Genomic DNA, 53,402 nt, shown 5'->3' on the forward strand with positions numbered 1-53,402 from the left:
GTCCGGCCGCGTCGAGGACCTGCTGGAGATCGGCGAGGACCGCCTCGCGCACGTCCTCGGCGGCGAACAGCTCTTCCCAGTACGGAGCCTGTGACTCCAGGGCCGTCAGCATCCGTGCGTGGGACTCTTCGGTGCCGTCGCCCAGGCGTACGACCCATTCGGCGGCGTACTGCCGGTGGTAGGTCAGCTCCTTCACGCCCTTGGCCGCGATCGCCGCGAGTACCGGGTCGGGCGCGGCGGCCAGTTCGGTGAAGTGGGCGAGGCGCCAGCTGGCGAACACCAGCAGCCTCAGGACGGAGAAGGCGAAGTCCCCGTTGGGGAGTTCGGCCAGGCGTGCGTTGCGGAAGTCGTCGGCGTCGCGGAAGTAGGCGTAGGCGTCCTCCGTGCGGCCGGTGCCGTCCACCTGGCCGCAGCGCGCGTAGAGGAGCCGTGCCTGGCCGAGCAGGTCGAGCCCGATGTTGGCCAGCGCCACCTCCTCCTCCAGTTCGGGGGCGCGGGTGACCCATTCGGCGAGCCGCTGGGCCAGGACCAGGGCGTCGTCGCCGAGCGCCAGGCAGTGGGCGGCCAGTGCGGCGCCGTCGACGCCCTCGGGTACGGCGGTGTCGACGCCGTGCAGCGGGTCTTCGAAGCCGGTGCCGAACGCCCAGCGGGCGTCGCCGTCGTCGTGGCCCTCGGCCAGCGAAAGGTAGACGTGGTCGTCGCTCATCACCGGCTCCTAGATGTGCGGGACATCGTCGGGGATGTCGTAGAAGGTCGGGTGCCGGTAGACCTTGTCGGCGCTGGGGGCGAAGAAGGGGTCCTTCTCGTCCCGGGTGGAGGCGGCGATGTGGTCCGAGCGCACGGCCCAGATGCTGACGCCTTCGTTGCGCCGGGTGTACAGATCGCGGGCGTGGGTGAGGGCCATCTCGTCGTCCGCGGCGTGCAGTGAGCCGACGTGGACGTGGTTAAGGCCGCGCTTGCCGCGGATGAACACCTCGTACAGGGGCCAGTTCTCCGAGTCGCTCATGCGACGGTCTCCTTACGTGCCCGGGCGGCCTGCTTGGCGGCGTGCGCGCCGGCGGCCGCACGCACCCAGGCGCCCTCCTCGTGGGCGTCGCGCCTGCGCTGCATCCGCTCCGCGTTGCACGGGCCGTTGCCGCTGATGACTTCCTTGAGTTCGGAGAAGTCGGGGGTGCCGAAGTCGTGCCGGCCGCGCTCCTCGTTCCAGCGCAGTTCCGGATCGGGCAGGGTCACGCCGAGCCTGGCCGCCTGGGGCACGGTCATGTCGACGAAGCGCCGGCGCAGTTCGTCGTTGCTGTGCCGCTTGATCTTCCAGGCCATCGACTGCGCGGAGTTGGGCGAGGCGTCGTCGGGCGGACCGAACATCATCAGGGACGGCCACCACCAGCGGTCCACCGCGTCCTGCACCATCTCCCGCTGGGCGTCGGTGCCGCGCATCATGGTCATCAGCAGCTCGTAGCCCTGCCGCTGGTGGAAGGACTCCTCCTTGCAGATCCGCACCATCGCGCGGGCGTAGGGCCCGTACGAGCTGCGGCACAGGGGGACCTGGTTGCAGATGGCCGCGCCGTCGACGAACCAGCCGATGACCCCGACGTCCGCGAAGGTGGGCGTGGGGTAGTTGAAGATCGACGAGTACTTCTGGCGGCCTTCGAGGAGGCGCTGGGTGAGGTCGGCCCGGTCCACGCCCAGGGTCTCGGCGGCCGAGTACAGGTACAGGCCGTGACCGGCCTCGTCCTGGACCTTGGCGAACAGGATCGCCTTGCGGCGCAACGAGGGCGCCCTGGTGATCCACTCGCCTTCCGGCTGCATGCCGATGATCTCCGAGTGCGCGTGCTGGGCGATCTGCCGGACCAGCGTCCTGCGGTAGCCCTCGGGCATCCAGTCGCGCGGTTCGATCCGCTGATCGCGCGAGATCGTCGTCTCGAAATGGGACTCCAGGTCGTGCTCGGCGTCCCTTCCGGCCGCTTCAGTCATCTCCACCCACTCCCTACCGACCATTCGTTCGGTTCATCATAAGGTATGCCCTCCCTGATCTGGCAAGGGCCGCACCGGATCGGTGCCCGGCAAAAGGCGACCGCCCGCGGGGGGCCACCGTCCGCCGGGGACGGCGCGCACGGTTGCGCGACGGCCCGGGCCGGTCACCAGGTGTAGAAGCCCCGGCCGGTCTTCTGACCGAGTTCGCCGCGGGCCACCTTCTCGCGCAGCAGCCGCGGCGGTGCGAAGCGGTCGCCGAGGGTGGCGTGCAGGTGCTCGGCGATGGCGAGCCGCACGTCGAGCCCGACCAGGTCGGTCAGGCGCAGCGGCCCCATGGGGTGCTTGTAGCCGAGCCGCATCGCGTCGTCGATGGCCTCGGGCGCGGCGACGCCCTCCTCGACCATGCGGATCGCCTCCAGGCCCAGGACCAGGCCGAGCCGGCTGCTGGCGAAGCCGGGCGAGTCCTTGACCACGACGTCCCGCTTGCCCAGCGCCCTGGTCCACTCCAGAGCGGCCCGCACGGTGTGCTCGGCGGTGTCGGGGGCGACGACGATCTCGACGAGCGCGGAGGCCGGCACCGGGTTGAAGAAGTGCATCCCGAGGAACCGTTCGGGCCGTCGCAGGACGGCGGCGAGGTCGGTGACCGACAAGGAGCTGGTGTTGGTGGCCAGGACGGTCGTGTCGCCCACCGCCTCCTCGGCGGCCTTCAGCAGGCGGGCCTTGAGCGCCGCGTCCTCGGGTACGGCCTCCACGACCAGTCCGGTCTGCGGCGGCAGGGCGTCCACCGTGGGTACGACGGTCACCCGGCCGGCCACCCGCTCCGCGGGCTCGCTCAGGTGGCCGCGCTCCCCGGCCCGCCGCAGGCTGCCGCCGATCCGCTCCAGCGCCGCGGCGGCGGCCTCGGCCCCGCTCTCCACCACGGTCACGGCGGAGCCGGCGGTGGCGAAGGACTGGGCGATCCCCGCGCCCATCCGGCCGCCGCCGATGACCGCGACGGTGTCGGGTGCCGAGGTCATGCGCGACTCCTCTTCTCAAGAAAACGTGTCATGCGGTCCTTCTTGTCCGCGCCCTCGAAGAGCACGGCCTGCGCCAGGTCGTCGGCGACCGGGTGGGCCCCGGGCGAGTCCACGACGAGCTTCGTCAGGCGCAGGGCGGTGGCCGAGGACCGCGCCATGCGGTCGAGCAGCGCGTGGGCGCTCTCCAGCAGTTCCTCGGCGGGGACGACCTCCATGACCAGCCCCGTGGCGAGCGCCGCCGGGGCGTCGAGGTTGCGGCCGGCGAGCAGGATCTGCTTGGCGACCGACTCCCCGACCAGCTCGGGCAGCCGCCAGCAGGCGCCGGCCGCCGCGAGGATGCCGAGGCCCGGCTCGGGGTTGCCGAAGACCGCGCCCGGACCGGCGATCCGCAGGTCACAGGCGTAGGCCAGCTCGGCCCCGCCGCCCAGCGCCCAGCCCTCGACAGCGGCCAGGGTGGGCATGGGCAGCCGCCGGACGCGTTCGAACAGACGGCTGTTGATGCCCTGGAGCGCCTCGTCGCGGCCGCGCTCCAGCAGCTCGGCGATGTCGGCGCCGCCCGCGAAGACCCCGCCGTGGCCGGTCAGGAGCAGCAGCCTGGGCTCGCGCTCCAGTCGCTCGCACACCTGGTGCAGTTCGCTGATCATGCGGCCGCTGATGGCGTTGCGGGCCTCGGGGCGGTGGAGGGTGACGACGACCCGGTCGGCCCGCTCCTCCACCAGCAGGGTGTCGTACGACGAGGACGTGGTCACACCCGCTCCACCAGCAGTGCGACGCCCTGGCCCACACCCACGCAGAGCGTGGCCAGGCCACGGCGGCCGTTCTCGCGTTCGAGGCGGCCGAGGAGGGTGAGCAGGATGCGGGCGCCGGAGCAGCCGAGCGGATGCCCGAGGGCGATGGCGCCGCCGTCGGCGTTGACCTTGTCCTCGTCGAGCTTGAGCCGGCGGATGACGGCCAGGGCCTGTACGGCGAAGGCCTCGTTGAGTTCGACGGCGTCCAGGTCGCCGGTCCGCCACCCGGCCCGGGCCAGCGCCTTCTCGGTGGCGGGGACCGGTCCGAGACCCATGAGGTTGGGCTGTACCCCGGCGGAGGCCGAGGCGACGATCCGGGCCCGGGGGGTGAGGCCGTAGCGCTCCACCGCCTCGGCACTGGCGACCGTCAGGGCCGCCGCGCCGTCGGACAGCGGGGAGGACGAGCCCGCGGTGACGATGCCGTTCTCGCGGAAGACGGTGCGCAGGGAGCCCAGCTTCTCCAGGGTGGTGCCGGGGCGGGGGCCCTCGTCCCGGGTCACCTCGCCGTCCCGCACGGGGACGGGGACGATCTCGCGGTCGAAGCGGCCCGCCTCCTGGGCGGCCACGGCCCGCTGGTGGCTGCGCAGGGCGAAGGCGTCGGACTCGGCGCGGGTGATGCCGTCCAGGGCCGCGACCTCCTCCGCGGTCTCGCCCATGGACAGCGTGACCTTGACCGCCTCCGGTCCGGCGTCCCCGGGGACGGCGCGGTCGGCGGCGGTGAAGCGCGGGTTGGTGAACCGCCAGCCCAGGGCGGTGTCGTGCACCTGCCCCGGCTTGGCCCACGGAGTGCCGGGCTTCTCCATCACCCAGGGCGCCCGGGTCATGGACTCCACTCCCCCGGCGACCACCAGACCGGCCTCCCCGGCGCGGATCGTCTGGGCCGCGGAGGCCACCGCGGTCAGGCCGGACGCGCACAGGCGGTTGACGGTGTAGCCGGGCACGGTGTGCGGCAGGCCGGCGAGCAGCACCGCCATCCGGGCTACGTCCCGGTTGTCCTCGCCCGCCTGGTTGGCGGCTCCGAGAACGACCTCGTCCACGGCCTCGCCGGGCACTCCGGCGCGCCGCACGGCCTCGGCGACGACGAGGGCGGCGAGGTCGTCGGGGCGCACGGCGGCCAGGGCTCCGCCGTAGCGGCCCTGCGGGGTGCGGGCCCCGTCGATCAGGTAGACGTCCGGCATCAGGCGGCCTCCCTGCCCTTCGCGGCGTACTCGCCGTAGACGGATCTGCTCGGCGACTCCAGGTGCGGGGACCGGTGATCGCGGCTCGCGACGGCGTCCGCCGCACGCTCGGTCGGCGCGCGGTGACGGGCGGGGCGGCCGGGCCTCTCAGGGGTCTTCTGCGGCATGCGCTACACCTCTTGACATGCGGGGGTCTCGCTGGATTACCTTGACCACACCGCACGCTAACCGAATGTTCGGTCGGTCCACAAGGTGGTGGAAATGACGACCCGGGTACCGGATACGACGCCTGGCCCCGTCGAGACGATGTTCGCCGCGGACGAGGCGTCACAGGGGCTCGGCATCGAGCTGCTCGAGCACGGCGAGGGGACTGCCGTACTGCGGATGACCGTGGCGCCCTCGCACGTCAACGGGCACCGGATCGCCCACGGCGGCTATCTCTTCCTCCTCGCCGACACCGCGTTCGCCTGTGCCTGCAACAGCCACGGTCCCGTGACCGTCGCCGCCGGCGCCGACATCGACTTCATCGCCCCCGCGTACGAAGGCGATGTGCTGGTGGCCACGGCGCGTGAGCGCGTTCGGTTCGGCCGCAGCGGTGTCTACGACGTGAGCGTTGTGCGCGGAGACGAAGTGATCGCGGAGTTCCGCGGCCGCAGTCGCACCCTCCGCGCACGGATTGAGGAGCCGTGATGAGCAGCGAAGTGATCGCGCCCGAGCCGAGGGCCACCCGGCGGGGGGAGCCGCTCCCCGAGGCGCTCCTGGACGACGCCGAGCGGATGTCCCGCGAGGAGCTGACGGCGCTTCAGCTCACCCGGCTGCGCGCGACGCTGCGGCACGCGTACGACAACGTGGAGCTGTACCGCGAGAAGTTCGACGCGGCCGGTGTGCGGCCCGAGGACTGCCACACCCTCGCGGACCTCGCCCGCTTCCCCTTCACGACCAAGGCGGACCTGCGGGACACCTACCCCTTCGGCATGTTCGCGGTCCCGATGTCCGAGGTGCGGCGCGTACACGCCTCCAGCGGCACCACCGGCCGCCCCACCGTGGTCGGCTACACCGACAACGACCTGTCCATGTGGGCGGACGTCGTCGCCCGCTCCATCCGGGCGGCCGGCGGCCGGCCCGGGCACAAGGTGCACATCTCCTACGGCTACGGCCTGTTCACCGGCGGTCTGGGCGCCCATTACGGCGCGGAACGCGCCGGGTGCACCGTGATCCCCGCCTCCGGCGGCATGACCGCGCGTCAGGTGCAGATCATCCAGGACTTCCGTCCCGAGATCATCATGGTCACGCCCTCCTACATGCTGACCCTGCTCGACGAGTTCGAGCGTCAGGGCATCGATCCCCGCTCCACCTCCCTGGAGGTCGGCATCTTCGGTGCCGAGCCCTGGACGGAGGAGATGCGCCGTGAGATCGAGGAGCGCCTGGACATCCACGCGGTCGACATCTACGGGCTGTCCGAGGTCATCGGCCCGGGTGTCGCCCAGGAGTGCGTGGAGACCAAGGACGGACTGCACGTCTGGGAGGACCACTTCCTCCCCGAGGTGGTGGACCCGCTGACCGACGAGGTGCTGGCCGAGGGCGAGAACGGTGAGCTGGTCTTCACCTCGCTCACGAAGGAGGCGCTGCCCATCATCCGGTATCGCACCCGGGACCTGACGCGGCTGCTGCCGGGCACCGCGCGTCCCGGCCTGCGCCGGATCGAGAAGATCACCGGCCGCTGCGACGACATGATCATCCTGCGTGGGGTCAACGTCTTCCCCAGCCAGGTGGAGGAGATCGTGCTGCGCACGCCCGGCGTGGCCCCGCACTTCCAGATCCAGATCGGTCAGCGCGGCCGGATGGACCACATGACCGTCCGTGTGGAGGCCCGGCCCGACGCCGGTCCCGCCGACCGTGAGGCCGCCGCGAGGACGATCGCCCAGGGCGTCAAGGACGGCGTCGGCGTCACCGTGGAGGTCGACATCGTCGACCCGGAGACCCTGGAGCGTTCCCTCGGCAAGCTCCGCAGGGTCAAGGACCTGCGCAAGGGTTAATACGCTGGCGACCGGACGGCCGTGGTGCCTACTGTCCTCCGCATGCCCGAACTGCAACTGCTCCGTCCGGACCACGCCCCGGCGATCCTCGCCTTCGAGGAGGAGAACCGCGCCTACTTCGCGGCGACCATCCCCGACCGCGGCGACGACTACTTCGCCCGGTTCGAGGAGCGGCACCGCGCGCTGCTCGCCGAACAGGCGGCCGGGATCTGCTACTTCCATGTGGTGGTCGGCGAGGCGGGCGAAGCGCTGGGGCGGGTCAACCTGGTGGACGTGGCGGACGGCGGCGCCGACCTCGGCTACCGGATCGCGGAGCGGGCCGCGGGGCGGGGGCTGGCCACCTGGGCCGCGCGGGAGATCTGCGACCTCGCCGCCACCGGATACGGACTGACCTTCCTGCGGGCCGCGACCACCCTCGGCAACGCGGCGTCCCGGGCCGTCCTGGCCCGGGCCGGCTTCACCGTCACCGGCGAGACACGGCTCTCCGGCCACCCCGGTCTGACGTATCTGCGCCGTCTGTAGGGGATGTACGGGAACATCCGGGCGGCCCGCCTCGTTGCCTCAGGGCCGATCCCGTCCCCGACCCTGGGAGCATCGTGCCCGCATCCGCGTCCGTCACCTCCACCGTCCTCCCCGCACTCCCCTCCCTCGGCACGCAGGCCGAGCGACTCATCGAGTCGGGGGTGCACGAGATCGCCGGGCTGTCCCCGGCCGAGGTCCGCGCCGTCGCCACAGCCCCTGCCGGGCCGGGTGCCCTGCTCGCCGTCCGTCCGGAGCACGCCCCCGCCGCCGCGCTCGCGCCGCTGCTCCGGCACGACGACCGGCCGGGGTTCGTCGTCACCGACATGACCGACGCCGACCTCTTCGCCCCGCTCGACACGATCGCGCTGCCCGACGCCCCGCTCTACGTCCTCACCGGTCTCGACCGGGGCGACGGTATGGCGAACTGGAGCCCTGACGAGGCACTGCCCGCGCTGACCGCGCAGGACCGCACCCCGTTGCTGCTCAGCGAGGGCATCCACTGGGTGCTGCAACAGCCCGCCGTCCTGGAGCGCAACCACTGCTTCATGACCATCGGTTCGCGGCTGCGGAAGGCCAACGGCGCCCTGGACGCGCGCACTCCGGCGATCTGGATCAGCAACGGCACCGGACGGGACGGCCGTGAGCGCCGCAACGCGCCCAAGGTGGGCTGGTGCTGGGCCGGTAACCGGCACACCTGGCTGGGGTTCGCCTCGGCAGCGGGCCGCCGGGCCGGGTAGGACACGCCGCCGGGCCGGCCGCGGTGTTCGTGGCGCACATCGGCACCGCGGCCGGCCCGGAGTCGGTCAGCCGCTCACCGGCCGGCCGCGGCCCCACGCCCAGGCGAGGCGGTCGGCGCCGGACTGGTTGGTGGTGGCCAGCCAGGGGCGGGAGGTGTCGCCGATCAGCTTCTGGATCGAGTAGGTGTCGTCGGTGCGCAGACCGGGCCAGTACACCGAGCCCATGCCGAGCTTGCGGAACAGGTCCGTGTCGGCCTGGATGAAGTTGACGGAGTTGTCGTCGGGCGTCGGCACGTTGTAGTCGAGGCCCGTGGTCATCGGGGCGCCGAACTCGTCGGCGACGGTCCGGCCCGCGCAGTCACCGAGCCGCTCCTTCAGGTCGGCCGCCCACTGGTCGTACGTGGCGTAGCTCTTCCAGAAACCGTAGTGGTGCAGGGAGAGGTAGGTGCCCTTCAGGCGCGGGTCGGCGCAGACGGTGGTGACGTGGTCGTTGTAGCCGGCGCCGCTGACGAAGACCCGGTCGTGCGGGACCGAAGGGTAGGTCGCCAGCCACTTGGCGGCGAGGTCGGCCCACTCGGCGTCGGTGTAGCCGTGCGGCTCGTTCATCGGCTCGAAGTAGACGTGCGGGTCGTGCCGGTAGGCCTTCACGACGGTGTTCCACATCGGCCAGTAGGTGGCCTCGTCGTCGATGAAGCCGTCCTTGTTCGCGCCGGTGCCCTCCCAGTAGGAGACGATCACCTTGAAGCCCTGCGCCGAGGCCGCGTCGATGACCCCTCGGTACGACTTCCAGTAGGAGCCGTTCACCGTGTAGGGGTTGATGGGCAGCCGTACGGTGTTGGCCCCGAGGTTGGCGCGGAACGCCGCGATCACGCGGGTCGCCTTGGCGTAGGTCTGCGCGTAGCTGTCGGAGAGCGACAGGCCGGAGAGGGCCACCGGGTCGTCGGCGTAGTTGTCGCGCGGGTCGGCCCAGTTGACGCCCTTGAACTGGCTGGTGCCATGGCCTGGTACGGCGGCGGAGGCGGGGCCGCCGGTGAGGGTCGTGGCGCCGACCGCGGCGATCGCGACCGCCGCCAGGGCGGCGCGCTTGCGAGGGGTGATCCGGGTTCCGGCGGGGGTCTTGCGCATCAACGTGCCCTTTCAGGAGACGGCGGCTCGGCGCGGCGGCTCGTGGCCCCGGTCGCATGTTCACGTAAACACCGACCGGGCGTGTTTACGTGAACATGCGCTGCGCGACGCGGCGCGGAGATCTCCGTCCGGGCTGGTCACACGGCGATGTTCACGTAAACTCGAAAGCGTCGGAATCGTGGCATCCGCTCCTGCGGCCGTCAAGGTTTCCCGCTCCGTAACATCCGGTACGTGAAGGAGACTTGGGGGGTGAGCCGATGGAGCTGAACGAGCCGGGGGCACCGCTCCCGTCGGCCACGGGCGGTGTGCGGCGGGGCGGTTCCGGGGTGCCGGGCGGGCGCCGCAAGCAGCGGGTCTCGATGGCGGACGTCGCCAGGCTCGCCGGTGTCTCCTCGCAGACGGTCTCCCGGGTCTCCAACGGCCATGCCGGGGTGATCAGTTCCACCCGGGAGCAGGTGCTGGCCGCCATGCGGGAGCTCGGCTACCGGCCCAACAGCGCGGCCCGCGCCCTGCGTTACGGCCGGTTCAACACCATCGGTGTGATCCTGTTCAGCCTCTCCTCGACGGGCAGCAGCCGTACCGTGGAGGCGATCGCCACCCACGCCGCGGCCGAGGGGTACGCGATCACCCTCATTCCCATCGACGTGGCCACGCAGGACAACGTGCTCGGGGCCTTCACGCGGATGGGCGAGCTGGCGGTGGACGCCGTGATCGTCATCATGGAGATCCATCTGCTCGACACCAGCACGGTCCAACTGCCCCCCGGCGTCCATGTGGTGGTCGTGGACTCGGACGCCGGGGACCGCTACAGCGTGGTCGACACCGACCAGGCCGACGGCGCCCGGAAGGCCGTACGGCATCTGCTGGACCTGGGCCACCGGACCGTGTGGCATGTGACCGGTCCCGGAACGTCGTACGCGGGCCAGCGCCGCACCCAGGCCTGGCGGGCCGAGCTGGAGGAGGCCGGACGCCCGGTTCCGGCGCCGCTGCACGGGGACTGGTCGGCCGAGTCCGGTTACGCGGCCGGACTCGCGCTGGCCCGGGAGCCCGACTGCACCGCGGTGTTCGCGTCCAACGACCAGATGGCGCTGGGTGTGTTGCGCGCCCTCCACGAACAGGGCCGGTCCGTGCCCGACGACGTGAGTGTCGTGGGGTTCGACGACACCCCCGACGCGGCCTTCTTCATCCCGCCCCTCACCACCGTCCACCAGGACTTCGCCGAGGTCGGCCGCCGTTGCGTCCAGGGTGTCCTGCGCCAGATCCGCACCCGGGACGACTCGTCTCCCGGCACCGATCTCGTCCCGGCCCGTCTGGTGGTCAGGGACAGCACCGCGCCACCGCGCAGTTCACCGGGCCGCGGATGACGAAGTGGGCTCCAGCCGGACCTGCGAGGTGATCACCCCGACGACCGGGCTCTCCGGGACCGGCGCGTGGATCCCGGCCATCTCAGGCAAGACCGGGGAAAGGCGGGACCGGGGAGAAGGGACAACTCCCGGTGCCTCTCGACGAGCACTGCCGGTACGCCCCAGCGGTCCGGCGGCGCACGGGCGGTGAGGTGCCCGGACAGCAGCGCCGCCGCGCTGCCCGATCAGCGTGCGGGCGAGAACCCGGAGGAAGCGGCGGAGGGGCTGCGCAAGGTGATCCGGATGGACGAGGGGCTCTGACTCCGTCGAGTCCGGTGTGCGGGCCGTCCCGGGCGTCGGTCGTGTCCTCGTACCCTGTTCGACGTGCCTCCCACCTGCCTGCATCATGTCGCCGTCCTCGTGCTGGAGGGCGCGAAGCCCCTCGACGTCGGTATCCCGGCGCAGGTGTTCACGACCCGGGCGAGCATGCCGTACGAGGTACGGGTGTGCGGTGCGGCGCCCGGTCTGGTCACCGGCGGCGACGGGCTGTCGTACCACGTCGCCCATGGCCTCGACGCGCTGGAGTGGGCGGAGATCGTGTTCGTGCCCGGCTACCGGTTCCCCGACCGGGAGGACCCGCCGCGGGCGGTCGTCGACGCGCTGCTCGCCGCGCACGAGCGGGGCGCGCGGCTGGCGGCCATCTCGACGGGGGCCTTCGCGCTCGCCGCGACGGGACTGCTCGACGGCCGGCGCGCCACCACGCACTGGCACTACACGCGCGCGCTCGCCGAGAGACATCCGCTGGTCAGGGTCGACGAGAACGTGCTGTTCGTCGACGAGGGCAGCGTGCTGACGTCGGCGGGCGCCGCCTCGGGCATCGACCTGTGCCTGCACATCCTGCGCGGTGACCTCGGGGTGGCCGCGTCGAACCACGCGGCCCGGCGGCTGGTCGCGGCCCCCTACCGCAGCGGCGGCCAGGCGCAGTACGTGCCGCGCAGTGTGCCCGAGCCGCTGGGTGAGCGGTTCGCGGTGACCCGCGAGTGGGCGCTGCACCGGCTCGGCGAGCCGCTCACCCTCGACGCGCTCGCCCGGCATGCGGGGGTGTCGGCACGTACGTTCTCGCGGCGGTTCGTCGAGGACACCGGGTACACGCCGATGCAGTGGGTGATGCGTGCCCGGATCGACCTGGCCCGGGAACTGCTGGAGCGGTCGGAGCGGAGCGTCGAGCAGATCGCCGACGACGTGGGACTCGGCACCGGGGCGAATCTGCGGCTGCACTTCCAGCGGATTCTCGGTACGACGCCGAGCGACTACCGGCGCACTTTCACCAAGGGCGAGTAGCGGCCGCGGGACGGCGCCGGTCGCCCACGTGCTCACGTTCGACCGATCCCAGGTTCCCGGCTTCGCCCACGTGGTGCGCAGCCACCGGCTCGTCACGGGCATCGAGGCCGCCGCCCAGGCATGACCGCCCAGGCATGACGTCGACGCCGTCATCCGGCGCCCTGGTCCTCGTCCTTCGCGCCTCGGTCCCGTTCGGCACTCTCACGGACGCAGCCGTCGCCGTGCTCGGCACGGATCCTTCCGGGGCCGGGGGCGGGAGGTCGCACGGCTCCCGGCCGTTCGTGCGACACCGGGCCGAATCGCTCGGCCACCACTCCCCGCGATGTCCCGGCACGCCGGGCCGCGCGGGCTGCCGCTCGCGTGATCCCGGTGCGGGCACGGATCAGCGAGGCGACCGCGGCGACGAGGGCCATGGCGATGGCCAGGGTGAAGACGACGACCAGGCCGTCGTGGAAGGGCCGCGCGATCAGGTGGGGGAAGAACTCCCGCCCGGTCAGTTGGGCGGCGGCGGCCGCCGGCAGGTGGCCCAGGAGGGCCGGGCCGAGGAGCTGCCGGATGGGGTTGTAGCCGAGGAAGGCGGCGAACAGGACCTCGACCGGTGGCAGCGAGGCGACGTGGTGAGCAGCGGGCGCGGGCACGTGCTGGGCGGTGAGCCCGGAGGTGAGGGTGTGCGGCAGCGAGCCGGCGAGTCCGGCGACCATCAGGGAGAAGAAGACCCCCATGGACAGCACCATGCCGGCGTTCTGGAACGTGGCGCGCATGCCGGAGGCGGCACCGCGGGCGTCCGGCGGGACGCTGGACATGATGACCGAGGTGTTCGGCGCCGCGAACAGACCGTTGCCCAGGCCGTTGAGGAAGATCAGGGCGGCGAAGGGACCGTAGGAGAAGTCGGTGGGCAGCAGCAGGAGCCCGGCGAAGGAGGCGGCCGTCACGACGCAGCCGGCGGCGGCGAACGGCCGGGCTCCGAATCTGTCCGACAGCGCTCCGGACACCGGCCCGGCGGCCAGGAAGCCGATGGTGAGGGGCAGCAGGTAGAGGCCGGCCAGCAGCGGGGTGTCGGCGTAGTCGTGGCCGTGCAGGGGCAGCCAGATGCCCTGCAGCCAGATGATGAGCATGAACTGCAGGCCGCCGCGGGCGATCGCGCCGAGCAGCGTGGCGGCGTTGCCGCCGGCGAAGGAGGCGTCGCGGAACAGCCGCAGCGGGAACATCGGTTCGCCGACCCTGGTCTCCACGGCGCAGAAGACGGCCAGCACGAGCGCGCCCCCGATGAGACCGGCGAGCACCCAGGGGTTGGTCCAGCCCATCGTGCGGCCGCCGTACGGCTGGATGCCGTAGGTGATGGCGGCCAGCAGCACGGTGAGCCCGGCGGCGAAGGTGAGGTTGCCCCACCAGTCGATCCGCCCGGTAGCGCGGGTGCCCGTCTCGTGCAGGGATTTGTACGCCCACACCGTGCCGATCAGCCCGATGGGCACGTTGACCCAGAAGATGGAGTGCCAGTCCCACTCCACGAGCACACCGCCGAGGATCAGTCCGATGAACGAGCCGGAGATACCGGCGACCATGTTCACGCCGAGCGCCATGCCGCGCTGCCGGTCGGGGAAGGCGTCGGTGAGGATGGCGGTCGAGTTGGCCATCAGCATCGAACCGCCGACGGCCTGCACGATCCGCCATCCGATCAGCCACAGCGCCCCGGCCGGGCCCTGCAGCGGGTCGACGGAGAGGATCACCGAGGTGACGGTGAAGATGACGAATCCGAGGTTGTAGACGCGTACCCGGCCCCGCATGTCGCCGAGCCGGCCCAGGGCCACCACCAGCACGGCGGTGACGAGCAGGTAGCCCATCAGCATCCACAGCAGGTAGTTGACGTTGCCCGGCCGCAGCGGGTCGAGGTGGATGCCGGTGAAGATCCCGGGCAGTGAGATCAGCACGATCGAGGTGTTGATGCTCGCGATCAGGACGCCGAGCGTGGTGTTGGTCAACGCCACCCATTTGTAGTGGGGGTGGTCGGCGCCGATCCAGGTACGGCGACCGCGGGCCCGGACGCCGGGGGCGCTGCCTGCGGTGCGGGGGCGCTGCTCGGTGGTCACCGGCACTCCTCCCCCGTCGCTTCCGATGAGGAACCGGCGGTCAGTTCACGATGGCCGGGCTGCGCGATGGTGCGGCCCGGAACGCTGTCCACGGCGTGCGGTCGACGACCAGACGGCGCAGCGTGCGCACCTGGCGCGGGGCGTTCCAGCCGAGTACGCCGACCACCCTCCCGTGGTGCCCGTAGGCGGCGGCGAAGTGGGCGTCCGACGGATCGCCGTGGACGAACCGCAGCTCCGCACCCGGCGGGAAGATGCCGTACGCCTGGATCCTGGTGTCGTACTGGTCGGTCCAGAAGTAGGGAACGGACGCGTACGGCGTGGCGTCGCCGAGCAGGTTGCCGACCGCGGCCAGGGCCTGTTCGGTGGCGTTCATCCGGTGCTCGAGGCGCATGCGGGTGCCGAAGTGCGCGTTGGGCCAGGCGGCGACGTCGCCGGCGGCGTAGACACCGGGTGCGGCCCGGCAGTACGCGTCGCACTCCACTCCGTCTCCCAGGCGCAGGCCCGAACCCGCCAGCCAGCCGGTCGCGGGCGTGGCGCCGAGGGCCAGGACGACGACGTCGGCCGGCAGCGTGGTGCCGTCGCCGAGTTCCACTCCGGTCACCCGGCCGCTCGCGCCGCGCAGCCGGCGTACCGGCACCCCACAGCGCAGCCGCGTGCCGTGAGCACGGTGCAGGTCGGCGACCAGTGCGCCGATACGGTCCCCGAACGGGCGCCGCACCGGGACCGGCTCCGGCTCGGCCACGGTCACCTCCAGGCCCATGGTCCGGGCGGCCGCGGCGACCTCGGTGCCGAGGAACCCGGCCCCGACCACGACCACCCGGGGCCCGGCCCGCAGCGCGGCGCGCAGGGCGATCGCGTCGTCGAGGGTGCGCAGGACGTGGACTCCGGCCAGGTCGCTGTCGGGCATGCGCCGGGGGGCCACACCGGTGGCGATGACCAGCGCGTCGAAGCGGACGCTCGCGCCGTCGGCCAGGCGCACCCGGTGGCGCGGGACGTCGAGGGCGGTGGCGCGCTGTCCGAGCCGCAGGTCGGCCCGCAGCCGCGCGAGGTCCGGCAGCGAGCGCAGGGTGGCCCGTTCGGGCTCCCAGGCGCCGGTCAGGATCTGCTTGGACAGCGGCGGCCGGTCGTACGGCGGACGGGACTCCGCGCCGATCAGCGTCAGGGTGCCGCCCCAGCCTCGGCGACGGATGGCCTCGGCCGCGGTCAGTCCTGCGGCCGAGGCTCCCACGACAACGATGCGCTTCATCGCTCGGCCCCCTGTTCCTCCACCCAGATCGCCTGGGCCGGACAGAGGGCGGCGGCCTGCCGGACGTCGTCCTCGACGCCCTCGGGCGGGGTCGCGGCGAGCAGGACGACGATGCCGTCCTCCTCGCGCTGGTCGAACACCTCGGGCGCGCTGAGCACGCACTGACCGGAGGCCACACACTTGTTCTGGTCGACGATCACCTTCATCGGATTCTCCTTTCCTGTACGGCAGTCGGCCGCGGTCACCAGGTGACGGGCAGTTCGTAGACGCCGTAGACGTTCCCGTCGTGCTTGAACGGGATCCGGTCGAGATCCACCGCGAGCCGCAGCGTGGGGATCCGGCGGTAGAGGGTGCTGTAGACGACCTGCAGCTCCACCCGGGCCAGTGGCTGGCCCAGGCACTGGTGGACGCCGAAGCCGAAGGCCACGTGGTGGCGGGGGTTGCGGTCGATGTCCAGCCGGTCGGGAGCGGGGAAGGCGGCGGAATCGCGGTTGGCGACGTCGTTGGCGAGGACGACGCCTTCGCCGGCTCGGATGGTCACACCGCCGGTCTCGATGTCCTCCAGGGCCACCCGGCGGCGTCCGCTGTGCACGATGCTGAGGTAGCGCAGGAGTTCCTCGACCGCCGAGGCGACCGTCTTCGGGTCGTCGCTCTCGCGCAGCCGGGCCAGCTGGCCGGGGTTCCGCAACAGAGCCAGGGTGCCGAGCGCGATCATGTTGGCGGTGGTCTCGTGCCCGGCGATCAGTAGCAGCATCCCCGTACCGGCCGCTTCGGACCTGGGGAGTTCACCGGTCCTCACCCGCTCGGCCAGCGTGGAGAGCAGGTCGTCGGCCGGGTGGGCCAGCTTGGCGCCGATCAGCCGGTCCAGGTAGTCCATCAGCTCGCGGGTGGCCACCCGTGCCTGTTCCACGGTGGTGGTGCGCCTGATCAGAATCTTGCTGTCGGCCTGGAAGAAGTCGTGGTCGGCATACGGGACGCCGAGCAGCTCGCAGATCACCAGTGACGGCACCGGCAACGCGAACTCCTGGACCAGGTCCGCCGGCTTGGGCCCGGCGAGCATGGTGTCGATCAGACCGTCGACGATCTTCTGGACGGTCGGCCGCAGCGCCTCCACCCGCTTGATGGAGAAGGCCGCGGTCACCATCCGGCGAAGCCGGGCGTGCTCCGGATCGTCCCTGTTGATGAAGGTCCGCACCTGCGTCCGGCGCTCTTTCATGGCCGGACTCTGATGGGGGAAGTGCGGTTGGGTGCTGTCCGAGCTGATCCGGGGATCGGCCAGCAGCGTCCGTATGTCCTCGTAGCGCGTGACCAGCCACGGCGTGCTGCCGTCCCACAGCCGGACCCTGCTGATCGGGGCCCGGTCCTGCAGGGCGCGCAGGGTCGGCGGCGGGTCGAACGGACAGCCGGCCGCCCGGGGCATCGGGTAGTCCGGCACGTCCGTCGGCAGTACGTCGGTACCAGGTGCCGAGTAGTTGGTGCTCATGGGTTCTCCGCCCTCTCCGGAAAGGTGGTTCGGGAGGCAGGTCCTGCCCGCGGGAGGAGACATCGAGGAGCCCGGAGGTTCAGGCGGTCGGCGGTCCGCCGCCGTCCTTGGTGGCGGTCCGCGGATCGGTCCCGAGCATCCGCCGGATGATGGGCATGACCGTGTGTACGGCCACTCCCAGCACCTGCACGTCGTGCTCGGGCAACCCGGCCAGCAGTTCGGCGACCCGGGCGTCCCCCGCCCGGCGGTGCTCGGCCAGGAGTTCACGCCCGGCGTCCGTGATGGCGACGAGGCGGACCCGCCCGTCCTCGGGATCACTGATCCGCGATGCCAGACCCTGGGCTTCCAGCCGCTGCACCAGCACGGTCATCGACGGCTGGGTCACCCGCTCCGCCGCGGCCAGCGTGGTCAGCCGGACCGGGCCTTCCCGGCCGAGCCTGCCGAGCGTGGCAGCGGTGGTCAGGCTCATGCCCTGCCAGGTGGACGTGAGGTGCCGGACCAATCCGGTGGTCAGCTCGTGCAGTGCGGCCGCCACCCGCTGGGCTCCCTCTTCGGATGTCTCATCCATGCCTACATTCATAACACCCTCTATATAAAACGTCTAGACAGATGGGGAAGAAACTAGGATATTTCGGAATCCATATAGACAAACTATATAGCCAGTGCTATAGATAGTGGCGAGCCTTACAAGGCGCCGGACGGAGAAGGTGATGACCGTGACCTGCGCCTGTACCCCAGCCCTCGGCTGGCCCCTGACCCACCACCCGGAAGCCGCCGGCGAGGCCCGTCAGATCACCAAGGAGATGCTCGCCCGCTGGCAGGTCGCCGACGACCCCGCCGACTCGGTGCTGCTGGCCGTCTCCGAACTCGTCACCAACGCCGTGGAGCACGCCCAGCCGCCGCTCAACCTCAGGCTGAGCCATGATCTGTGCACCCACCGGGTGCACATCGAGGTCTCCGACGGAGGCCCGGCGGCCGCGGACGGTGACTGGGCAGCCAGTTGCACCCCCGAAGAGCACGGCCGCGGCCTGGCGATCATCGACTTCCTCGCCACCGCACACGGCGACCGCCGGGAACGGAACCACGCGATCCACTGGGCCGACGTGTACGCCGCCGCCTGAGTTCGACGTACGCGACGCGGTGACCGAGGTGGTGGTCGTGTGAGAGCGCGTCCGCGGCGGGCACGGCAAAAAGCGGCTCCACCGGCCGGCGGCAGTCCCGACGTTTCCCCCACCCCTGCGGCCTAAGTGGCGGGATCCTTTTGAACCATGGCGATCTCGCCGCTGTCGTGCCCGGGCGCGCCCCGCGAACCTGGTGGCGTACCGAAGGGACACCACTTATGACTCGTATCGCCATCAACGGATTCGGCCGCATCGGACGCAATGTGCTGCGCGCCCTGCTGGAGCGGGACGGCGACCTGGAGATCGTTGCCGTCAACGACCTCACGGAGCCCACCGCTCTGGCACGGCTGCTCGCCTTCGACTCCACGGCGGGGCGCCTCGGGCGCCCGGTGACCGTGGACGGGGACGTCCTCGTCGTGGACGGCCGTCGTATCAAGGTGCTCGCCGAACGGGAACCGGCGCAGCTGCCGTGGGCCGCGCTCGGCGTGGACATCGTGCTGGAGTCGACCGGCCGCTTCACGTCGGCCAAGGCGGCCCGCGCCCACCTCGACGCCGGCGCCAGGAAGGTCCTGGTCAGCGCGCCGTCGGACGGTGCCGACGTCACGCTCGCGTACGGCGTGAACACCGGTGCCTACGACCCGGACACGCACACGATCGTCTCCAACGCCTCGTGCACGACCAACGCGCTCGCGCCGCTCGCCGCCGTCCTCGACGAACTCGCCGGTATCGAGCACGGGTTCATGACCACGGTGCACGCCTACACGCAGGAGCAGAACCTGCAGGACGGCCCGCACCGCGACCCCCGTCGCGCCCGTGCCGCCGGTGTCAACATCGTGCCGACCACGACCGGCGCCGCCAAGGCGATCGGCCTGGTGCTGCCGAACCTCGACGGCAGGCTGTCCGGCGACTCGATCCGGGTGCCGGTCCCGGTGGGCTCGATCGTCGAGCTCAACACGACGGTCGCCCGTGACGTGACGCGCGACGAGGTGCTGGCGGCGTACCGCACCGCCGCGGAGGGGCCGCTCGCGGGCGTCCTCGAATACTCGGACGACCCGCTGGTCTCCTCGGACATCACGGGCAACCCGGCGTCGGCGATCTTCGACTCGGCCCTCACCCGCGTCGACGGCCGCCACATCAAGGTGGTCGCCTGGTACGACAACGAGTGGGGCTTCTCGAACCGGGTGATCGACACCCTCGAACTGCTCGCACGCTAGCGGGCCCGGCGAGCGGCCGGCCGTCGTCGGACGGCCGGCCGCTCGCGGTGCGCGTCAGCTCGCGGCCCCGGCGGGGTGTGCCGTCGCTTCCGCCGTGGCCTGCGGGGCCCGTGCCGGGCGGATGCCGATCAGGGCCACGGCGATGACCGCGGCCACCAGCATGCCGATCCCGCCGACGAGGGCGCAGGTGTGCAGGGCGTCGGTGAAGCTCGCGCCGTAGGCGGCCTGGGCCTGTCCGGTGCTCTCGGGGGTCTTCAGGTGCAGGAAGGCTCCCGCCTGGATACCCACGCCGGACACCAGTCCGCCGACCTGCCCCTGGTCGGCGGGGCTCAGCCCGGACGAGGCGAGGTGTCCGGGCAGGGTGGCCAGGGTGCGATGGGTGAGGATGACGCCGAAGACGGCCGGGCCGAGGGCGCTGCCGATCTGACGGAGCGCGCTGTTGGCCGCGGCGGCGGTGCCACCGAGCCGGTGCGGCAGGGCGTCCATGGCGATGGTGGTGATCGGCGCCATGGCCAGCGCGATGCCGATGCCGAGCACGCCGATGACCAGGGCGGCCTCGCCGGTGCCGGTGTCGGCCTGGAAGACGTTCATGATGAGGGCGCCGATTCCGCCGATCACCAGGCCGGTGACCAGCAGCAGGCCGGGCGTGGCCCGGTTCATCAGCCGCCCGACCAGCGGGCCGAGCACCACCGTGAAGCCGTTGATGGCGATGAGGCGGATGCCGATGTCCAGCGTCGAGGCGTGGTGCACGAGCCCGAAGTACTCGCTCAGCGCGAAGACAAGGCCGACCTGGGCGAACAGGGTGACGGCCATGACGAGCGCCGCTCCCGAGAACGCCGCCGACCTGAACAGGCGCATGTCCAGCATCGGGCAGGAGGACCGGAGTTCCACGAGGACGAAGCCGACCGCGCCGACCGCGGCGGCCACGAAGGCGATCACCGCCCGGGCCGACGACCAGCCGTCGCTGCCGCCCTCGATGACGCCGTAGACGAGTCCGGTGATGGCGACGACGGCCAGTAGCTGCCCGGGGATGTCCAGGTGGCGTTCGCGCTCGGCGCGGGAGTCGGTCAGTACGACGGCGCCGATCACGGCCGTGACCACGGCGAGGACGAGCGAGGGCAGGAAGATCCACCGCCAGCTAGCGTGCTCCACGATGACGCCGTTGACCACCGGGCCGAGGGTGAGTCCGAGGCCGAGTGCGGCCGTCCACAGGGCTATCGCCCGGGCGCGCCTGCGGGGGTCCGGGATGACATGGCCGATCAGGGCGAGCGTGGACGGCAGCAGCGCGGCCGTGCCGACGCCGGTGAGCGCCTGGCCCACACAGACCTGGACGACGCTGCCGGCGGTCAGGCACACCAGGCAGCCGAGGCAGAACAGCACCAGCCCGGCCAGATACGTCTTCTTACGGCCGTACAGGTCACCCACCATGCCGCAGGTCAGCAGCAGTGCCGCGGTCGGCAGGATGAAGGCGTCGGTGATCCACTGGAGCCCCACCGTGGAGGCGTCGAGTGCCTGTTGCATGACCGGAAGCGCGACGGAGACACCGACGACCGGCAGGTAGGAGACGAACACGCCCAGGCAGGCCAGCACGACGGTGACCGTGATGTGCCGGGGGCCCGTGTCGGGCGGCGCGGACGGGGACGCGGCAGGAGAGGGCATGGCCACAGGGCACCTCGAAGCAGTGGAGTGACAGGGCGACGTGCTGGGGCGGTGATCGGCGACCTGTCGACTCCCGATCGACTGGCGCACCGCGGCTCTACCGCCGGTCCGACAGCGCGGACCCGGTCATGTCGATCCCGTCGGCCGGCCGCGCGGCGCCTGCGCGGTGGGTTCGGCCGGAATCTTCATTGACGTGGGCCAGTTATGTCGGGGCGAGCGCTACGGACCGTATACCGAGGCGTGGCCTGCGGAGATGCCCTTGGACCTGCAACCTAAGGTGAACGCCGCTGACGCCTGCCCCACCGCGCCCCGGAGAAGGCCGCCGGACCGCGGGCACCCGGCCGGCGGCCACGCGCCCGTCCGGCGCGTTCTGTCGTCGCCTGGCGGGCGGGCCACAGGTGCGGCGCCCAGCGGGCGGACAGCCGCGGCGACCGGCTCGGGCAGCTCACCGCGATCGCCGGGCAGCAGTACCGGCACCACCTCTGCCGAGCAGCCCGCCTAGTAGGTCGACCCCAGTGCCTGTGTCGTGTACGCGCACTCCGTGTAGATGTAGCCGTAGCGCAGTTTGGCGGTGTCGGAGCCCGGGGTGGCCGTGCTGTCGTTCTTCGGTTTGTGCACGAAGTACGTGGTGCCGGGCGGGAGGCTGATCGTGTGCTGCGGGTAGTTCTTGCCGCTGTCGCCGCACGGCTCCCAGCCGGGGAGCAGCGAGCTGGCGAACGAGTACGCCTCGCAGCTGCCGCACGGCCCGAGGGTGAAGCTGCCGGTGACCGGACCGGTGTAGAGAACGGTGATCTCGTCGGGGCTGTCGTTCCTGACGGTCACCGAGATGCCGCCGCCGGATGCCGTGGTGGGCAGCTTCTTGCCGGCGGCCGGGAGGGTCTGGGCGACCTCGGCGCCGATGGCGATCTTGCGGGCGCGGTCGCGGTTCCTGTCGTGCGGGCTGTCGGTGACGAACTGCCGCATGGTCTGCTGCGCCTGCGCGAAGTCGCCGTCCCGGTACTGCTTGACGCCGCACGCGTACTCCCCCGAGTCACCGCTGTGCTCGGCCCGGTCAGCGACCTTGACCAGGCCGTCGGTCTCGGCGCCGGTCCCGTTCGACAGCTGGCCGATCTGGGTGTTCAGCGTGCGCAGCTGCTTGACGGCGCCACAGGGATCCTTCCCTGCGACGGCCTTCGCCGCCTTCTTCTCGGCCGTGTCCACGGCGGGGACGACCTTGGCGGCCTGGTCGGAGCCGGGGAAGGTGCTCAGGAGTTCGCCGAACCGGGGGACCCAGTCGCCCCCGCCGTCGGCCAGGCCGCCCGCTCCGCACTCGTACAGCGAGGTGGCCAGCCGGTCGTCGGGCCAGTGCGTGAGCGTGCCGAGCTGGTCCCTGGGTATGGAGTCGGGCACCGTCCGCAGGTATTTCAGCGGTTCGACCGCCGCGCAGTAGTCCTGGTGGCCGTAGGCCGCCGCGACCGTCGTGTAGTACGTCTTCATGCGGTCGGGGACCTGGGCGGCGGCCCGGGAGCCGGAGTGGTGGACCGCGAGGTCGCGGTAGACGGCCAGGGCGTCCTGGTACTCGGACTTGGCGGTGGCGAAGTCCTTCTGCCGGGCCGCGTCGACGCGTTCGTCGGCGCCGTCGAGACGGTCGAGAAGCGCGCGTTCGACGGCTTCCCGCTGGGCGCTGTCGTACCAGAGCGCGCCGCCCACCGGGACGGCGAGGAGGACCACGCCCAACGCGAGCGCGAGGGGCCGCTGTCCCGGCCACACCAGCCGGGTGCGCAGGCCGACGAACGCACCGTGAAGGGCCGCGAGCAGCAGGAACACGGCATAGACGACGAGCGCGGATCCGGGCACGCCGTCGGCGTCCGCGGGAAGCGCGACGAGCAGCAGGACGACGGTCGCCGCCAGGCACACGGCCAGCGGGAGCCATCTTCGGACGAGCAGATAGCCGAGGCCGAGCCCGGTCAGATTGAGCAGGGCCACGGCGGCGGCACGCAGGGCGTCCGGCGGAGCGGGCGGCGGACTCGACGGCATCGGCGGGACGAGCGAACCCGGGGCCGGGAAGCCCGGCCGCGAGAACCCCTGACCCGAGAACCCCTGCCCCGGACCTCCCTGGTCCGAGAACCCCTGCCCCAGGGAGCCCTGGCCGGCGAAACCCTGGTCCGGGAACCCGTGGCCGGACGGTCCCTGTGGGGGATGTCCTTGATCCGGCGGCCCTTGAAACGGAGGCTCCTGGTTCGGAGGCCCTTGGCTCGGCGGCCCTTGAAACGGAGGTCCCTGGTTCGGAGGCTCCTGATTCGGCGGTCCCTGATGCGGACCGTACGCGTCCCCGGACATGGCGGCTCCCCCAATTGCTGCCGAATCCTTCGGAATTGACAGCGTACGGCCAAACGTGCGAATTCGACAGAGCCTCGGACATCCGTCCCACTCCCCGCCCGGCCGGCCGGCCGCTCCCACGCCGCCATCCGCGTGAAAGCCCTGCCGCCGCGCGTGGTTGCCGCAGCTTCGTGAGCGTGGCACCTCGAGCGACGGGGTGCCTCCCTCTTACATTCCGGCTGACGGACCGTCGGCCGGACCGTCGTGACGTCGAAACCTCGGGCGTGGCAGCGCCGCCCGGTCGCCCGGCTTACCTGGGAGAGATGTGACCCGGTCCCGCATCCGTTCCACGCTGGCCTGGCCGGTCGCCGGCCTGCTCCTCACCACCGGCTGGTTGGCCGGCTGCGGGGACCGGACCACGACGGGAGACGCCCACTCCACCCGGCGACCCGCGCCGGACGCCGGGTACCGCCCCGCGGCCGGTCCGCGGTTGCAGGACCCGCCGGAGCTGGTGAGCCGCAACGGCCTTCTCAAGGCCGCCATCGTCGTGGAGCGCCGCAAGGTGCGGGTGGGTGACCGCAGGCTGTACGCCACCACCTACAACGGCGCGTACATGCCGCCCACCCTGCGGGTACGCCCCGGCGACCGCATCGACCTCACCATGACCAACCGCATCGACCAGGACACCGACCTGCACACGCACGGCCTCCACGTCTCGCCGCGCGCTCCCTCCGACGACGTCTTCATCGCCATCAAGTACAACCACTCGTACCACTACAGGTACCAGCTGCCGTTCAACCATCCGACCGGCACCTTCTGGTATCACTCGCACGCGGACATGATGTCCGCGCCGCAGGTCGCCGGCGGCGAGTCGGGGGTCATCGTCGTCGAAGGCCTCCAGCAGCACCTGCCCCCGGCCCTGCGCGGCATCACCGAGCACACGATCGCGCTCAAGGACTTCCAGGTCGAGGGCGATTCGATCAAGACGCACCCCCTCAAGATCGGGGCGCCCACGAACCGGACCGTCAACGGCCGGCAGAACCCGGTGATCGACATCCGGCCAGGCGAGACCCAGCTCTGGCGGCTCGCCAACATCGGGGCCAACATCTACTACAAGCTCCACCTCCCCGGCTTCCGCTTCCGGGTGATCGCCCAGGACGGCATCCCCGTCCGCAAGGCGTACGACCAGGACACCCTGGTGATCGCGGCCGGGGCCCGCTTCGACGTCCTCGTCCAGGGCGGCCCGCCCGGCACCGCACGGCTGGAGACCCTCGCGTACGACACCGGCCCGGCCGGGAACAAGTTCCCCCGGACCGACCTCGCCACGGTCGTCACCGGCGGTACGCCCGTGCGCCGCGCCGCCCTCCCGACCGGTATCGCCCCGCACGAGGACCTGAGCAACGCGACGATCGCGGCCCGCAAGACCGTCGTCTTCACGGAGAACAAGGCGGGCACGAAGTTCTACATCAACGGCCGGCTGTACGACCCGCACCGGATCGACTTCACCAGCGCCCTCGAGAGCGTCGAGGAGTGGACCATCCGCAACGACTCCGACGAGACCCACTCCTTCCACCTCCACACCAACGACTTCCAGCTGATGAGCATCGACGGGAAGCCCCACGACCCGTCCCACGGCTGGTACGACACCATCGACGTGCCCGTGCGCGGCAAGGCGGTCATCCGCGTCCACTTCACCGACTTCACCGGGAAGACCGTGCTGCACTGCCACATCCTCAACCACGAGGACATGGGCATGATGGCCGTCCTGGACATCGTCGCGCCCCGCGGGGACTCGCCCGGCAAGTGATCACCACGGGCCGGCCGGGCGCCGCACCGTGCCCTGGCCCAACCCGGCGGCAGACAGGGCAGCCTAGTCCGGCGGGATCTCCTGCTCAGCCCAGATGATCTTGCCATCCCCGGTGTAGCGGGCTCCCCAGCGGTGGGAGAGCTGGGCCACCAGGAAGAGGCCGCGGCCGCCCTCGTCCATGCTGCGGGCGTGCCGCAGGCGGGGGGCGGTGCTGCTGGCGTCGGCGACCTCGCAGGTCAGCCGGGAGTCCCGCAACAGCTTCAGCCGGATGGGCGGTTCGGCGTAGCGGATGGCGTTGGTGACCAGTTCGCTGACGATGAGTTCGGTGGTCACCGCCAGCTCGTCGTAGCCCCACGCCACCACCTGGCGGGCCGCCCGGGCCCGCACGTCGGCGACGGCGGCCGGGTCCACGGGCACCTCCCAGGAGGCGACATGGTCGGCGCCCAGGGCGTGGGTGCGGGCCAGGAGCAGGGCGATGTCGTCGGGCTGGGGCACGGGGACCAGCTGCTGCACGGCGGCCGTGCACAGCGTGGCGAGGTCGGCGGCGGGGTCGGCCAGCGCGGCGCGGAGGCGGCCCATGCCGCGTTCGACGTCATGGTCGGCGCCTGCGATGAGGCCGTCGGTGTAGAGCCCGAAGAGGCTGTTCTCGGCGAGTTCGATCTCGGTGGCCTCGAAGGCCATGCCGCCGAGGCCGAGCGGCGGTCCGGCGGGCATCTCGGCGAACCAGGCCCGCCCGTCGGGTGCCACGACGACCGGCGGCGGGTGTCCGGCCCGGGCCATGGAGCACCGCCGGGTCACCGGGTCGTAGACCGCGTACAGACAGGTCGCTCCGACGAACGTGGCCGTGCTGCCCTGGGAGACCGTGCTCCCGCTCTCCTCCTCCCCCAGCCGCAGCACCAGATCGTCGAGGTGGGCGAGGAGTTCGTCGGGGGGCAACTCCATGTCGGCGAGCGTCTGGACGGCGGTGCGCAGCCGGCCCATGCTGGCCGCCGCGCTGAGGCCGTGGCCGACCACGTCGCCGACGACCAGGCCGACCCGGGCGCCGGACAGGGGGATGACGTCGAACCAGTCACCGCCGACGCCGTCCGTCGCGTCCGCCGGCAGATAGGTGGACGCCACGTCCAGCGCGGTACCGCCCGTCAGGACCTGCGGCAGCAGACTGCGCTGCAGGGTGACGGCCGCCGTGTGCTCCCTGGTGTAGCGGCGGGCGTTGTCGACGCAGACGGCGGCCCGCGCGACCAGTTCCTGGGCGAGCAGGACGTCGTCTGGCTGGAAGGAGACCGGGTTGAGCGAGCGGGCGAACGTGGTGAGGCCCAGGGCGGTGTTGCGGGCCCGCATCGGGACCGAGATGAGGGAGTGCAGTCCGAACTCCTTCATACGCGCGGTCCGCTCCGGCTGCTCGGCGAGCCACAGGGGGTCCTCCGGGTCGAGCTCGGGGATGAGGATCGGCTCGCCGTTGATGAGCAGGTCGATGCCGTGCGTCGGGGGCAGGAAGTCCACCGGGTCGCCGATGTGCGCCACGGCCTCGGGGCTGCCGTCACGGACGGACTTCAGTGCGGCACGCCGCATCACCGGCCCGCTGGGCGCCGGGCCTGCGTCGCTCAGCCAGATGCCGTGGTCCTCGGTGCTGAGGACGGGTTCCAGGAGATCGACGATGACGAAGTCGGCGAAGCGGGGGACGGCGAAGTCGGCGAGTTCCTGGGCGGTGCGCAGCACGTCGAGGGTGGTGCCGATCCTGGTGCCGGCCTCGTTGACCATCGACAGCCGCTGGCGGGCGTTCCAGCGCTCGGTGACGTCGGAGACCATGTAGCAGACGCCGGTCACCGAGTCGTCGGCGTCGACGAGCGGGAAGAACGAGGTGGAGTAGGCGCGTTGGCGGTGCGGATCGGCCCAGCTCCAACCGAGGTACTCGTAGTCCTTGACCGGCTCCCGGGTGGTGAGCACCTTGCGCATCAGGCCTTCGATGGTGGTCGCCTGCAGGCCGGGCAGCAGTTCGCTCAGCCGGCGGCCCAGGCGCTGCTCCCGGGGCACTCCGCCGAAGCGCTCCAGGGTGTCGTTCAGCCACACGTAGCGCAGCTCCGGGTTCATCAGAGCCAGGCCGATCGGCGAGCGCGTCAGGAACCCGTCGAGGACGGACTGGCCCACCGTCCACTGCGGCCGCCGCTCACGGGCGGACAGGAGAAAGCACTCGTTGCCGTCGATGTGGAAGGCGGCGGAGACCCGCAGGTCCACGTCGAGGGTGTGGCCGTCGCGGTGCCGCACCGGGATGAGCCCGCTCCACCCCATGCCGGAACGGCAGCGCTCGGCGACGCCCGCGGCCCGGGCCGGGTCGGCGCGCACGGCGAGCAGCTCGGCCGCGGAACGTCCGACCACTTCGGCGGCCGGGCGGCCGAGCAGGGCCTCGGCGCCCCGGGTCCAGCCGATCACGACGCCCTCGGCCGACAGCACCGCCGCCGCGTCGCTGGAGGCGTCGACGAGGTCGCGCGGACCCATGGTGGGCGGCACGTCGAATTCTTCTCGCGGAAAATCCATTGGCTACATCCTCTACGTACCCCAATGTTCCTGCTTGTCCACCCGATGCGCATCGCCCCCGGGGGCAACGCGGGCGGGGGTCGGCGGGCGCGGGCGGGAGCCCCGCGCGGATCGGGGTACTCGGCCCGGGTCGGCACGGTCGGGCGGCCGGGGGCAGCATGGAAGTGCCGTCGCGGCGGTGTCGGCCCGCCGGCCGGTGGAGGTGGTTGCGGCATGGCTGTGGGATTCCTGCGGTCCGGTGGCTCGGACGGCCCCGACAGTGACGGGTACGGCCCCGGCGGAGCGCGCCCGACCGGTCTGCTGGACGTGCTGAGCGTGGCCGCGGTGGCGCTGGACTCGCAGGGCCGGATCGTGTTCTGGACCCCGCAGGCCGAGGAACTCTTCGGCTACACGGCCGAGGAGGCCCTGTGCAAGAACGCGGCGCGACTGCTCATTCACCCGGAGCATCTGAAGGCCGCGGTGAACATGTTCATGGAGGTGCTGGAGACCGGCCGCAGCTGGGCCGGCGCCTTTCCGGTCCGGCGCAAGGACGGCGGCAGCCGGCTGATGGAGTTCCGCACCATGCGGCTGCTGGACGATCTCGGCGACGTGTACGCGCTCGGCATCGTGGCCGACCACTCCATGCTCCAGCGGGTGGAGACCGACCTGGCGCTGTGCGAGCGGCTGATCAACCAGTCACCGATCGGCCTGGCCCTCCTCGACCCGGACCTGCGCTATCTGCTGGTGAACCCGGCGCTGGAGCGGATCGACGGCGTCCCCGCCGAGGAGCACATCGGCCGCCATCTGCGGGAGACTCTCGCGCTGCCCGACATCGACAGCGTCGAATCGGCGTTGCGCCAGGTGCTCGCCACCGGCACCCCGCTCCTCGACCAGTACCACGTGGGCCGTCCGCCGACCGATCCCGAGCACGAGCACGCCTGGTCGCTCTCGTTCTACCGGCTGGAGGATCCCGGCGGCCGCGTCCTGGGCGCGGCGACCTCGGTGGTCGACGTCACCGAGCGGCACCGCGCGGCCGCCGAGGCCGACCGGGCCCGGCGCCGGCTCGCCCTGATCGCGGACGCCTCGGCCCGGGTGGGCACCTCGCTGGAGGTGGAGCGCACGGCGCACGAGCTGGCCGAGATCGCCACCCCGGTCCTCGCGGACGTGGTCGCGGTGGACGTGCTGGACTCGGCGCTGGCCCTGCGCCGCTCCCGCAGACCGGAGAACGGCCCGGAGCTGTTTCGTGCCCTCGCCCTGGAGGCCGCCCATCCGACGGTCGCGCTGCGGGCCGCCGACCCGCCCGGTGACCTCGCGGCCTACGACGGAGACCGGCTGGTCACGCTGTGTGTGCACACCGCGCGGCCGGTCCTGGTCCCGCATGTCGGCGTACACGATCTGCCGCGCATCGCCCGCAACTCCGAGGCGGGCGAACTGCTGGCACAGGCCGGTGTGCACTCGTATCTCGCCGTGCCGCTGATCGCCCACGGGGAGGTGCTGGGCGCCCTCGACCTCAAGCGCACCCGCAATCCGCTGCCCTTCGACGAGGACGACGTGGTGCTCGCCACCGAGCTGGCCGGGCGGGCCGCCGTGGCCATCGACAACGCCCGCTGGTTCCAGAGCGTCCGCAACACCGCCCTCACCCTCCAGCGCAGCCTGCTCCCCGACCACCCGCCGCACCACACGGGCCTCGAACTGGCCTCCCGCTACCAGCCCGCCCAGGCGACCAGCGAGGTCGGCGGCGACTGGTACGACGTGATCCCGCTTTCGGAGGACCGGACCGCGCTGGTCGTCGGCGATGTGATGGGCAACGGCATCGACGCGGCCGCCACCATGGGCCGGCTGCGTACCGCCACCTGTGCCTATGCCGACCTGGAGCTTCCGCCGGCCGCGGTGCTCCAGCACCTGGACAAGATCACCTGCGACCTGGAGCACTACATCGTCACCTGTCTCTACGCGGTGTACGACCCGCGCACCCGGCGCTTCGAGATCGCCAACGCCGGCCATATGCCGCCCGCGCTGGTGCACTCCGGAGCGGCGCCGACCCTGCTGGAACTGCCGTCGGGCGCCCCGCTCGGCGTCGGCGGCGTCCCCTTCGAGACCAGCACCGTCGACCTCGCCGCCGGTGACCTCCTGGTCCTTTACACCGACGGCCTCGTCGAGACCCGCCGCCATCCCATCGACGACCGTCTCGGCGTCCTGCTCGGCTTCCTGGACGAGCCGGACCGGCCGCTGGAGGAGACCTGCGACCTGCTGCTGCACGGCCTGCGCCACCCGGACGACCACGACGACGTGGCGCTGCTGGTCGCGCGGACCCTCTGAACCGGCTCTCTACGGTGTACGACAGCAGTCGGTACGGCAGAAGCAGGAGGCGTTGATCGGTACGTCCGCCGTCGCCGCCGCGAGCTTCAGCTGCTGGGCCACGATCCGTGCCTCACCGTCCCTGCCGAGTCGCCGCAGGCATTCGTGGAAGCCGTGCAGGGACCAGACGTTGCCGGGGTGCTGCAACGGCCGGGGCAGGGTGTCGTCCAGGCCGAGGTCGGCCCGGTAGACCGCCTCGGCCTCCTCGACCCGGCCGCGTTCCAGGAGCAGGGCGCCGTACGCGTGCCGGGTGGGCTGCATCCAGCCCCAGGGTTCGTCGTAGGGAAGGTTGTCGTCCAGGTCGATCGACCGGCGCAGTTCGGTGAAGGCCGTGTTGAAGTCGCCCTTGCGGTAGGCGATTTCACCGTCGAGCATGGCGGCGGCGATGGCCAGGATGTCGGCGCAGGTGTTGTTGAACAGCATGCGGGTCCCGGGTACGGCGGCGGCCGCCTCCCGGAAGCGGGCGCGGTCCGCCTCGGCCTCGGCGATCCGGCCGGTGGCGGAATGGGCGACACCGCGCGCGTAGTGCAGCATCGCGGTGGTCACGCAGTACAGGCCGGGGTCGGCGGGCAGCGGCAGGCGCAGGATGTCGTCCCAGCGGCCGAACCGGATCAGGACGTGCACCCGCATCGCCAGGAAGCCCTCCAGCCAGTCGGCCATCGGCGGGCTCGTCACGCGCAGCAGCTCTTCCGGTACGGCGGCTTCGAGCCGTTCGGCCGTGGCGAGGGCGTCCTGGAGACGGCCCAGGAACATCGCGCCGTAGATCCGGAAGTGGAGGTTGTGGCAGCGGTAGAGGGTGTAGAAGTTCATCGCGCCGGCGCGGGCGTGGTACTTCTCGTCGGCGGCGACGGCCGCGGCGTTGTCGGAGACCACGCGCCGGTAGTCGCCGCAGAGGACTTCCAGGTGCGAGGGCATGTGCTGGAGGTGCCCGGCGTCGGGGACGAGGTCGCGCAGCAGGTCGGCGACGGGCAGGGCGGTCTCTGGCGTGGGTGACATCTCCATCAGGTGGATGTAGAGGTGCAGCAGGCCGGGGTGGCGGGTGCCCGCCCGGGTGTCGAGGGCCCGTTCCAGCACGGCCTTGGCTTCCGGTGTCCGGGCGCCCTCGGCGGGTCGGCCGCTGCGGATGTCCCAGAGCTGCCAGGGGGTGATGTTCATCAGGGCGTCGGCGTACAGGGTGGCGACATCGAGGTCGTCGGGTGCCTGTTCGTACACCCCGCGCATGCTCTCGGCGTACGCCGTGTTCCACACCGAACAGGCCTCCGCGTCCGGGGCCGCGGCCTGCGGGTAGCGGGCGCGCAGCGCCTCGACCAGGGCGCGTTCCACGGGGGTCGCGTGGGCGGCCTTGGCGTGGGCGCGCTCCACGGCGGCGTGCGTGCGCTCCACCGTGTGCGCCAGGTCCTCCTGGTCGAAGAACTCCCAGGGCTTGTTGTAGTTGGGGCCGAGGGCGTAGGCCACGCCCCAGTCGGCCATGGCGCATTCCGGGTCCGCCGCACCGGCCGCCTCGAAACAGCGGACGGCCTCCTCGTGGTTGAAGGCGTAGGTCCAGATCAGCCCCCGGTCGAACCACCTCTGCGCCTCGGGGGACGTCGTCGTCACGCGCCGGCTGTGACTGCCCAGGTCGTAGTAGTCCACGCCCACGAACCTAGTGGCGGACCGTGTGCGGAGGTTTCGCGTTCATCCGAACTCATGAGGGTGGCGCGGCGGTTGACGGCCCGCCGCGCCACTTGTGCCGCTGTTCTCAGGGCGCGACCGCGCGGCCGGTCTGCGGGGAGATGCGTCCGGAGCACAGGCCCTTGGCCGCGAGGGTCTGCGCGATGCGTGGGATCGCGGTGAGCGTGTTGGCCGGCCATTCGTGCATGAGGATGATCTGGCCGTTGGTGAGCCGGGAGACCGCCTGCACGATCGCGTCGGTGCTCGCGCCGTTCCAGTCCTGCGAGTCGACGTCCCAGATGATCTCGGTGAGCCCGTACTTGGCCTCGACCGTGCGCACGGTCGTGTTGGTCTCGCCGTACGGCGGCCGGAACAGCACCGGAGTGCCGCCACCTGCGCCGGCTATGGCGGACTGGGTGCGGGAGATCTCCGAGTCGATCTGCGCCTGGGTCTCCTGGGTCAGGTGCGGGTGGGTGTAGCTGTGGTTGCCGACCCACATGCCCGCGCTCACCTCGGCCCGGACCTGGGCCGGGTAGGCGGCCGCGTACTGGCCCTCGTTGAACAGGGTGGCCCGCAGCCCGTTCGCCCTGAGGGCGCTGAGCAGGCCAGGCGTGTGGGCGGTGGACGGCCCGTCGTCGAAGGTGAGACCGACGTAACCGGCGCAGCCGGCGGAGTGGGCCGGGGCGGCGCCGACGGCGAGCGTGCCCGCGGCGGCCAGCGCGAGGGCGACGGCGATCGCCGGCGAGGGGCGTGACGAGCGCCCCGACACGGCACTCATCACGCCACCGTGATGGTGGAGCTGCCGCTGCTCTGGTAGCCCTCGGTCGCGAGGATCTGGTAGTAGCTGAAGCTGCCGAGGGGCATGCCGGCCCTGGCCCAGGCGTCGAAGTGGTTGCCGGTGGTGATGGTGCCGCCGGTGCGCTTCGACTGGCGGACGCTCCAGTACTGGTTGAAGGTCTTGGTGCCTTCGACGGACGGGGCGTTGTACCGCGTCGTCAGGTAGATGTCGTAGGTACCGCCGTCGCTGGTGACGCTGCCCTTGTACGTGCCGGTGGGCCGGTAGGTGCCCCAGTTGTCGACGATGTAGTACTCGACGAGCGGGTTGGACGTCCAGCCGTAGAGGGACAGGTAGCCGTTGCCGGACGGGCTGAAGCTGCCCGAGTAGGTCACGTTGCGGCGGGCGCCGGTGCTCCAGCCCTTGCCGCAGACGAAGTTGCCGGTGTTGCGCCAGCTGGTGCCGTAGTTGCCGCCGGAGCCCAGGGTCATGGAGACGGTGCCCTGCGCGTCGGTCCAGAACGAGTAGTAGTAGCCGTTGTTGGTGCCGGTCTGGTTCGTGGTGACGACGGTGGCGGCACGGGCGGTGCCGGGCAGGGCCAGCCCGGCGGCGGCGCCCAGCAGCAGGGCGCCGGCGCTCCGGCGGCTCAGTGCGTGGTCGAGCGGGTTCATGCGGTGCCTCCTCGTATGGCCAGTGCGGGTGTGGCTTGGTGGGGAGTGTTGGTCTGCCCATGTCACCTGTCAACAGTTTCGGTAATTATTTCGAAACCTTCGCTCAGCCGGTTCAGCCATTTCCGCACTTCAAACGGATGCCAGGTGAATTCACGATCACCTCTGTCGACAATCGGCCAATTGAAGATCAAATCATGGATCCTCGGATCCTCGAATGTTTCGATATCCAAGGCGAATGCTGCCAACAGATCCTGAACATGCCGCTGAGTGGAGCAATCACCGGCGCGGCGGGCGACCGCCCGCCAGGCTGGGCGTCTTGTCGAGATTCGTATGCCAGGAGTCCCGGGTGAGGCACGACGGTCGCAAGTCAGCACTGCCCGCGCCCCCGGCGTGGATGCGCTGGCTTCCGCTCCTGTACGTCGTCGGTGTGCTGCTGATCGAACCGATCACCCCCGTGCAGTGGCCGGTCAGCTTCGCGCTGATCGCCCTCCCTCTGGTGACCGCCTTCGCGCACCCGCCCGCAGTCGTCGCCGGCGCCACCGTCTTCGGCATCGGCTTCGAACTTTTACTGGCCGGAACCCCGTGCTGCGCGGGACGCGACGTCGGCTACATCTGGGAACGGCACTATGTCGCCGCGTACGCGTGCACGGCCCTGGTCGGCGCCCTGGGCACGATCCTGGCCGCGCACCGGATCCGCCGGGAACGCACCCTGGCCGACGTCCGGTTCGTGGCCGAGATCGCACAGCGCGTCCTGCTCAGACCCGTCCCGCACCGGATCGGGAACCTGCTGCTGGAGAGCTTCTACCTGTCCGCCGCCGCGGAGGCACGGATCGGCGGCGACCTCTACGAGGCCGTACCGACCGCGCACGGGGTCCGGCTGCTCATCGGTGACGTGCGGGGCAAGGGCCTGCTCGCGGTGGAGACCGCGGCGGCGATGCTGGGCGCGTTCCGGGAGGCCGCGCACGACGAACCCGACCTCCACACCTTGGTGGACCGGGTGGACATCAGCATGACGCGCCGGGCCCACCAGCTGGGCGGCAACGAGACGGCCGAGCGGTTCGTCACCGCCGTCTTCGCCGAGATCCCCTACGACGGGGCGGTCGTCCGCCTCCTCAACTGCGGCCATCCACCGCCGCTGCTCATCCGCCCCGGCGAGGTGAGCGAACTGGACCGGGGCCGGTCGGGGCCGCCGCTGAACCTCGGCATGCTCGTCGGGGACCCCTATCACGTCGACACCTACGCCTTCGGCCCCGGCGACCAACTGCTGCTCTACACGGACGGTGTCACCGAGACCCGTCACCCGGACGGTTCCTTCTACCCGCTGCTCCAGCGGCTGCGCTCGTGGGGGCCGATGCCGCCCCCGGAGCTGCTGGAACGGCTCCATCAGGATCTGCAGACCTACAGCGGCAACCAGTTGCAGGACGACACGGCCGCGCTCACCGCCTTCCTGCTGCCCGCGGGAGCGGCCGGGGCGCCGGGCGGCGGAGACGACGACCCGGACACCGAAGAGCTCGGGTACCCGCCGCCGTGACGCGTGTTGTGAGGGTTCTGGGCCGGTCCGCGGCGAGCCCTGTGGGGCAGGTCACGGGTGACTACACTCCGCCACCGAGAGTTACCACAAGCGGGTGACGTGCGGCGAGGGGCGGGGCGGTGCTGGTAGAACCCAGTGCCGGAGACAGGATCTCCGGCCGGTACGTGCTGCGGGAGGCCATCGGCCGGGGCGGCATGGGTGTCGTCTGGCAGGCCTGGGACGAGCGGTTGCGGCGGCGGGTCGCGGTCAAGTGCGCGCGCCTGGACGACCCCCGGGCCACGCACCGCTTGATGGGCGAGGCGCGCAACGCGGGGCGGCTGCACCATCCGAACATCGTGGGCGTCTTCGACTTCGTCGACGAGGGCGCCACCTGCTGGATCGTCATGGAGTACGTGCCCTCGCGAAGCCTCGCCCAGCTCATGGCCGAGGACGGTCCGCTCTCCCCCGAGGACGTCGGTTCCGTCGGCTGCCAGATAGCGGACGCGCTGGCGAAGTCGCATGCCGAGGGCGTGGTACACGGCGATGTGACGCCGGAGAACATCCTGGTCACCGCCGAGGGCGTGGCACGGCTCACCGACTTCGGGATCTCCCGGGCCCTGTGGAGCGACACCACCCAGAGCGTGACGGGCGGGGTGCGCGGCAAACCCCGCTATCTGGCCCCCGAGGTGGCCAGGGGACGGCAGCCCGGTGAGAAGGCCGACGTGTTCTCGCTGGGCGCCGCACTGTTCGCGGCGCTCGAGGGCCGGTCGCCGTACGGAGAGGCCGAGCACCCCATGGCGTACGTCGCCCGGGCGATCGAGGGCCATATCGAGACCGCACGCCGAGCGGGCCCGCTGGCCGAACCCCTCGCCGCCCTGCTGGAGTTGGAGCCCCGGCACCGCCCGGACGCCGCACGGGCGCGCAGGCTCCTGCTGAAGGCGGCCGCTCCGCCCGGGCACCTGCACGACCGGCGGACCATCGACCTCGCCCCGCTCACGCTGCGGCTGCCCCGCCCGGTACGCCGGCGCCGCCGCCCGCTGCTCGTCGCGGCCGTGGCCGTGGTGGCCGCGGTCACGGCCGGGCTGGTCCTGCTCGCCCCGTGGGACGCGCGGGGCGGGGGCGGCGGGCGCACCGCCACGGACGCGAAGCCCCCGGCCGCCGCGCGGGCCGCCGGCACGATGGGCGAGGCCCGCACGGCCGACCCCTGCGGGCTGCTCGACGCGGCCTCCCTGAGCCGTTTCGGCGGTACCGAACTGGACCCGGACTACGGGGAGATCGACCGCTGCGACGTCCTCGTCAAGAACACCGACGGCGACGACAACGCCGACGTCCAGGTCAATCTCGACGCGGACCAGGACAACTACGAGGGCAACCTCACCACCCGGGTCGTCGGGCACCTCACCGTCGTCGACCTCAAGCCCGACGACGACTCCTGCGAACGGGCCGTCCTGACCGCCGACCGCCACCAGATCCGCATCGTCGGGAAGAAGCTCGGCAAGGTGGCCCCCGACCCGTGCGACCTGGCCGACGCCGCCACCGACCACGTCGTCGGCGTTCTGGACGACGGCCCGGTGCCCCGCCGCACGGCCCGGCCCGCCGCGGACTCCCTGGCCCGCCTCGACGCCTGCACCCTGCTCGGCGCGGCCGACCTCGCCCGCGTGCCCGGCGTCGACGCGGACAACCGGGACCGCGGCTTCGGCGGGTGGGACTGCGACTGGTCCAGCGACGACGGCGACCGCGACGTTGAGATCCAGTTCAGCCGCGACAACTCGCTGGACTCCGACGACGGGCATCCGGTGGAAGTCGCCGGCACCCGAAGCTACTTCGTCGCGGACGAGGCCGAGGACGACAGCTGCACCGTACGGACACCCCACCGGACGTACACGGACTCCGCCGGCGACCACACCGTGGAGCTGTTCCAGCTGACCGTGTACGCCCCGCTGCCGGAGAAGAAGCTGTGCGGTGACGCCGATGATCTCGCGGCGGCCGTCGTGGGGAACATCGCGAAGCGACTCCCGAGAAGCTGAGACGGGCCGCCCTGGTCCAGATCCTCGTCAGAGGAAGCTGACGCCCTGGGCCAGGGTGAGTTCGCCGGAGTAGTTGACCGTGTTGGTGGCCGCGCGCATGTAGGCCTTCCAGGCGTCGGAACCGGACTCGCGGCCGCCGCCGGTGTCCTTCTCGCCGCCGAAGGCCCCGCCGATCTCCGCTCCGGAGGTGCCGATGTTGACGTTGGCGATGCCGCAGTCGGAGCCGGCGGCGGACAGGAAGATCTCGGCCTCCCGCTGGTCCCGGGTGAAGATGCTGGACGACAGGCCCTGCGGGACGTCGTTGTGCAGGGCGATCGCCTCGTCGAGGGTGTCGTAGGTGAGGACGTAGAGGATCGGTGCGAACGTCTCCTCCCTGACGACGTCGGTCTGTTCGTCGACGCGTACCAGGACGGGCTCGGTGTAGGCGGCCGCCGGTGCGGCCTCGGCCAGCCGCCGGTTTCCGCCGGCCAGGATCTTGCCGCCCTGTGCCTGGACCCGGGCGAGGGCGCCGCGCATGGCGTCCAGGGCGGCGGTGGAGATGAGCGGGCCGACCAGCGTCGTGTCGTCGAACGGACTGCCGACGGGCAGCCTGCCGTAGACGGCTGTCAGCCGCTCGACGAGGGTGTCGGCGATGTCCCGGTGGACGATGAGGCGACGCAGTGTGGTGCAGCGCTGGCCCGCCGTGCCGGCCGCGGCGAAGACGATGCTCTGGACGGCGAGGTCCAGGTCGGCCGAGGGGGCGACGATCGCGGCGTTGTTGCCGCCGAGCTCCAGCAGGCTGCGGCCGAACCGAGCGGCGACGCGCGGGCCGACCGCGCGGCCCATGCGGGTGGAACCGGTGGCGCTGACCAGGGCCACCCGGGGGTCGTCGACGAGCCGCTCGCCCACCGTGCGGTCACCCAGCAGGAGGCGGTGTACGTCGCGGGGTGCGCCGGTCTCGTCGGCGGCCCGGGCGAGCAGGTGGTGACAGGCCAGGGCGGTCAGCGGGGTGAGCTCCGAGGGCTTCCAGACCACCGTGTCGCCGCAGACCAGGGCCACGGCGGTGTTCCAGGACCACACGGCGACGGGGAAGTTGAAGGCCGAGATGACGCCGACCACGCCGAGCGGGTGCCAGGTCTCGGCCAGGCGGTGGCCGGGGCGTTCGGAGGCGATCGTACGGCCGTACAGCTGGCGGGACAGGCCCACCGCGAAGTCGCAGATGTCGATCATCTCCTGGACCTCGCCGAGCGCCTCGGAGCGGATCTTGCCCGCCTCGACGGTGACGAGATCGGCCAGGTCGCTCTTGTGCTCACGCAGCAACTCCCCGAGCCTGCGCACGAGTTCGCCCCGGCGCGGGGCGGGGGTGGTGCGCCAGGTGAGGAAGGCGGTGCGGGCGGCCGCGAGGGCCTGCTCGACGTCGTCGCCGGTGGCGGACTTCAGCCCGAAGAGGTGCTCGCCGGTGATGGGGGTGCGGGCCGGGAAGTCGTCGCCCTCCGCGGCCTGCACGCCGATGGCCCGCAGGCAGGCCCGGGCGCGGGTGCGCAGGTCGTCCGTGGTGGGCAGCGCGGTGCTGGTCATCGTGGGACCTCCAGGGGGTGAGGGGTCAGCGGAGGGTGCCGGGGCGGCCCAGGGCGCGGGCGACCTGGGCGAGGGAGCCGTTCTGCTGCTGCTCGTAGAGGGCGAAGGGGTCGAGGACCTCGCGGTCGATGGCGCCGGAGAGCCAGTCGGCGTCGTAGGCGGTGCCCTGCTGGTCGTTGTCGCGGGTGCCCTCGCCGGTGAGGTTGGACTGGAAGATGCCGGCGGCGGAGCGGGGCAGGAAGTCCTCGTAGACGACGGGCTCGGCCAGCACCCAGCCCTGCCGGACCAGTTCGCCTATGTCGGTGGGCGGACCGCCGCCGTCGCGCGGCCGCCGGTCGGCGAGCCGGTAGGTGAAGTACGCCAGGCCCCGCGCCGCGAGTTCCTCCTCGCTGCCGGGCATGTGCCGCTCCCAGACGGTGCGGGCGAGGTCGCCGCGCGCCGCCGTGGGGTGCCGGGACGCCTGCTCGTCGACGCGGCCGAGGAGTTCGTCGTAGTGCGCGCGTCCGGTGCGGGTGAGGGCGATGCCACGGGCCTCGACCTCGCCGAAGCGCACCCGCAGGGAGCCGCTGACGACGCTGCCGTCCTCGGTGCGCATCGGGCGGGATTCGGCCAGGGCGCGGAAGGAGGTCTGACGCAGCAGGACGTCGGGGCCCTTCCAGGCCGGCGGGCCCTGGATGGTGTCGATCATCTCGATACCGCGGTCCGTCATACGCCGGTACAGCTCGTCGATGTCCAGGACGCGCGGGGTGAGGTGGTTGATGTGCGTGCCGCGGACCCCGCCGATGTCGGCGGCGACGGCGGAGACCCGCTCCAGGGTCCGATACCAGGCCCGGTCCACCGGTTCCTTCGACAACTCGAAGACCCGCACGGCCAGTCGCATGAAGCGTTCGGCATCGTCCGCAGGCAGTTCGCGCTCGGCCGCGGCGCGGTCGGCCAGGGTGAGCAGCTCCGGTGGGAAGAGCTCGCGGCCGGCCAGGAAGGTCTCCAGGCGCGCGCGCAGGTCGGGGTCGAAGAAGCGGGGGTCGGCGACGGTGAGCATGGAGGCGAACACGCGGAAGGGGTTGCGGGCGAGTTCCGCGCCGTCGACCGGCCTGAAGGCGGTGGAGACGACGGGGACGGCGCTGGCGGCGGCCTCCCGCAGGTCGTAGAAGCCGACCGGGTGCATGCCGAGGGCGCCGAAGACCCGGGCGACCTGGCGCAGTTCCCGCGGGGTGCCGACGCGGATGGCGCCGTGCCGCTCGGCGGTCACCCGGCCGATGGATCCGAGGCGTTCGGCGTCGGCTCCCCGGGCCCGCAGCACGTCCTCGTTGACCTCGCGCGAGACGTCCACCAGCGTCGTGTAGGCGGGCACCTCCCGGCCGTACATCTCCGACAGCCGTTCCGCGAACGCCGCCCGCAGCTGCCATTGACTGATCGTTGACAAGGTTCGGCCTTCCGGACGGGCGACGGGACGGCGATCATGTCTTCGATGGTCGCCGACCGGCCTCCTGCCGTACAGATGACAGGGCCGGGGGCGAGGCGGTCGTGGCGCTGTCGGAAACTCACTGGACCGATCGTCACCTGTGATCCCTACGATATGACCGCAAGACAACTATGCGACCGGTCCGTTGGACGCGGGCCGGTCGGGGTCGCCGATGCCAGGGTCCGCTCCCCGGGCTGCGGTGATCTTCCTACCCAGGAGGACCTTCCGCATGTTCCGACGTATTGGCACTGCCGTCGTCCGACATCCTGTCTGGACGATCGTGGCATGGCTGATCGCGGCGGTGGCGATCGTCGCCACCGCCCCGAGCCTGCCCTCGAACAGCGACGAAAGCAGTTTTCTGCCCAAGAGTTACGAGTCGATCAAAGCGGCCGATCTCCAGCAGAAGGCGTTCCCCAGCGCCTTCACGCCGTCCGCGATCGCGCTGTACCAGCGCACCGACGGCGGCAAGCTCAGCCAGGCCGATCTGAAGGACGTCGCCCGGATCACCACCGAACTGGGCGACAAACACATCGATCAGGTACAGAAGGTCGTCCCCGGCCCGCCGTCCAAGGACGGCAGGTACACCCTGACCCTGGTGCAGATGGACAGCAAGAAGGCGGGCCAGCCCGTCCAGGCGGACGCCGCCAAGGTGTTGCGCGACGACGTCAAGCAACTGGCCAAGGGCACAGACCTGGAGGTCAAGCTCGGCGGCTCGGCGGCGCAGGCCCTGGACCAGCAGGACTCGTCCAAGCGCGGTCAGGCGCTGATCGGTATCGGCACCTTCGTGATCATCCTGGTGACCCTGCTGATCATCTTCCGGGCGCCGATCCTGGCGTTCCTGCCCCTCCTGCTGATCGGCGTGGTGTCGGCGATCGCCAACGGGCTGATCGCGTACGCCACCAAGCTGTTCGGACTTCAGGCCAACAGTTCCGTCTCGTCGATCCTGATCGTCGTGCTCTTCGGCGTGGGCACGGACTACTTCCTGTTCCTGATGTTCCGCTACCGCGAACGCCTGCGCGCGGGTGACGAACCCAAGCAGGCCATGATCAACGCGGTCGACCGGGTCGGTGAGGCCATCGCCTCGGCGGCCGGCGCGGTCATCATCGCCTTCCTCGCGCTGGTGCTGTCCACGCTGGGCTTCCTGAAGCAGATGGGCCCGGCGCTGGCCATCTCGGTCTCGGTCACCCTGATCGCGGGGCTGACCCTGATTCCGGCCGTAGTCTCGCTCATCGGCCCGAAGGTGTTCTGGCCCTCGAAGTCCTGGCAGCAGGAACCGGCCAACGCCCGTTTCGCGGCCCTGGGCCGTGGGGTGCAGCGCCGCCCGGCGCTGACCGCGGCGGTCTCCGGTCTGATCCTGGTCGTGCTGTCGCTCGGCACACTGGGCTACAAGGCCACGTTCGACCTGGCCTCGGGCTCGATGCCCAAGACCAAGGAGTCCATGGTCGTCCAGGACCAGATGCAGACGGCCTACTCGGCGGGTGCCGCCGCGCCCACCGACGTCTATCTCTCCAGCGGCGACGGCAAGCCGCTGGACAGGTCCGCGTTCGACGCCTACGCCTCGAAGCTCGGGGCCGTGGACGGTGTCGCGAGCGCCCGGATGTCCCAGGTGAACAAGGCCGGTACGACGGCGGACTTCACCGTCACGCTCAAGTACGAGGCGTCCACGGACAAGGCGATCGACGCCGTGGGCCGGGTGCGGGACGTCGCGCACGCCGACGCTCCCGAGGGCACCGAGGCCGTCGTGGGCGGCATGTCCTCGATCTACAAGGACATCGACTCCGCGGTCAACCACGACTACCGGACGGTGTTCCCCGTCGCCGCCCTGCTGATCATGGTGATCCTGGGACTGCTGCTGCGCAGCGTCGTGGCTCCCTGGTACCTGATCGCCTCGGTGGGGCTGGGCTTCGGCGCGACGCTCGGTGCCACGGTCTGGATCTTCCAGGAGGCGCAGAACAAGCCCGGCCTGATGTTCATGCTCCCGGTGATCATGTATCTCTTCGTGGTCGCCATCGGCACGGACTACAACATCCTCATGATCGCCCGGCTCCGCGAGGAGGCCCGTGAGGGCCGTGAGCCGCGCGAGGCGGCCGGGATGGCGCTGCGGCACGCCGGGCCGACGGTGGCCGCGGCGGGCTTCATCCTGGCGGCGACCTTCGCCACGATGATGCTGGCGGGCAACGCGCTGCTCACGGAGATGGGCTTCGCGGTCTCCTTCGGCATCGCGGTCGCCGCGTTCGTCATGGCGATGTTCTTCACGCCGAGCCTCACCGCGCTCATCGGTCACGCCGCCTGGTGGCCGGGCCACGCCGACCGGGCGGAGCCGGGCGTGGACACCGGCTCCTCGCCCGCCGCGGACGACGAGTACCAGCCCGCGGGGCGTCGCGGCTGACGGCGTCGGGACAGCGGGGGTCTGCCGGGGCCTTGTGGTCCGGCGGGCCCCCTTGCCCGTTCGCCGATGCGTCGACCTCAAATGACGGCCGTGAAAAATCCGAGATATCACCACCTCCCCCCTCACCCTCGGAAGGCCGGGCCATGGCTCCTGAAGCGGCCCGCACCGTCTACCGATGCCGGGTGGAGTGGCCGGACGCCGATGCCTCCGGGCACTGCCACAACTCGGCCGTGGTGCGGTTCGCGGAGGCCGCCGAGGCGGCGCTGGCGCGCGGGCGTGGCGGCGCGCGGCGGGCCGGCCGCGGGAGCCGGACCGCCGCGCCGTGCGGGCGGGTCCTACGCCGCCCGGAATGGCCGTGGGCGGGTGCTACGCCGCAAGGGCGTGACCTGGATGCAGGACCACCTTGGTGTATCCCTCGATCCGCTGGTCGAACTTCTGGTACGCGCCCGGTGCGTCCTCCAGGGGCAGTTCGTGGGAGACCACGAAGCTGGGCTTGGCCCGCCCCGCGATGATCAGGTCGCGCAGCTGGCGGTTGTACTGCTTGACGTTGCACTGGCCGGTGCCCATCTGCTGCCCCTTCTCGAACATCCGGCCTATGGAGACCAGCAGCTGGCCGTGCTTGGCGTGTTCGTCGGGTCCGCCCGGGTCGGAGGGTACGTACAGGCCGGGTATGCCGAGCATGCCGGTCGGCCGTACCGTCTCCACGAGAGCGTTGAGGACGACAGCGGGTTCCTCGTGGCTGGCGTCGGGCGACTGGGCCTGGTAGCCGACGGCGTCGACGCCCTTGTCGGTGCCCTCACCTCCGGTCTGTTCCTTGATCTGCTCGGCCGGGTCACCCTTGCTGAAGTCGATCGGTATCGCCCCGATCTGCTCCGCCTTGGCGAGCCGCTCGGGCACCCGGTCCACCGAGAACACCTTGGAGGCACCGCGCAGCAGCGCGGAGTACGCGGCCATCAGCCCGACCGGGCCGGCCCCGAAGACGGCGACGCTCTCGCCAGGGATCACCCGGGCGAGTTCGCAGCCGTGGTAGCCGGTCGGGAAGATGTCGGCGAGCAGCACGAAGTCGGTCTCGAACTCCTCGCCCGGCGGCAGCTTCAGGCAGTTGAAGTCGGCGAACGGTACCCGCAGCAGCTCCGCCTGCCCGCCCTCGTAGGGGCCCATGGCCACATAGCCGTAGGCTCCGCCGGCGAAGCCCGGATTGACCGTGAGGCAGAAGCCGGTCTTGCCGGCCAGGCAGTTCTTGCAGAATCCGCAGGCGACGTTGAACGGCATGACCACGCGGTCGCCCTTGGACAACGAGGTCACACCGGGGCCGGTCTCCTCGACTATGCCGAGGTTCTCGTGGCCGAAGACGATGCCCGACTCGGCGGCCGTGCGGCCCTCGTACATGTGCAGGTCGGATCCGCAGATGGCGGTCGACGTGACCCGTACCAGCACGTCGTTCGGGTGCTCGATGCGCGGATCGTCGACGTCCCTGACGGCGACGCTGAAGGGCTTCTCATACACAACGGCTTTCACCTGGTTCACCTCCGCGTGGAACGCCGGGACACGACGACGGACCGCACAGACCGAGGCTCTGGCCAGGAGAAACATGTCGAGACAGAGCCCCCGGTCCATGCCGCAACCCTAGGCGCTCGTGTTTCACCATCGGATACTTCCAGAAAACGCCGCTCACGCGGGCGCTGCAACTCCCTGAGGCGGATCGGCCGCCCGGACCACCAGACCCCGGCAGCGGAGCGCACCGCCACAGGGGCTCACTTCCTCGGTCACCGGGGCCCCGGCACGGTCCTCGGTGGCTGCCCACGCACCCGTGCCCCATGTCCGGGCGGGACAGCCCACCGCCGACATGCCGCGCGGCGCACCCGACGCGGACCGGCCGCCGCACCGGCTCCGGCGGCACGGCCGCGGCGATCCGTGCCTGGCTGTCCCGCCGGCCGCGCAGAACCGGCTCAGGGTCGCGGAATACGGCTTGTCCCGGCTTCCGGTGTCTAGGGTGTGAGCCATGGACGCCAGTACAACGCCCCTTGCTCCGGCCGCCGTTGACCACACGGAGCTGCTCGCCGATCCGTACGCCGTGTACGCCCGGCTCCGGGAGGCCGGGCCCGTGCACCGCTTCGCCGGAACCGACGGGCTGCCGGCCTGGCTGGTGACGCGGTACGAGGACGTGCGGCAGGCCCTCGCCGACCCCCGGCTCTCACTGGACAAGGCCCACGCGAAGCCCGGCGGCTACCGTGGGCTCGCGCTGCCGCCCGCGCTCGACGCCAACCTGCTGAACATGGACCCGCCGGACCACACCCGCGTCCGGCGCCTGGTGTCCCAGGCCTTCACCCCGCGTCGCATCGCCCTGCTCCGCGAACCCGTCCGGCGGACCGCCGACGCGCTGCTCGACGCCGTCGAACCACTCGGCCGCACCGACCTGATCGCCGGCTACGCCGCGCCGCTGCCCATCGCCGTGATCTGCGAACTGCTGGGCGTGGCCGAGGAGGACCGGCCGGACTTCCGGTCCTGGACCGACGCGCTGGTCATCCCGGACCCCGCGCGGCCCGAGCGGGCGAAGGAGGCGGTGAAGGCGCTGCTCACCTTCTTCGCCGGGCTGCTCGCCCGTAAGCGCGCCGAGCCGGCCGACGACCTGCTCTCCGCGATGATCGCCGTACGGGACGAGGAGGACCGGCTCAGCGAGGACGAGTTGATGTCCCTGACCTTCGTCATCCTGTTCGCCGGGTACGAGAACACCGTCCACCTCATCGGGAACGCCACCCTGGCCCTGCTCCTCAACCCCTCCCAACTGGCCGCGCTGCGCGAGGATCCGGCCGGGATCGGCGCGGCCGTCGAGGAGCTGGCCCGCTACGACGGGCCCGCCCCGCTCGCCATCCGCCGCTTCCCCACCGAGGACGTCACCATCGGCGGGGTCACGGTCCCGGCGGGCGAGACCGTGCTGCTGTCCCTGGCGGCGGCCCACCGCGACCCGCGCCGCTTCCCCGAGCCCGACCGGCTGGACATCGGCCGCGACGCCACCGGGCACCTGGCCCTGGGCCACGGCATCCACTACTGCCTCGGCGCACCGCTCGCCCGCCTGGAGACCGAGATCGCCCTGGCCGCGCTGGTGGAACGCCTCCCCGGCCTCGAACTCGACGTCCCCGCCGACGAGTTGCGCTGGCGCCCCTCGATGCGCACCCGCGGCCTGCTCGGTCTACCCGTGCGGTTCTGAGCGGTTCCGGCGGAGGAAGGGGCGCGCCTCCGGGAGGCGGTCCGGCAGGGCTTCGCCGGTACGGCCGCGCAGGCGGCGGTCGAAGAAGGCGGCGAGGCAGGTCCGTTCGGCGGTGATCGCGCGCCCCGGGGCGATGGTGCCGATGTTCTGGACGACCGTCTCGCGGGGCAGGCCGAGTTGTCGGGCGATCTGCGGGATCATCGCCTCCGCGTCGGTGTACGTGCCGTGTTCGGCGCCGCGCAGGGTCAGGCCCTCGCCCCGGCCCCGGCTGTGCCGCCACAGGGCGTTCCAGGAGGGCACCGTGCTCAGGTCGTTGCCGTCCTTGCCGACCAGCAGGAACGGGCGGTCGAGGCCCTCGGCGGCAACGGAGGAGAGGTAGCCGGAGTCGCTGTCCTCCTGGACGTAGGCGAGGACGCCGTCGAAGTCGGCCGCCGCGGCGATACGCCGGTCGTCGTGCATCGCCTGCAACGCGGTGAAGCCGCCGGCCGAGTGGCCGAACATGCCGAGACGGTCCCAGTCCGGCAGGCCGCGCAGTTCCCCGGGCAGCGCACCGGGCAGGGCGTCGAGGAGGAAGCGGGTGTCGGCCACCCGTACGGCCATCGTCTTCCGGAGCAGCGCCCTGATGCGCCCCGGGTCCGGATACGCCTTGTCGAACTCGGCGGGCAGGACCGTGCGTTCGACCCGGCCGCCGGGGAACTGGACGGCCGAGGCGTCGTAGGTGTGGTCGAGCGTCACCACGACATAGCCACGGGAGGCGAGGTCGTCGCAGAGGGTGGTGCCGAGGGAACGCGGGTCGCCGGCGCCGGGTGAGTAGCAGACGACCGGGTACGGACCCCGGTCCCGGTCGGCCGGGGCGCCCTCGTACGCGTGGGTGCGGGTGGCCGCCCAGTCGACCTTGTCGCCGGGCACCTGGCTGAGGTTGTTGACCTCGGCGAAGCCGGCGGCCTCCCCCGGCAGCATCTGCGGCGCCCTCGGATGGTCGCCGGCGGCATGCGCCGGGTAGCGGACACCGATCATCAGCTCCCGGTACGGCTGGGTCGTGACCCAGGGGTCGGCGCGTGAGGTGTCGACGAGGCGCAGGGAGACCGTGCCCACCGGGTGCGGTCCGCTGGGCGCGGGCAGTTTCAGCCGTGCCGGCACGGCCTTGCGTGGCGTCGTCGCCGACGCCGTGCCCGTGGTGACGGCGGACAGGGTGGCGGCGGCGACGGCCGACAGGACAGCGGCGCGGCGAGTGAGCACGACAGGGCCTCCTTGGCTGCGGGTGTTCGGCGACTCCTCTCAGCTTTGTGGACCGGACCGGCCGCGACCATCCGGCATGCCGGTCGCCGCGCCGGGGGGTTGGCCATACCCCGGGCCGGGGGCGCACGGCCGGTCCGGCGCCGGGGACGGCGGTGTCAGGAGGGCGGTCAGGAAGCGGTGAGGCGCAGGTAGTCGAGGTTGAAGCCGCCGGTCTCGCAGTAGACGGTGACCGTCTGTTCCCCGGCCCGGAGGGCGACGGGTACGTGCACCGACTGGTAGGTCGCCCAGCCGCCCGTGGACGGCACGGACGCCGTCGCCAGGGTCGTGCCGCTGTCGTCGCGCAGGGACACGGCGTTCGCCGCGGTGGCGGCCGTCCCGTTGGCGACGCGCAGTTCGAGATCGTACGAGCCGGTCTGCGGCACCTCGACACGGTAGGTCAGCCAGTTGCCGGCGGCGGTCCAGCCCACGTTCCTGCCGCCGCTGGCGGCCGGGTTGCTCTCGATGAAGTTACTGCCGTCGGCGGGCCAGCCGTGCTGGTCCGTGTACCCCTCGGCCTCGATCCTCTCCCCCACGGGTGCCGCGTGCGGGCGGACGGTCAGGTGGAGGGTCACCTGGTCGTGGGCCCGGCCGTCGGTGGCGTAGAAGGTCAGGTCCCGCTCGCCGGTGGCCGTCGGGCGGATGGTGACCAGGCCGGTCGCGGCGTCGAGGGTGACGCCGTCGGGCAGTTCGGTGGCGTAGTAGGCGAGCCGGTCGCCGTCCCGGTCGGTGGCCTTCAACGGCACCTGCGTGGTGCCGTACTGGTCGGCGACGACGTCGGCGGCCGGCGCGAGGACCGGGGCGTGGTTGCGGGAGCCCGTGGCGGCCTTGCCCTGCCACCGGTAGGTGGCGAAGGAGCCCGCCGGCACCGTCACGACGAACGTCTGGTCGCCGACGACCATCCGGACCCTGCGGTCGGATCCGGCGCCGTTGCCGAGGACGGCCACGTAGCCGCCGTCGCGGGTCCGGTAGACGACGTTGCTGACGCCGTCCGCCGCGGCGCTGGACTCCAGGCGTACGTCACCGGGTGACAGGTACTTCGCGAACTGGCCCAGCTGATAGAGCTCGTCGCGGACCGTGAACTCCTTGGTGCCGGTGTTCACCGTGACCAGCCGGTCGGGCCACTTGGTGGTGGCCGCGACCTCGTCCCAGTCGATGTTGTTGTCCCGCGACGGCGTCCAGTGCAGGGTGCCGCCGTCCTGGTCGGTGGTCTGGGCCCACAGGATGTAGGAGCCTGCGTCGAGGCGGAAGTCGTCGAGGACGGTCGAGGGCGACAGGTCGCTGGTCTCCGTGAGCTGGACCGGCTTCCCGGTCTGCTCGTAGGCGTCGCGCATGACGGTCGGGTCGCCCCAGTAGGGGTGGAAGGCGATGGCGTCCGCCGCCTTGCGGACCTGGGCACCGGTCACCGAGCCGTCCGGGGCGTCCTCGAAGATGCGGTAGTAGTTCTTCGTCGCCGTGCTGTTGGGGTCGTGCCAGTCCCAGAAGTTGAAGTCGTGTACGTACAGCTGGGTGCCCAGATGGGCGGCACGGACCTCACGCTTGATCGCCAGGGCCAGCTTCTGCTGCTGTGCGACGCTGATGTCCATGGCCGGGTAGACGACGTCCATGCCCGGCTCGTTCAGCAGGGTCAGCGCGTCCACGCGGATGCCCTGCCGGGCGTACGCCTGCACGAACTTGACGTAGTACCGGGCGAACACCTCGATGCAGTCGTCCCGCAACTTGCCGACCTGGTAGTAGTCCGTGCTGCTCCCGGGCTTGAGGGCGACCTCGCCGAGGAACCGGTTGTTCGTCTTCATCCAGGCCGGCGCGCTCCATGCCGACGCGAAGAACGTGGCGTGCGGGTTGTAGCGCTGGATGAGCTTGATGGTGTCGACGATGTGCAGGTCGAGGTCGCGCCGGATGGAGAAGTGCTTCAGGCCGAAGTCCTCGGTGACTCCGGCGGGCAGGTCGTCCTCCGACCAGAACGGCAGGTGCTCGATGAGATCGGGGCTGCCGATCGTCAGCCGGAACCGGTCGAGTCCCGCGCCGTGCACGGGGTCGACAAGGAGCCGGATGGCTTGGGCACGTTCGCCGGGGGTGAGCTTCCACAGGTTGGACACGCTCGTCTCGTCCAGGGAGAAGCCGATGCCGGTGTACTGCTGCCGGAGGGCGCTGGGGTCGGCGACGACGGTGGCGTCGACGGGGCCGTGGGTGTCCGTGCCCGTCCTGACGATCGGCAGGGGGCGCCAGGCCTGGGCGCCGCCGGTGGAGTAGGTACCGGTCACGACCTGGCCGTGCCCGGTGGGCCCGCTCGCGGGCCGGTCGGCCTGCGCGGTCGGGCCCGCGCCGATGAGGGGCAGTGTCATTGCGGCCACGGCCGCGATCGTGGTGAGCGTACGTCTCACAGCTGCTCCTGGGCTCTGGTGGGTCGGGGGTGGTGCCGTGCCGAACCGGAGGCGCGTGACCGCTGCGTCGTCAGCGGCCCACAGGGAGCGCCGACTTGAGATCCAAGCAATGTCCCCAATGTTAAGTCAAGGCGTGAAGAAAGGGTTTCGCGGTGGACGGTGCCGGCGCCCGGCCGGTGTGACGGTACGGCCGGACGGTGGGGCCGGGCGCCGACGGTCCGTCAGGCCAGGGCCGGTGACGTGACGGGCCGGACCAGATGCCGGGCGAAGAAGCGGGCCGCGCTGTCGGCCTCGAACCTGGGCAGTTCCTTGTGGCGACCGGTGTTGACGTGCAACGTCTTCTCCTTGGAGGCGAAGGCGTCGAACAGCGCGAGCCCGGCCGCACGCGGAATGTGCTCGTCGTCCCACTGGAGCGCGAACTCGACGGGGACGGTGATCCGCCGGGCCGGCTCGGCCAGGACGTCGGGCCAGTGCAGGCCGAAGACCGCGGCGGTGATCCTGGGCTCGACCGCCGTCAGCGGCACCCCGATCGCGGTGCCCATGTTCAGGCCGTAGTAGCCGACCGGTCCCCCGGCGCCGATCTCCGGAAGCTCCTGGAGGGCGTCGAGGGTCGCCTGCCACTCCGGTACGGCGCGTGCCGCCAGGTGGGCGTTGTAGCGGACGACGACGGGGCCTTCCGGCTCGCCCGCCTCCCTCGCCCGGTACAACTCGGCGATCTCCCGCTCGTCGTGCGCGCTGCGCGGCCGGTCGCCGTGACCGGGCGAGTCGATGCAGGCGACGTGGAAGCCGCAGCCGGTGACCAGGAGGCGGGCCCGGCCGGTCATCGCCGGCCACTTCTTGTGGGTGCCGCCGCCGTGGCCCATCAGCACGAGGGGCGCGCGATCGGGACCGGCCCCAGGGCCGGACGCGGAGCCGGACTCGGGTGACCAGAGCACGCCGGGGATCTCGCCCAGGGTGAAGTCGCGTTCGACGACACCGTCCGACGTCGTCTCCGCGGTGAAACGTAGGGACTGCATGGGTGGTTACCTTTCGGGAGGGCCTTCTCGTACAGGCGCTCCCGGCGACACCTACGTCAATCGCCCGACCGTGACGGGGAAAGGGAGCACCCACTCTGCTACAGCGTTCACGGGTCTCACCTCCTCGCACGGGATCACGGCGCCACGGACATTACGCACCCGGGCCCGGCCCGTCCAACGCATTTGCGGCCCGTACGACAGCATCCGCGCGCGTCAGTTCGCCCGAGCGCCACGGATCTTTGTGAAGCAGTCGTACCGTCATCCACACCCGCCATGATCCGCTCCTGTCGCCCAACCGCGTTCGCCAGAACGCCACTTGCTCTGGTCACGACTAGATCACTAGAGTCGAAATCCGAACCTTTGCTCGGGTGCTCGCTCGTTGGGAGTGACAGCGGCGGGGTACCGCCTGTGGGCGTCCTGACAGGCGGCTGAAGGAAGAGGAGACCGCCCACATGGCGTCCCACCGTCGACCCAAGCAACCGAGTCGCGCTCGCGTGACCATGCTCACCTCCGTCGCCGCGGCAGCCGTGGCGCTCAGCGCCAACGCCGCCAACGCCGCGCCCGGCGAGAAGCCGAGCAAGGACGAGGTCAAGGCGAAGGTGGACGCACTCTACGAAGAGGCGGAGCAGGCCACCGAAAAGCTGGACGGGGCCCAGGAGAAACAGGCCGCGCTGGAGAAGCAGATCAACACCCTGCAGGACAGCGTCGCCCGCGGCCAGCAGGCCCTCAACACGCTGCGCGACGGTCTCGGCTCGATGGCCAGCGCCCAGTACCGCACCGGCGGCATCGATCCCTCCGTGGCGCTCTTCCTCTCCTCGAACCCGGACGACTACCTGGACAAGGCGTCCATGATGGACCAGCTGAGCGGTCAGCAGGTCGAAGCACTGAAGAAGATCCAGGCCAAGCAGCGCGAGCTGGCCCAGCAGCGTTCCGAGGCCTCCGGCAAGCTCAAGGACCTCGCGGACGTCCGGGCCGACTACGCCGAGAAGAAGCAGGAAGTCCAGAGCAAGCTGAGCGCCGCACGCAAGCTGCTGAACTCGCTGACGGCGAAGGAGCAGGCGGCGCTCGCGACCCAGGAGCGGGAGCGCGCCACACGCGCCAGTGAGCGCGTCGATCTCGGCAACACCAAGGCCGCCTCCGGACGCGCCGCCGCCGCGTTCGCCGCCGCGCAGAGCGTGATCGGTTCCCCGTACGACTACGGCCACGCCGGCCCCAGTACCTTCGACTGCTCAGGCCTCACCTCCTGGGCCTACGCCCAGGCCAACGTCTCCATACCGCGCACCTCGGAGGTCCAGGCCAACGCGGGCACCCGCATCTACTCGCAGAGCGATCTCCAGGTCGGCGACCTGGTCATCTTCTACGGGGACCACCACCACGTCGGGCTGTACGCGGGCGGCGGTCAGGTGCTGCACGCCCCCCACAGCGGTGCGTTCGTCCGCTACGAGTCGATCGGCAACATGCCTTTCCAGTTCGGCGTCCGGATCTGAGCCGTACGCGCGTACCCGCTCATCCGGAGCCGGCTGCCGTCCAGTTCGAGGTGTCCCGTCAGGCGCCCAGGCGGTTGATGTCCTTGCTGTAGAGCAGCCGGCTCTCGGTCACCCCGGGGCGGGTCAGCGCCAGCATGGCGCGGGCGAGGTGTTCGGTGGTCGTGGTGTGGGCCGGCACGAGGCGGTGCAGCAGCGGGTAGAGCCAGGACGTGAAGGAGTACATGACCCGGTAGGAGCGGGTCCGGGAGACCGCGCCATGGCGGGGCTGGATGTAGCCGGGGCGGAACATGTACGCGTTCATCGGCATCGCCAGCAGGGCGTTCTCGGTGCGCCCCTTCACCCGCGCCCACATGGTGCGGCCCTGTTCGGTGCTGTCGGTGCCCTCGCCGGAGACGTAGGTGAAGGTCGGACCGGGACTGGCGGCGACCAGCGCACGGGCGGCCTCGAGGGTGAAGTCGTAGGTGACGCGCGTGTAGTCGGCCTCGCTCATGCCCGCTGAGGAGACGCCTAGGCAGTAGAAGCAGGCGTCCACACCGGTCAGCCGGTCGCCGATGGCGGACAGGTCGGTGAAGTCGTCGTGGATGACCTCCGTCAGCTTGGGGTGGGTGACGCCGAGCGGGCGGCGGCCCACCACCAGGACGCTGTCGACCGCGGGGTCGAGGAGGCAGGCGCGCAGGACGCCCTGTCCGACCATGCCGGAGGCGCCGAAGACGACGACGTTCACAAGAGTCTCCATCACTGGGAGGCGGGATCCGGCACGGTACCGGACCTCCACCGGGCGGGGGCACCGGCCACGGCCCCGGCGACCGGCTCGGGTGCGCAGCCGTCGCGCACGACCGTTGCGGGGCCACATTCGCGATGCTTTTATACATCTGTCAAACAGACAGGTACAAGAAAGTCCCGAGGAGCCCCTCATGGCCGCCCACCCCCACACCGCCGTCTCACCGCAGGAAGCCGCCGACCGGCTTGCCATCCGTGAGCTGATCGACGCCTACGCGCACTGCGCGGACCGGCGGGACGCCAAGGGCCAGATGAGCCTGTTCACCGAGGACACCCGCTTCGTGGTGTTCATGGACGCCACGGCGGCGGAGCCGACGCAGCAGCTGCACGGTCGCGACTCCCTCGCCCCGGTGTTCGACAACCTCAACTCGTATCGGACGACGACCCACTTCAACGGCCAGAGCACCGTCTCCCTCGACGGCGACCGCGCGACCGGCGAGAGCTACTGCCTGGCCCACCATCTCTCGGTCGCGGACGACGGCGGGCGCACGCTGATGATCGCGTCCATTCGCTATCTCGACGAGTTCACCAAGGAGGACGGCGTGTGGCTGTTCGCCGAGCGCCGTCTGATGGTCGACTGGACGGAGACGCGCCCCTCGACACCGTGACCGGCGGGAGACGGCCCGCCTCCACGAGGGCGCCGGGAGCGGACGGCGACTCGGATGACCGAGGCGGAGACGGGTGTGCGCGCCGGGACCGGGTACCCGGCGGCCGCAGGAGAGCGAGTCGGACACCGACAGCACTCCGGTGACGAGCCGTTTCCGACGAGGAGGAACAGATGAGCACGGTCAAGAAAGCCGTGGACGTCGCCGTCCCGGTCCACACGGCCTACAACCAGTGGACCCAGTTCGAGGACTTCCCGAACTTCATGGAGGGCGTCGAGGAGGTCAGGCAGCTCGACGACCGGCACAACCACTGGACCACGAAGATCGGCGGGGTACAGCGCGAGTTCGACACCGAGATCGTCGACCAGCTGCCGGACGACCGGATCACCTGGCGGGCGGTCGACGGCGACACCCGGCAGCGGGGATCCGTCCGGTTCGAACCGCTGGACGAGACGCACACCCGGGTCGAGCTCACGATGGACGTCGAGCCCAGCGGCATCGCGGAGCGGGGGGCCGACGCGCTCGGCCTGATCGACCGCCGCGTCAACGGGGACCTCAACCGCTTCAAGGACTACATCGAAAAGCGCGGAGGCGAGACCGGCGCCTGGCGCGGTCGCATCCGCCCCGGTAACCCCGGCTCGCCCCTCTGAGAACTCCGAGGAGGCCTCCGAGAGCCGCCCGAGAGAGCGGTCGTACGACCCGGCGGAGGCCGTACCGCCTTCCAGGAAGGTGTAGCCGCCGTTGACGAGGACCACGCGGGCC

Annotated in this window: 43 protein-coding genes and 1 pseudogene (1 of these 44 only partly in view); 18 read left to right on the forward strand and 26 right to left on the reverse strand. The window is 71.4% G+C overall.

Features of this window, described 5'->3' with window-relative positions; translation table 11 throughout:
* From paaC to ABZ642_RS06370, 7 genes are all read right to left on the reverse strand, one after another.
* Nucleotides 1-706 carry the 5' portion of a 1,2-phenylacetyl-CoA epoxidase subunit PaaC gene (paaC, locus tag ABZ642_RS06340; RefSeq protein WP_360477999.1) on the reverse strand. Its footprint begins 125 nt before the window's first position, so the window shows 706 of its 831 coding nt (coding positions 1-706); it begins with the start codon at nucleotides 704-706; its stop codon lies off the left edge, out of view.
* Between the two features lie 9 nt (nucleotides 707-715).
* Nucleotides 716-1,006 carry a 1,2-phenylacetyl-CoA epoxidase subunit PaaB gene (paaB, locus tag ABZ642_RS06345; protein WP_360478002.1) on the reverse strand — a complete coding sequence of 97 codons (291 nt, stop codon included), beginning with the start codon at nucleotides 1,004-1,006 and terminating at the stop codon, nucleotides 716-718.
* A complete protein-coding gene (gene paaA / locus ABZ642_RS06350; protein ID WP_360478005.1) occupies nucleotides 1,003-1,974 on the reverse strand; it encodes a 1,2-phenylacetyl-CoA epoxidase subunit PaaA in 972 nt (323 codons plus the stop codon). Before paaA ends, paaB begins: the two co-directional genes overlap by 4 nt.
* A 164-nt stretch (nucleotides 1,975-2,138) precedes the next feature.
* Nucleotides 2,139-2,990, reverse strand: coding sequence for a 3-hydroxyacyl-CoA dehydrogenase family protein (locus ABZ642_RS06355; protein WP_360478008.1), 852 nt, complete (start codon nucleotides 2,988-2,990; stop codon nucleotides 2,139-2,141).
* Nucleotides 2,987-3,739, reverse strand: a complete 753-nt coding sequence (locus tag ABZ642_RS06360) for an enoyl-CoA hydratase/isomerase family protein (protein ID WP_360478011.1) — start codon at nucleotides 3,737-3,739, stop codon at nucleotides 2,987-2,989. The genes ABZ642_RS06355 and ABZ642_RS06360 overlap by 4 nt, the downstream gene beginning before the upstream one ends.
* Nucleotides 3,736-4,956 (reverse strand): thiolase family protein, encoded by a 1,221-nt coding sequence (locus ABZ642_RS06365; RefSeq protein WP_360478014.1) that lies wholly within the window; start codon nucleotides 4,954-4,956, stop codon nucleotides 3,736-3,738. Before ABZ642_RS06365 ends, ABZ642_RS06360 begins: the two co-directional genes overlap by 4 nt.
* Nucleotides 4,956-5,123: a hypothetical protein gene (locus ABZ642_RS06370; protein ID WP_360478017.1), complete on the reverse strand. Its 168-nt coding sequence runs from the start codon at nucleotides 5,121-5,123 to the stop codon at nucleotides 4,956-4,958. The genes ABZ642_RS06365 and ABZ642_RS06370 overlap by 1 nt, the downstream gene beginning before the upstream one ends.
* A gap of 94 nt (nucleotides 5,124-5,217) precedes the next feature.
* Between ABZ642_RS06370 and paaI the strand changes: the two genes are divergently transcribed.
* The 4 genes from paaI to ABZ642_RS06390 all read left to right on the forward strand — a co-directional run bounded on the left by paaI (nucleotide 5,218) and on the right by ABZ642_RS06390 (nucleotide 8,251).
* A complete protein-coding gene (gene paaI / locus ABZ642_RS06375) occupies nucleotides 5,218-5,646 on the forward strand; it encodes a hydroxyphenylacetyl-CoA thioesterase PaaI (protein WP_360478020.1) in 429 nt (142 codons plus the stop codon).
* Entirely contained in the window at nucleotides 5,646-6,992 is a 1,347-nt protein-coding gene (gene paaK / locus ABZ642_RS06380) for a phenylacetate--CoA ligase PaaK (protein ID WP_360478023.1), read from the forward strand. Before paaI ends, paaK begins: the two co-directional genes overlap by 1 nt.
* A gap of 42 nt (nucleotides 6,993-7,034) precedes the next feature.
* On the forward strand, nucleotides 7,035-7,514 hold the full coding sequence (locus ABZ642_RS06385; protein ID WP_360478026.1) for a GNAT family N-acetyltransferase: 480 nt from the start codon (nucleotides 7,035-7,037) through the stop codon (nucleotides 7,512-7,514).
* Nucleotides 7,515-7,588: 74 nt separating this feature from the next.
* Nucleotides 7,589-8,251 carry a DUF5701 family protein gene (locus tag ABZ642_RS06390; protein WP_360478029.1) on the forward strand — a complete coding sequence of 221 codons (663 nt, stop codon included), beginning with the start codon at nucleotides 7,589-7,591 and terminating at the stop codon, nucleotides 8,249-8,251.
* 66 nt (nucleotides 8,252-8,317) lie between these two features.
* Here the strand turns inward: ABZ642_RS06390 and ABZ642_RS06395 are convergent, their stop codons facing one another.
* On the reverse strand, nucleotides 8,318-9,376 hold the full coding sequence (locus ABZ642_RS06395) for a cellulase family glycosylhydrolase (RefSeq protein ID WP_360478032.1): 1,059 nt from the start codon (nucleotides 9,374-9,376) through the stop codon (nucleotides 8,318-8,320).
* 257 nt (nucleotides 9,377-9,633) lie between these two features.
* Between ABZ642_RS06395 and ABZ642_RS06400 the strand changes: the two genes are divergently transcribed.
* The gene (locus ABZ642_RS06400) at nucleotides 9,634-10,740 is read left to right on the forward strand and encodes a LacI family DNA-binding transcriptional regulator (protein WP_360478035.1); all 1,107 of its coding nucleotides are present in this window, start codon (nucleotides 9,634-9,636) and stop codon (nucleotides 10,738-10,740) included.
* Nucleotides 10,741-11,103: 363 nt separating this feature from the next.
* Nucleotides 11,104-12,060, forward strand: a complete 957-nt coding sequence (locus ABZ642_RS06405; protein ID WP_360478038.1) for a helix-turn-helix domain-containing protein — start codon at nucleotides 11,104-11,106, stop codon at nucleotides 12,058-12,060.
* A 149-nt stretch (nucleotides 12,061-12,209) separates the two neighbouring features.
* On the opposite strand, the gene ABZ642_RS06410 is transcribed toward ABZ642_RS06405, so the two are convergent.
* The 5 genes from ABZ642_RS06410 to ABZ642_RS06430 form a co-directional block, all read right to left on the reverse strand.
* A complete protein-coding gene (locus tag ABZ642_RS06410; RefSeq protein ID WP_360478890.1) occupies nucleotides 12,210-14,075 on the reverse strand; it encodes an MFS transporter in 1,866 nt (621 codons plus the stop codon).
* 112 nt (nucleotides 14,076-14,187) lie between these two features.
* On the reverse strand, nucleotides 14,188-15,393 hold the full coding sequence (locus tag ABZ642_RS06415; RefSeq protein ID WP_360478040.1) for an FAD-dependent oxidoreductase: 1,206 nt from the start codon (nucleotides 15,391-15,393) through the stop codon (nucleotides 14,188-14,190).
* The gene (locus ABZ642_RS06420; protein ID WP_360478043.1) at nucleotides 15,390-15,599 is read right to left on the reverse strand and encodes a ferredoxin; all 210 of its coding nucleotides are present in this window, start codon (nucleotides 15,597-15,599) and stop codon (nucleotides 15,390-15,392) included. Before ABZ642_RS06420 ends, ABZ642_RS06415 begins: the two co-directional genes overlap by 4 nt.
* A 35-nt stretch (nucleotides 15,600-15,634) precedes the next feature.
* Nucleotides 15,635-16,876, reverse strand: coding sequence for a cytochrome P450 (locus ABZ642_RS06425; protein ID WP_360478046.1), 1,242 nt, complete (start codon nucleotides 16,874-16,876; stop codon nucleotides 15,635-15,637).
* Between the two features lie 79 nt (nucleotides 16,877-16,955).
* Nucleotides 16,956-17,444: a MarR family transcriptional regulator gene (locus ABZ642_RS06430; protein WP_360478049.1), complete on the reverse strand. Its 489-nt coding sequence runs from the start codon at nucleotides 17,442-17,444 to the stop codon at nucleotides 16,956-16,958.
* A 142-nt stretch (nucleotides 17,445-17,586) separates the two neighbouring features.
* On the opposite strand from ABZ642_RS06430, the gene ABZ642_RS06435 reads away from it, so the two are divergent.
* Nucleotides 17,587-17,997, forward strand: coding sequence for an ATP-binding protein (locus ABZ642_RS06435; RefSeq protein ID WP_360478052.1), 411 nt, complete (start codon nucleotides 17,587-17,589; stop codon nucleotides 17,995-17,997).
* A gap of 218 nt (nucleotides 17,998-18,215) precedes the next feature.
* A complete protein-coding gene (gene gap, locus ABZ642_RS06440) occupies nucleotides 18,216-19,211 on the forward strand; it encodes a type I glyceraldehyde-3-phosphate dehydrogenase (RefSeq protein ID WP_360478055.1) in 996 nt (331 codons plus the stop codon).
* A 54-nt stretch (nucleotides 19,212-19,265) separates the two neighbouring features.
* Here the strand turns inward: gap and ABZ642_RS06445 are convergent, their stop codons facing one another.
* The gene (locus tag ABZ642_RS06445) at nucleotides 19,266-20,870 is read right to left on the reverse strand and encodes an MFS transporter (RefSeq protein ID WP_360478058.1); all 1,605 of its coding nucleotides are present in this window, start codon (nucleotides 20,868-20,870) and stop codon (nucleotides 19,266-19,268) included.
* Between the two features lie 498 nt (nucleotides 20,871-21,368).
* On the reverse strand, nucleotides 21,369-22,886 hold the full coding sequence (locus ABZ642_RS06450; protein WP_360478061.1) for a hypothetical protein: 1,518 nt from the start codon (nucleotides 22,884-22,886) through the stop codon (nucleotides 21,369-21,371).
* Nucleotides 22,887-23,493: 607 nt separating this feature from the next.
* Here ABZ642_RS06450 and ABZ642_RS06455 point away from each other — a divergent pair.
* Nucleotides 23,494-24,975 (forward strand): multicopper oxidase family protein, encoded by a 1,482-nt coding sequence (locus tag ABZ642_RS06455; protein ID WP_360478064.1) that lies wholly within the window; start codon nucleotides 23,494-23,496, stop codon nucleotides 24,973-24,975.
* 63 nt (nucleotides 24,976-25,038) lie between these two features.
* Here the strand turns inward: ABZ642_RS06455 and ABZ642_RS06460 are convergent, their stop codons facing one another.
* Entirely contained in the window at nucleotides 25,039-27,468 is a 2,430-nt protein-coding gene (locus ABZ642_RS06460; protein WP_360478893.1) for a SpoIIE family protein phosphatase, read from the reverse strand.
* Nucleotides 27,469-27,720: 252 nt separating this feature from the next.
* On the opposite strand from ABZ642_RS06460, the gene ABZ642_RS06465 reads away from it, so the two are divergent.
* Nucleotides 27,721-29,805, forward strand: a complete 2,085-nt coding sequence (locus ABZ642_RS06465) for a SpoIIE family protein phosphatase (RefSeq protein ID WP_360478067.1) — start codon at nucleotides 27,721-27,723, stop codon at nucleotides 29,803-29,805.
* A 9-nt stretch (nucleotides 29,806-29,814) separates the two neighbouring features.
* Here the strand turns inward: ABZ642_RS06465 and ABZ642_RS06470 are convergent, their stop codons facing one another.
* From ABZ642_RS06470 to ABZ642_RS06480, 3 genes and pseudogenes are all read right to left on the reverse strand, one after another.
* Nucleotides 29,815-31,476, reverse strand: coding sequence for a hypothetical protein (locus ABZ642_RS06470; RefSeq protein WP_360478070.1), 1,662 nt, complete (start codon nucleotides 31,474-31,476; stop codon nucleotides 29,815-29,817).
* Between the two features lie 109 nt (nucleotides 31,477-31,585).
* Nucleotides 31,586-32,272: pseudogene (locus ABZ642_RS06475) on the reverse strand (polysaccharide deacetylase family protein); the annotation flags it as partial.
* On the reverse strand, nucleotides 32,272-32,940 hold the full coding sequence (locus ABZ642_RS06480) for a glycoside hydrolase family 11 protein (RefSeq protein ID WP_360478073.1): 669 nt from the start codon (nucleotides 32,938-32,940) through the stop codon (nucleotides 32,272-32,274). The pseudogene ABZ642_RS06475 and the gene ABZ642_RS06480, both read right to left, overlap by 1 nt.
* 59 nt (nucleotides 32,941-32,999) lie before the next feature.
* On the opposite strand from ABZ642_RS06480, the gene ABZ642_RS06485 reads away from it, so the two are divergent.
* The 3 genes from ABZ642_RS06485 to ABZ642_RS06495 all read left to right on the forward strand — a co-directional run bounded on the left by ABZ642_RS06485 (nucleotide 33,000) and on the right by ABZ642_RS06495 (nucleotide 36,477).
* Entirely contained in the window at nucleotides 33,000-33,290 is a 291-nt protein-coding gene (locus tag ABZ642_RS06485; protein WP_360478076.1) for a hypothetical protein, read from the forward strand.
* The gene (locus ABZ642_RS06490; RefSeq protein WP_360478079.1) at nucleotides 33,287-34,471 is read left to right on the forward strand and encodes a PP2C family protein-serine/threonine phosphatase; all 1,185 of its coding nucleotides are present in this window, start codon (nucleotides 33,287-33,289) and stop codon (nucleotides 34,469-34,471) included. Before ABZ642_RS06485 ends, ABZ642_RS06490 begins: the two co-directional genes overlap by 4 nt.
* A gap of 119 nt (nucleotides 34,472-34,590) precedes the next feature.
* A complete protein-coding gene (locus ABZ642_RS06495) occupies nucleotides 34,591-36,477 on the forward strand; it encodes a serine/threonine-protein kinase (protein WP_360478082.1) in 1,887 nt (628 codons plus the stop codon).
* A gap of 27 nt (nucleotides 36,478-36,504) precedes the next feature.
* Here the strand turns inward: ABZ642_RS06495 and ABZ642_RS06500 are convergent, their stop codons facing one another.
* Nucleotides 36,505-38,034 (reverse strand): aldehyde dehydrogenase family protein, encoded by a 1,530-nt coding sequence (locus ABZ642_RS06500; RefSeq protein WP_360478085.1) that lies wholly within the window; start codon nucleotides 38,032-38,034, stop codon nucleotides 36,505-36,507.
* Nucleotides 38,035-38,059: 25 nt separating this feature from the next.
* Complete coding sequence (locus ABZ642_RS06505) at nucleotides 38,060-39,457, reverse strand: VOC family protein (protein WP_360478088.1); 1,398 nt, start codon at nucleotides 39,455-39,457, stop codon at nucleotides 38,060-38,062.
* A gap of 268 nt (nucleotides 39,458-39,725) precedes the next feature.
* Here ABZ642_RS06505 and ABZ642_RS06510 point away from each other — a divergent pair, with 268 nt between their 5' ends.
* The gene (locus ABZ642_RS06510; protein WP_360478091.1) at nucleotides 39,726-41,885 is read left to right on the forward strand and encodes an MMPL family transporter; all 2,160 of its coding nucleotides are present in this window, start codon (nucleotides 39,726-39,728) and stop codon (nucleotides 41,883-41,885) included.
* Nucleotides 41,886-42,251: 366 nt separating this feature from the next.
* Here ABZ642_RS06510 and ABZ642_RS06515 read toward each other — a convergent pair whose 3' ends face one another.
* Entirely contained in the window at nucleotides 42,252-43,403 is a 1,152-nt protein-coding gene (locus tag ABZ642_RS06515; RefSeq protein WP_360478094.1) for a glutathione-independent formaldehyde dehydrogenase, read from the reverse strand.
* A 484-nt stretch (nucleotides 43,404-43,887) separates the two neighbouring features.
* Between ABZ642_RS06515 and ABZ642_RS06520 the strand changes: the two genes are divergently transcribed.
* Nucleotides 43,888-45,093, forward strand: coding sequence for a cytochrome P450 (locus tag ABZ642_RS06520; protein ID WP_360478097.1), 1,206 nt, complete (start codon nucleotides 43,888-43,890; stop codon nucleotides 45,091-45,093).
* On the opposite strand, the gene ABZ642_RS06525 is transcribed toward ABZ642_RS06520, so the two are convergent.
* The 3 genes from ABZ642_RS06525 to ABZ642_RS06535 form a co-directional block, all read right to left on the reverse strand.
* Nucleotides 45,076-46,332 (reverse strand): hydrolase, encoded by a 1,257-nt coding sequence (locus ABZ642_RS06525; protein ID WP_360478100.1) that lies wholly within the window; start codon nucleotides 46,330-46,332, stop codon nucleotides 45,076-45,078. The genes ABZ642_RS06520 and ABZ642_RS06525 overlap by 18 nt on opposite strands.
* A gap of 167 nt (nucleotides 46,333-46,499) precedes the next feature.
* Nucleotides 46,500-48,752 (reverse strand): carbohydrate-binding protein, encoded by a 2,253-nt coding sequence (locus tag ABZ642_RS06530; RefSeq protein WP_360478103.1) that lies wholly within the window; start codon nucleotides 48,750-48,752, stop codon nucleotides 46,500-46,502.
* A 221-nt stretch (nucleotides 48,753-48,973) separates the two neighbouring features.
* Nucleotides 48,974-49,768 (reverse strand): alpha/beta hydrolase, encoded by a 795-nt coding sequence (locus ABZ642_RS06535; RefSeq protein WP_360478106.1) that lies wholly within the window; start codon nucleotides 49,766-49,768, stop codon nucleotides 48,974-48,976.
* A 452-nt stretch (nucleotides 49,769-50,220) separates the two neighbouring features.
* On the opposite strand from ABZ642_RS06535, the gene ABZ642_RS06540 reads away from it, so the two are divergent.
* Nucleotides 50,221-51,255: an NlpC/P60 family protein gene (locus ABZ642_RS06540; protein WP_360478109.1), complete on the forward strand. Its 1,035-nt coding sequence runs from the start codon at nucleotides 50,221-50,223 to the stop codon at nucleotides 51,253-51,255.
* A gap of 58 nt (nucleotides 51,256-51,313) precedes the next feature.
* On the opposite strand, the gene ABZ642_RS06545 is transcribed toward ABZ642_RS06540, so the two are convergent.
* Nucleotides 51,314-51,991 (reverse strand): epimerase, encoded by a 678-nt coding sequence (locus ABZ642_RS06545; protein WP_360478112.1) that lies wholly within the window; start codon nucleotides 51,989-51,991, stop codon nucleotides 51,314-51,316.
* 178 nt (nucleotides 51,992-52,169) lie between these two features.
* Between ABZ642_RS06545 and ABZ642_RS06550 the strand changes: the two genes are divergently transcribed.
* Nucleotides 52,170-52,643: a nuclear transport factor 2 family protein gene (locus ABZ642_RS06550; protein WP_360478115.1), complete on the forward strand. Its 474-nt coding sequence runs from the start codon at nucleotides 52,170-52,172 to the stop codon at nucleotides 52,641-52,643.
* Between the two features lie 170 nt (nucleotides 52,644-52,813).
* Nucleotides 52,814-53,290 (forward strand): SRPBCC family protein, encoded by a 477-nt coding sequence (locus ABZ642_RS06555; protein WP_360478118.1) that lies wholly within the window; start codon nucleotides 52,814-52,816, stop codon nucleotides 53,288-53,290.
* Nucleotides 53,291-53,402: the final 112 nt, after the last annotated feature.

It is taken from the genome of Streptomyces sp. NPDC007157 (assembly GCF_040634235.1).
Classification (GTDB): Bacteria; Actinomycetota; Actinomycetes; order Streptomycetales; family Streptomycetaceae; genus Streptomyces.

What these genes read in the sequence shown, in the direction of transcription:
- paaB (WP_360478002.1), bottom strand. Translation starts at nt 1,006, where the DNA reads ATGAGCGACTCGGAGAACTGGCCCCTGTACGAGGTGTTCATCCGCGGC.
- paaA (WP_360478005.1), bottom strand. Translation starts at nt 1,974, where the DNA reads ATGACTGAAGCGGCCGGAAGGGACGCCGAGCACGACCTGGAGTCCCAT.
- ABZ642_RS06355 (WP_360478008.1), bottom strand. Translation starts at nt 2,990, where the DNA reads ATGACCTCGGCACCCGACACCGTCGCGGTCATCGGCGGCGGCCGGATG.
- ABZ642_RS06365 (WP_360478014.1), bottom strand. Translation starts at nt 4,956, where the DNA reads ATGCCGGACGTCTACCTGATCGACGGGGCCCGCACCCCGCAGGGCCGC.
- ABZ642_RS06370 (WP_360478017.1), bottom strand. Translation starts at nt 5,123, where the DNA reads ATGCCGCAGAAGACCCCTGAGAGGCCCGGCCGCCCCGCCCGTCACCGC.
- paaI (WP_360478020.1), top strand. Translation starts at nt 5,218, where the DNA reads ATGACGACCCGGGTACCGGATACGACGCCTGGCCCCGTCGAGACGATG.
- paaK (WP_360478023.1), top strand. Translation starts at nt 5,646, where the DNA reads ATGAGCAGCGAAGTGATCGCGCCCGAGCCGAGGGCCACCCGGCGGGGG.
- ABZ642_RS06385 (WP_360478026.1), top strand. Translation starts at nt 7,035, where the DNA reads ATGCCCGAACTGCAACTGCTCCGTCCGGACCACGCCCCGGCGATCCTC.
- ABZ642_RS06395 (WP_360478032.1), bottom strand. Translation starts at nt 9,376, where the DNA reads ATGCGCAAGACCCCCGCCGGAACCCGGATCACCCCTCGCAAGCGCGCC.
- ABZ642_RS06400 (WP_360478035.1), top strand. Translation starts at nt 9,634, where the DNA reads ATGGAGCTGAACGAGCCGGGGGCACCGCTCCCGTCGGCCACGGGCGGT.
- ABZ642_RS06415 (WP_360478040.1), bottom strand. Translation starts at nt 15,393, where the DNA reads ATGAAGCGCATCGTTGTCGTGGGAGCCTCGGCCGCAGGACTGACCGCG.
- ABZ642_RS06420 (WP_360478043.1), bottom strand. Translation starts at nt 15,599, where the DNA reads ATGAAGGTGATCGTCGACCAGAACAAGTGTGTGGCCTCCGGTCAGTGC.
- ABZ642_RS06425 (WP_360478046.1), bottom strand. Translation starts at nt 16,876, where the DNA reads ATGAGCACCAACTACTCGGCACCTGGTACCGACGTACTGCCGACGGAC.
- ABZ642_RS06430 (WP_360478049.1), bottom strand. Translation starts at nt 17,444, where the DNA reads ATGGATGAGACATCCGAAGAGGGAGCCCAGCGGGTGGCGGCCGCACTG.
- ABZ642_RS06435 (WP_360478052.1), top strand. Translation starts at nt 17,587, where the DNA reads ATGACCGTGACCTGCGCCTGTACCCCAGCCCTCGGCTGGCCCCTGACC.
- gap (WP_360478055.1), top strand. Translation starts at nt 18,216, where the DNA reads ATGACTCGTATCGCCATCAACGGATTCGGCCGCATCGGACGCAATGTG.
- ABZ642_RS06445 (WP_360478058.1), bottom strand. Translation starts at nt 20,870, where the DNA reads ATGCCCTCTCCTGCCGCGTCCCCGTCCGCGCCGCCCGACACGGGCCCC.
- ABZ642_RS06450 (WP_360478061.1), bottom strand. Translation starts at nt 22,886, where the DNA reads ATGCCGTCGAGTCCGCCGCCCGCTCCGCCGGACGCCCTGCGTGCCGCC.
- ABZ642_RS06460 (WP_360478893.1), bottom strand. Translation starts at nt 27,468, where the DNA reads ATGGGTCCGCGCGACCTCGTCGACGCCTCCAGCGACGCGGCGGCGGTG.
- ABZ642_RS06465 (WP_360478067.1), top strand. Translation starts at nt 27,721, where the DNA reads ATGGCTGTGGGATTCCTGCGGTCCGGTGGCTCGGACGGCCCCGACAGT.
- ABZ642_RS06480 (WP_360478073.1), bottom strand. Translation starts at nt 32,940, where the DNA reads ATGAACCCGCTCGACCACGCACTGAGCCGCCGGAGCGCCGGCGCCCTG.
- ABZ642_RS06485 (WP_360478076.1), top strand. Translation starts at nt 33,000, where the DNA reads ATGTCACCTGTCAACAGTTTCGGTAATTATTTCGAAACCTTCGCTCAG.
- ABZ642_RS06500 (WP_360478085.1), bottom strand. Translation starts at nt 38,034, where the DNA reads ATGACCAGCACCGCGCTGCCCACCACGGACGACCTGCGCACCCGCGCC.
- ABZ642_RS06510 (WP_360478091.1), top strand. Translation starts at nt 39,726, where the DNA reads ATGTTCCGACGTATTGGCACTGCCGTCGTCCGACATCCTGTCTGGACG.
- ABZ642_RS06520 (WP_360478097.1), top strand. Translation starts at nt 43,888, where the DNA reads ATGGACGCCAGTACAACGCCCCTTGCTCCGGCCGCCGTTGACCACACG.
- ABZ642_RS06535 (WP_360478106.1), bottom strand. Translation starts at nt 49,768, where the DNA reads ATGCAGTCCCTACGTTTCACCGCGGAGACGACGTCGGACGGTGTCGTC.
- ABZ642_RS06540 (WP_360478109.1), top strand. Translation starts at nt 50,221, where the DNA reads ATGGCGTCCCACCGTCGACCCAAGCAACCGAGTCGCGCTCGCGTGACC.
- ABZ642_RS06545 (WP_360478112.1), bottom strand. Translation starts at nt 51,991, where the DNA reads ATGGAGACTCTTGTGAACGTCGTCGTCTTCGGCGCCTCCGGCATGGTC.
- ABZ642_RS06550 (WP_360478115.1), top strand. Translation starts at nt 52,170, where the DNA reads ATGGCCGCCCACCCCCACACCGCCGTCTCACCGCAGGAAGCCGCCGAC.
- ABZ642_RS06555 (WP_360478118.1), top strand. Translation starts at nt 52,814, where the DNA reads ATGAGCACGGTCAAGAAAGCCGTGGACGTCGCCGTCCCGGTCCACACG.